Genomic DNA, 57671 nt, shown 5'->3' with positions numbered 1-57671 from the left:
GACTGCAGCCAGTCGAGCACCGGCCCGGCCGCGTGCACGAGCCGGCCGTCCAGATCGATGTCCTCGCGGTAGGGGAGCTCGGTCTGGTCCGGCGAGAGCCCGAGCAGTACGGAGCGCTGCCAGGAACTCAGGATCAGGTCCCGCACGCCTCCCTCGACCAGCCCGCCTTCCAGGAACCGCTCACGGGCGCGTGAGGGACCGATGGAATCCCCCACAAAGCCCATGTGGATCACTTCCCTCGTCGGCCCGTCATCCATTGCCGCACGGTCGCTCACCGCTCGGGGAACCGCCCGCTCTCATCTAGATATTAGAACTTTGTCCATGAAGAAGCTTGTTTCATCCATTTTGGGCAAAATTTTCAAGGGGTGCCTAGCGCAGGGAACGTGCCGCCGCGACGCTGAAGACCTCCACGGAGACCCCCACCCGGGTCAGCCCGGACGTGGCCGCGCGGAAGTCCTTGATGTGCGCGGTGGTGAAGTGTTCGTCCAGGGCCTGCTGGGACACCCACCTCTCGTACACCCGGATCCGGCGTTCGTCGACGGGGTCCGCGGTCATGGCGTAGTCCAGGCAGCCGGGCTCGTTCTCACGGGTGAGCTTCCCGACCTCGACGAGGTGCCTCAACATCGTGTCCCGGTCCGCGGGCTCGTAGTCCATCCAGCCGGCGACGATGATTTCCTCTGCCACGGTGGTCCCTTCCACGGTCATGCCCGTGGACCCGCCGTCCTCGCTCAGGAAGGAACGACGGGCCCGCGGGCCGTTCAGATGGCGAGTGCCGCGGGGACGCTGTCCACGGTAACCGTGCCCTTGGTGCCGTCGACCGTGATCACCATGCCGTCCCGCAGCCGCTGCGTACCGCCCTCGACGGAGATGACGGCCGGGATGCCGAGCTCACGGCAGACCACGACGGCGTGGCTGTTGAGTGCGCCCACATCCACGACGGCCGCTCCGGCGACCAGGAACAGCGGCGTCCAGGCGGCGTCGGTGATCGGCGCCACCAGTACCTCGCCCGGCTCCAGCGCCTCGCACGAGGCAGGGTCGGTGACGACCCGTACCCTGCCGGTGTACGTGCCCTGGCTGCCGCCGACGCCCTTGAGGACATCGCCCCCGACAGCGGCCGCAGTGTGCTCCTCGCTGCGTCGCGGCCAGCTGTCGATCTCGGTCCTGGAGTCGTCCGCGATGAAGAACGGCGGTTCCAGTTCGCGGAGTTCGCCGTACTCCTGAAGCCGCTGGGAGATGACGCCGCCGAAGCTCTCCGGATCGGCGACGTAGTCGTCGAGTTCGGTGTCCAGCAGCATCATCACGTCTTCGGGCCGCGCGAAGCGTCCTGCCTCGACACCGCGGCGGCCGAGTTCGCGGATCGCCATCCGGATCTCGTTGATGACGGTGACGCAGTTCGCCTTGGTCCGCTCGCGCGCCGGGATCCACACGTTGGACGCGTGCATTCCGGCGTCGAACATCGGCTGCGCGTCCTCGGGCAGGGCACCACGGACCTCCGCGGCAGTCGCCTGACGGTGTGCCGTGAGCCGATCGTGCCGGGCGGCCGGAGAATCACCGTCGGAGCTGTGCCGGATCCGGTCGACCAGGGACAGCGCCTGGACCGGGGCGGCCTCCCAGGACAGTGCGTGGATGTCCCACTCGTTGGGGCCGCGGTCTCCGGACTCGGCGAGGAACTCGACGAAGGAGTCCCGGAACGCCTTCACGTCCCCGGTCCCTTCCTCGAGCGCCTGCTCCACCGCGGAGGGGCCCTTGTCGAACAGTGCCGTCAGTTCGGCGGAGGCCGCCACCTGCCGGGACAGTGTCCACAGACCCGCCGAGGGGCCCGCCGAGTCCACGTCCCCCAGCCCGCTGATGAGATCGAGCATCGCGCCGGGACGATCAATGCTCGCGCACAGCGGGCCGAGGATCGCCGGTCCGACCGACGCGGGCAGCGACGACTCGACATGCCGTTGGAAGGTCGTCTCGACGTCGTCGAGCAGTCCGTGGGCGCGCGCCACCAGCTCGGCGTCGGACAACTGCGTCAGGTCGGGCCGCTCGCGGCGGATCCGGCGCAGCCGCTCATGGTCGGCGTCACCCTCCGGGTAGCCGCTCTGGCCGAGCATCTGCTGGAGGATCCCACCGGCCTTGGCCGTCAGCTCCGCGTCCTGGTCGTCGGGATGCGTCACGTACACCGGGGTGTCGGAGCGCTGGCCGACGAAGGCAGCGTCGATGTCGGCCGCGGTCTGACCCATCCGGATGCCGAACAGCCGCAGGTGCGAGAGGTTGAGGTAGAAGTAACCGCCGAAGATCCCGACGAACGGAGGCCGGGTGCCGGCGACCTCCTCCTCGCGGTAGATGCTGAAGTCGAGGAAACCGCGGCGCCAGCCCTGCAGGCCGCGCCCCCAGACCAGGCTCCAGCCCAGCGGGCTGGCCGGCTCCGGCAGGGTCTCGCCCGCGTTGGCCCGGGTGTAGTGGGGCAGTCGCTCGTTGCGCTGCCAGTCGGTGATCCAGTGCTTCATGGTTATGGGGCTCCCGCCGTCCCTTGCGCCGCTCACCACTGCGCCGTTCCGCCGTCGACGCTGATCAGCGTGCCGGTGATGCCCGCGCCCGCGTCGCTCGCGAGCAGCCTGGCGACTCCCGCGATCTGCTCGACGGTCGTGATCTTCTTGGTGGCGGCGTGCTCGGCGAACCGGCCCAGCCACTCCTCGTAGCTGATGCCCTCGGCCTCGGCCGCGGCCGGTCCCGCGGCACGCATCAGGTCGGTGTCGACGGCGCCGGGGCAGATCGCGTTGCAGGTGATGCCCAGGGTGCCGTACTCGAAGGCGGTCGCCTTCGTCAGACCGTGGATGGCGTGCTTGTTGGTGATGTAGTGGCTGATCGCGGGCTTGTTGGCCTGCTTGCCCTCGACCGAGGAGATGTTGATGACCCGGCCCCATCCGCCGTCCAGCATGGGCTTCAGCGCGCGGCGCGTGCCGTAGAAGTAGGCGTTGAGGTTCAGGTCGAGCGCCTTGTGCCAGGCCTCGTCGCTCAGCTCGTGGACGGGAGCGAAGCCCTCCGTGCCTCCGACGTTGTTGACCATGATGTCCAGTCGGCCGAAACGCTCGACCGTCCAGTCGACGAGAGCCTCGATGTCCGCCTGGCTGCTCGAGTCGCAGGTGTGGAAGACGGCCCTGTCACCGGCCTGGATTTCCTCCAGGGCCTGCTTGCCCTTGACCTCCGAGCGGCCGCTGAGCACGACCGTCGCCCCGTCGGCCAGGAAGGCCTCGGCGATGGCGCGGCCGATACTGCGCGTGCTGCCCGTGATCACTGCGACACGTCCGTCGAGGCTGCCCGAAGCCACCATGCTGCTCTCCCGCGAGTGTTGTTGGTTGGTCATCTGGACGCTTCGTCCAGGAGGCGGTGGATGGTGCGGTGGAAGTGCTGGAGCCCGGGTTCGTTGCGTCCGAAGACGAAGTCGGTCCCGGCGAGGGCCTTGAGCCCCCGCTGCACTCCGTAGGTGGTCGCGTAGTCCTCGTCGCGGACCACCTCGTAGAACCACTCGCCGAACTGGTCGGCGGCGTGGCGTTCCTCCTCGGTGACGGCGGGCTCGCGCAGCAGGATGATCTGCTGGGTCACCGACTCAGTGGCCGTACGGGGGATCACGATGGAGACGGCGATCTTGTTGCGCCAGGTGCCGGCGATGGCCAGACCGGGGAAGAGCCAGTAGATGGCTCCCACGATGTCGCCCGGATCCCGCTGCTCCGGAGGCAGCTCCGCCAGGTCGGCGATGGGCCGCAGGGCCGCAGCGAGGCGCTGGTGGGGGCCCCAGGTGTCATGGGCCATCATGTTGGAGAAGTTCGTCTCGAAGACCGTCTTCGTGTGCAGCGAGGCGAAGTGGTAGGTCTCCAGGTACCCGTCGAGGGTGACCTTCCAGTTCGGGCTGGTCAGCTCGCGGGTCGCGTAGTGGTGGCAGTCCGCGAAGCGGAGCCCCTCCAGGAGCGGCTGCAGATCTCCCAGCCAGGCGTCCAGGTCGTGCTCGGCGGCCGGATCGAGCGATACGAAGACGATGCCGGCGCGCTCACCGACGGGAAGCTGGATCAGGCTGCGCTTCTCGCGTGGTACCTCGCCGAAGGTCTTCTCGGCGTACACGCCGCGCAGCTCGCCCGCCAGGTCGTACGACCAGGAGTGGTAAGGGCAGGTGATCCGCTTCGCCACGCCGCAGCCCGGCTCGACGAGCTCGGCGCCGCGGTGCCGGCAGGCGTTGATCATCGCGTGCACGACGCCCTTGCGGTCCCGGGTGATCAGGATGGGTACGCCGAGCACGTCCAGCGCCTTGTAGGTGCCCGGTCCGGGGAGTTCGCACGACATGGCGAGGGGCAGCGGAACGCTCCGGTGGACGGCGTCCATCTCCCGCAGCCAGCGGTCGGCGTCGAGGTAGTTGTCGACGGGCTCCGTCCACTGCTCCTCGGCCTCGTGCGTGGTGTTGTTGATGTAGTGCTCGATGACACGCTCGGCGAGCTCGGCCGCGTCCTGCCGCGTCGCCATGCCCGCGGCGTCCGTGGAGCGGTCCTGGCCGATCCATGAGGTGTATTCCGGAGCGGGAGGCGGCAGGGCACGTTCGTCTTCCGCCGCCTGGGTCTCCGGTGAATTGATCTGGACCACGATGTCCTCAATCCTCCCAGCCGCGAGCTGGTGAAGGGTCCTGGTGCTACAGCGGTGCTACAGCTGCGCTGCGATCGCCACAAGAACAGGAGTTAGTGTTGTGTGTCAATAGAAAGTGCCGAACTTCGCCGGGCGGCATTTCAACAGGTCATCCCTGCCTTCTGCGGCAGGGGCGAGCTCGGCTCGACTGGATCTTTCTATTGAACGGCTCCAGCTACTGGAGTGTGATGGGGTGGCTGGCCGACGGAGAGGTGGCCCGGTGACCGATGAAGGGACCAGTCCGGCCGAGGCGCCCGGGAGGGCGCGGATGACCCAGCCCTTCGAGGCCGGAGTCGTGGTGCGGGACCTGGAAGTGATGGAGCGTTTCTACGGTGAGGTGCTCGGTTGCGTTCCGGTGCATCGCTCGCGGATCCCGCAGGCGATCGCCGGCCCGGCCGGACTGGGCGGACAGCTCCTCGTCGTCTGGCTCGAGGTGCCGTCCGGGGGGCGGATCAAGCTGATCCATCCTCGGGTGAGTGCGGCGTCGGTACCGTCGGCCGTGCCGTTGGCCGAGCGCTGCGGCCTGGCCTACCTCACCTTCTACGTGGACGATATCGCGCCCCTTGTCGCCGTGCTGCCGGCTGCCGGTGGCAGGCCGCTGTCGTCGCCGGTCGTGGTGTCGGTACGCGGTCGGCGGATCAGCTTCTGGGCTGATCCGGAGGGCAATGGTGTGGAGCTCGTGGACCGGCGTGGCGGTGGCCTCGAGGCCGGTTGAGTCCTGCCCGTAGTAATTGGAGAACCTCTTCAGTAAGGTGCCCTCTGCTGGTTACTGTAGACAGACACAACAAAGTCCGATTGCTGGGATCACCTCGCTCGGGGCGAAGGGGCGGACGATGGCTCAAAGGGCATCGAAGAAGTCGGCCGATCCGGCCGCGAACCAGGCATCCGCGCAGGTCGTCAGGGATCTGCACGAGCGCATGGTGCGCATCCGCCTGTTCGAGACCGAGGCGGGAAAACTCATGGAGGCCGGCAAACTGCCGGGATTCCTGCACCTCTACGTCGGTCAGGAGGCCGTTGCCGCAGGAGTGATGGCGGCCCTCCGTGACGACGACCAGATCACCTCCACGCATCGGGGACACGGACACGCCGTGGCCAAGGGCGTCAGCTTCAAGCACATGTACTCCGAGCTGTACGGCCGCGTCACCGGCGCCTGCCTCGGCCGCGGCGGAAGCATGCACATCAACGACGTCAGCCTCGGCATGCTCGGCGCCAACGGCATCGTCGGCGCCGGCGTCCCGATCGCCGTCGGCGCCGCCTTCGCAGCCCGGTACCGGGGCGAGGACAACATCGCCGTCACCTTCTTCGGCGACGGCGCCACCAACATCGGCAGCTTCCACGAGGGCGCCAACATGGCCGCCATCCTGCGCCTGCCGGTCCTGTTCATCTGCGAGAACAACGGCTACGCCGAGTTCACCCCGCAGTCGAAGCACATGCTGATCACCGACGTCGCCGACCGCGCCGCGGCCTACGGCATGCCCAGCGTGATCGTCGACGGCATGGACGCGGTCGCCGTCCACCAGGCCACCGTCGAGGCCGTCGCACGCGCCCGGGCCGGCGAGGGCCCCATGTTCATCGAGGCCAAGACCTACCGCTACTACGACCACCAGGGCGTCAAGGGACTGCGCCACCCCTACCGCTCGGACGCGGAGGTCGAGGAGTGGAAGGCCCGCGACGCGATCGACCTGCTGGAAGCCCGTGCCCTCGCCGACGGCACCGCCACCCGCGCCGAGCTGGACGACACCTGGCAGCGCACCCGCGACGAGATCGCCGAGGCCATCGCGTACGCCGAGGCCAGCCCGCTGCCCGACACCGCCGACCTGCTCCTCAACGTCTACTCGGGATGACCGCCATGACCACCACCACCGAAGCTCCGGCCCTCGCCCCGGACGGCACGGGCCGCAAGCTCACCTACGTCAAGGCGTTCAACGAGGGCCTGGCGCAGGTCATGCGCGAGGACGAGAACGTCTTCGTCGCCGGGGAGGACGTCGCCGGGTACGGCGGTGTCTTCCGCATGTTCGACAACCTGCTCGACGAGTTCGGCCCCCGCCGCATGATCGACACCCCGATCTCCGAGGCCGCGCTCGTCGGCCTGGGCGTGGGCGCCGCCGCTCGGGGCCTGCGCCCCGTCGTCGACCTGATGTTCATGGACTTCATCGGCGTCTGCCTGGACCAGATCGTCAACCAGGCCGCCAAGATGAAGTACATGTTCGGCGGCTCCGTGTCGGTGCCGCTCACCATCACCACCGCCTCCGGTGCGGGCCTCGGCGCCGCCGCGCAGCACAGCCAGAGTCTGGAGGCCTGGCTCGCGCACGTGCCCGGCCTCAAGGTCGTGATGCCGTGCGACGCCTACACCGCCAAGGGCCTGACCGTCTCCGCGATCCGGGACGACAACCCGGTCGTCGTCATGCTCAACAAGGTCCTGCTGGGCAGCAAGAGCGAGGTGCCCGAGCAGATCTACGGCATCCCGCTCGGCCAGGCCCACACCGCGCGGCACGGCTCCGACGTCACCGTGATCGCCCTGGGCCGCATGGTGGGCGAGGCCCTCGCGGCGGCCGAGGAACTGGCCGCCGAGGGCATCGAGGTCGAGGTCATCGACCCGCGCACCGTGCAGCCCTTGGACACCGAGACCATGATCGCCTCCGTGCGCCGCACCAACCGGGTCCTCGTGGTCCACGAGGCCGTGACCTTCGGCGGGCTGGGCGCGGAGATCGCCGCCCAGATCCAGGACGCGGCCTTCGACCATCTGGACGCTCCAGTCCTGCGTATCGGCGCGCCCTTCTCACCGGTGCCGTTCTCCCCGGTGCTGGAGAAGGCCTACGTGCCCGACCAGGCCCGCATCGTGCAGGGCTGCCGTCGTCTCCTCGAAAGGTCGTGACCGAAGTGGCGGTCGAGGTTCTGCTGCCGAAGATCGGCCTCACCATGCAGGAAGGCACGATCGACGAGTGGCTCGTGCCGACCGGCGGAGCCGTCGCGGAGGGCGACGCGCTGCTGCGGCTGGCGACCGACAAGGTCGACGTGGATGTCGAGGCGGAGGCCGGGGGCCTGTTCCATCCAGTGGTCCAGGCCGGGGCGACCGTCCCGGCCGGGGCGCTCATCGGCTGGCTGCTGGCCGAAGGGGAGCAGCCGCCGGGCACCGGGGGTACGGCTGTGCCCGGCGGGTCCGTGGACCCTGGCCCGGACACGGTGCCGGCCGCCGGGGGTGTTCCCTCCGTGGCGCCGGCGCTCGACGGCACGGCCGGGCTCAACGGCTCGGGGGGCCGGCTTCTGGCCTCGCCGAACGCCCGGCGGGTGGCGGCCGAGACCGGCGCCGACCTCACCGCCGTACGCGGCACCGGGCCCGGCGGTCGGATCGTCTCCGAGGACGTGGAGGAGTACCTGCTCACTCCGGCGGCCCGGCCGCCCGCCGTCCTGTCGGCGGATCCGGTGACCCCCACCTCCCCCCTGGTCCGTCGGCTGGCGAAGGAACGGGGCATCGACCTCGCGGACGTCCGCCCCACGGGTGCGGGCGGGCGGATCCGGCGGGTCGACCTCGACGCCGCCACCCCGGCGGCCGCACCGGTGTCCACCCCGCCGACGGTCCGCCAGGCCACCGCATCGCCACAGCCCGGGGACGTCATCCCGCTCACCGGCATGCGCGGCACCATCGCCCGCCGGATGCACGCCAGCCTCCAGGAGATGGCGCAGCTGACGCACGGCTACGAAGTGCGGATGGACGCCGTCGTGGACCTGCGGGCCCAGCTGAAGCGGGAGTGGGCCGACAGCGACCTGCCGGTGCCCAGCCTGGGCGACTTCCTGATGAAGGCCGCCGCACTGGCCCTGCGTGAACACCCGCTGCTCAACGCGGCGGTGCTCGAGGACGGCGTTCACCTGTACGAGGGCATCCACCTCGGGTTCGCCGTCGCGGTGCCGAACGGCCTGCTCGTGCCGGTGATCGAGGACGCGGCGGAGCTGCCGCTGCCCGAAATGGCCCGCCGGTCCACGGAGTTGGCGGGGAACGCCCGATCCGGCCGGATCTCCCCGGCACTGCTGGAAGGCGCCACGTTCACCGTGACCTCGCTGGGCGGGTACGGCGTCGACTTCTTCACTCCCGTGATCAACCCCGGCAATGTCGCCATCCTCGGGGTGGGCAGGCTCAGGGACGGCGTCGAGTGGGTGAACGAACAACCGCGGCGCACCCAGGTGCTCACCCTGAGCCTCACCTTCGACCACCGAGCGGTGGACGGGGCACCGGCGGCCGAGTATCTGCGCACGGTCGGTGAGCTGCTGCGCAAACCTCTGCGGCTCCTGGTCTGACGCCCCCGGCCCCGCGCCCGCCGACGGTTCCACCCATCCGGTCGGTGGGCGCGGCCCCGCCCCTTGTCCGGGCCGGCTACTCGGCCGCCGGATCGGCGATCCGCTCGGCGAGCCGGCCGACCTCGCGGAGGAAGGAACGGTGCCCGAGGGAGCGGTAGACGTCGTCCCCTCGCACCTGCGAGACCGCCGCGGTCTCGAGCAGCGCCAGTACCCCCAGGCCGATCACCGCCGCCTCCGCGTCCGTGACCGGTTCCCGGCCCTTGCGGATCAGCCGCACGAGTTCGTCCAGCAACTGCGTCCGGATCTCGTGCCGCAGCGCCTCCGCCTCCTGGCTCATCCCGGCCGAGGACACGAAGAAGACGGTCGCGGCGGACCGGTGCTCGCCCAGCCAGACCACCAGCGCCGTGACGGTCGGGCCGATGTCCGCGCCGGGCTCGTGCGCCTCGGTGAGCGTCTCCAACTGTTCGCGCAGCGCGGCGGCGAACACCCGCATGCCTTCCACCAGGACCTGGTCCTTGGAGGAGAAGTGGTAGTACACCGCGGCCGACGTCATCTCCGCCCGAGCCGCGATGTCCGCCACGGTCACCTCGTCCGGAGGCTGGGTGGCGAAGAGCTCCGTGGCTGCCTCGATCACCCACTGCCTGCGCGAAGGGCGGTGAGCTGCGCGGGTTCCGGATGTAGTCATGGTGTCAAGTATGCCGTGACCTTGGCGCTCCGGAGCCACGCGGGTACCAGCGTTTACGGGCTCGACCAACGGGAGTAACTGGATAACATGGTCAGTACGCCGGGGCCCACAGGCACCGGTCGCGGCAACCGCCAGGGAGCATCATGGCCACCACGAACGGCAAGCAGCCCGCCCACCGTCCTTCGCGACGTCAGCACATCATCAGTGCCGCCGTCCGGGTGTTCGGCCGCAACGGTTTCGCGGAGACCAGCGTGCAGGACATCGCGGACGAGGCCGACGTGGTGCCCACGGCCGTCTACTACCACTTCGCGGGCAAGGAGGAGCTGCTCGAACTCGCCATGCGGCGGGTCTTCGACCAGCTGAACACCGTCGTGGAGACGGCCCGGCCGGACACCGAGCCGGGTGACGCCGAGGGTCTGATCCGCGTCATCGACGCCGTGTGGGACTGGGTGGAGAAGAACCCCGACGAGGCCCGGCTCTACCAGGTCCAGATCGCCTCAGCCAACGGCAACATCAAGCTGATGCGCGACGAGTTCGAGCAGCGGCACATCCAGCGTGCGTACGACTATCTGCCCGAGAGCACCACCCGCGGCCCGCGGGCGGCCAAGGCACGGCACGCGTCGCAGGCGCTCGCGGTCCGCACCCTGATCAGTACGACCATCCTGGTGACCGCGCTGCGCGCCGAGGGCGGACCGCTGTCCCGGATGCCGTCCCGGTCCGTGCAGGAGGCGGTCAGGTTGCTGGCGCTGCGCATCGTCGCAGCCGACCAGAAGGCCGAGTCCGCGACCACACCGGCCTAGTACCCGTCCGGGAAGAGCCGGTTCACCAGGGCAGTGGTCGGCGGTCGGCGAACAGCCCACCCGTCGTCCCGTCGCCCGGCGGCAGGGTCGCCAGCCAGACGGGCGTGTCCGCGCCCTCCTTCGGCCCACGCGGGGCGGCCGGGCCGCCCATGCCGCTGCGGGTCCAGCCGGGGTCGGCCGCGTTGACCAGGACGCCCGTGCCGGCCAACTCGCCCGCGAGCATCCGCGTCAGGGCGTTGAGCGCGGTCTTGGAGACGCGGTAGGCCGGGTGCCGGCCGGAGTCCATCAGCGCCAGCGACCCGTATGAGCTGGTGAGGTTGACCACCCGCCCGTAGCCGGCCCGCACCATGCCGGGGACGACGGCCTCGGCCATGCGCCAGGCACCCACGAGATTGATGTCCAGGGTGGAGCGCAGGATCTCCTCGTCGAGGTACGGCGGCCGCAGGTCGCCGTCCAGGGACACCCCGGCGTTGTTCACCAGGACGTCGATCCCGCCGCCGACCAGTTCCCCGGCCTCGCGCACCGCCTCGGTGACGCTCAGCGCGGAACCCACGTCCAGGGCGAGCGGCAGCGCCGCCGGGCCGATGGCGCGGCACACCTCCTCGGCCGCCTCCCGCTTCCGTGCACCGACCAGGACCCGCAGCCCCCGGTCCGCGAGTTGTCGGCAGATCTCCGCGCCGATCCCGCGCGCGCCGCCGGTGACCAGGGCGGTTCTGCTCTCGCTCATGGCAATTCCCCTCACTTGTGCGCAGCCTCGCCGCTCAGACCGTCAGCACCGCGCAGGCGCTGATCCCGGGCGCCCCGTACACATGGGTGAAGCCCACCCGGGGGCCGCCCGGCACCTGTACTCCCGGCGCGCGGCCCTGCAACTGCCGTACGACCTCATGGAATTGACGCAGACCCGAGGCGCCGACCGGCTCGCCGCCCGCCAGGCACCCGCCGTCGGTGTTGACCGGGATCCGGCCCGTGGGGTCGGTGTCTTGCGCGGCCAGCAGTTCCTCCTGCTCGCCGTGTCCGCACAGCCCGGTCTCCGCCAGGTGGATCAACTCCGAGCCGCTGTCGGTGTCCTGCAACTGGGCCACCTGCACATCGGCGGGCCGCAGACCGGACCCACGGAAGGCCGCCTCCGCCGCGTCGACGCTCGGGCTGCGATGCGGTCCCGGCGGCAGCCAGGGCGAGAACACCTCGAACGAGCCGAACCGCCTGGTCCGGAAGGCCAACGAGGCCAGCTTCACCGGCTGCTCGCACAGGTCGAACGCGCGGTCGCCGCGCGCAAGCACCAGCGCGGCCGCGCCCTGACCCGGGGAGCAGAACATGTACTGGGTGAGCGGCGGGCTCACCTCGGCGGAGAGGAGGATCTCCTCCTCCGTGAGCTCCTTGCGCCGCCAGGCCAGGGGATGGCGGGAGCCGTTGCGGAAAGCGCGCGCGGCCACCATCGCCAGCGCCCGTTCCGGAATCCCGTACTCGTGCAGATAGCGCTGCGTCTTCAGAGCGAAGAACTGGGTCGTCAGCATCATCCCGGTCTCCGCGTACCAGTCGGCGAGACCGTAACGGGCCGCCGATACATGGAAGGCGCCCCGCTCGTGCTTGTCGAACCCCACGGCCAGCCCCAGCGACGCCTCGCCGGCCCGCAGCGCGTTGGCCACCGCGAGCAGCGTCGAGGCGCCCGTCGCGCAGCCGTTCTGCACATTGACGAACGGCACACCGGTCAGCCCCAGTCGGCCCACCAGCGTGTCGGGCTTGCCGGACACGTCGGAGCCGCCCGCCGCGTAACCGATGTCCTCCCAGCTGACACCGGCGTCGGCCAGTGCCTCCCGTACCGCGTGTACCGCCATGTCCATCCCGGTCACGGACTCGTCGCGGCCGAAGGGATGCATCCCGCAGCCGACCACGTACACCTCGTCGGCCCGGCTCATCGCCGTCCTCCCGGATCCGGACGGAACGCGAACGTCAGCACGTCGGTCCCGTCCTCGTCCTGGTACGCGGGCACCGTGGTGAGCCGGACCGGAAGCCCGATCCGTACCTCCGGGCGGGTCACCTCCAGCCGCGCCTCGACCAGCACCTCACCGAGGTCCACATAGCCGACGTGATACGGCTCGTAACCCCCGGCCGGCGGCCGGTACGGCGGCTTGGGCGGAAACGCCTGCAGCGTCCACGACCACACCCGCCCGCCCACCGGCAGGGGGTGCGCGGACATGGTCCCGTCCGAGCACCTGGGGCAGGAGTCCTGCCGGGGAAAAACGACGGTGCCGCATCCGGAGCAGCGCGCCCCCACGAGGCGCGGGGGGCTCGCGCCGTCGAACAGGTCGTCGTCGATGAGTCTGGTGGTCATGCTGTCGTCCCGTCCTCTTGCCGGCTGCGGATCACGGCTGCGGGCTACCAGCCCAGCAGCCCGGCGAGCCGTTCCCGGTGGTGCGCGGTGCCGCCCAGCAGTACGGCGTCGGACTGCGCGCGCCGGAAGTACAGGTGCGCGTCGTGCTCCCAGGTGAAGCCCATCCCGCCGTGCAGCTGGACACATTCCGCCGCGACGAACGTGAACGCCTCGCCGCACCAGGACTGGGCCACCGCAGCGGCCTCGGCGAGTGCTTCCGGGGAGCCGGCCGCACGGACCGCCCGTACCACCGCCGATCGAGCGGACTCCACCTGGAGCAGCATGTCCGCGCAGGTGTGCTTGACGGCCTGGAAGCTGCCGAGCGCCCTGCCGAACTGCGTACGGTCCCGGACATGCGCCACGGTCATGTCCAACGCCGCCTGCGCACCGCCGAGTTGCTCGGCGGCCAGCGCCACCAGTGCGGTGTCCAGGGCGCGGGTGACGACCTCCGTCCCCTCGCCCCCGGCGGTCAGGGCACGAGCCCGGGCACCGGAGAACGTGACCACCGCCTGTCCGCGGCTCAGGTCCAGGGTGGGCACCCGGCCGACGGTCACGCCCGGCTTGCGCGGGTCGACAAGGAACACGTCCACGCCGTCGGGACCGGCGGCCGCGACCACCAGCGCCTCGGCGTCGGCCCCGTCCAGTACGAAGGGCGCGGTGCCGTCGAGCACCGCGACACCGCCTCGCCAGGTGACCTCCACCGGCACGGCGTCCGGTCGCCACACGCCGTCGGGCGCGGCCACCGCGAGCGCGTGCACGCGGCCTTCGGCCAGCTCCGCCAGCTGCTCCGCGGCGGTACCGCAGCCGGCCAGTACCTGACCGGCCAGCACGGTGGAGGACAGCAGCGGCACCGGCGTCAGCGTCCTGCCGAGTTCCTCGCAGACCACGGCGATCTCCGCGAGGCCGCCGATGCCTCCCACCTCCTCCGGCAGGCCGAGGCCCGCGAGGCCCACCTGCCGGCCGAGGGTGTCCCACAGGCCGGCGTCGATGCCGGGGGAGTGCTCGTCGAGCGAGCGCACCGCCGCGATGCCGCTCGCGTCCGCGCACACCGACCGCACGGTCTCGCGCAGGTCCTCCAGTTCGGACTCGGAGGCCTCGGTCACTTCGCCGGCGGGGCCGGTCACAGTGGTCATGACGCTGTCCTGTTCCGCTCGATGCCACGCCCGCGCAGCACGCTGTGCGCCGCCGCCATGCGGGCGACCGGCACGCGGTGCGCCGAGCAGGAGACGTAGTCCAGTCCCAGGTCGTCGCAGAACGCGATCGACTCGGGGTCCCCGCCGTGCTCGCCGCACACGCCGAGTTTGATGTCCGGCCGCACGCCCCTCGCCCGCTCCACGGCCAGGGCGATCAGCGCGCCGACGCCGTGCGGGTCGAGCCGGGCGAACGGGCTGGCGGTGAGGAACCCGCGTTCCTGGTACGCGGTGAGCACCTGGCGTTCCACGTCGTCCCGGGAGAATCCGTAGGTGAGCTGGGTGAGGTCGTTCGTGCCGAAGGAGAAGAACTCGGCGTGCTCGGCGAGTTCGGCGGCCAGCAGGGCGGCCCGCGGAGTCTCGATCATCGTGCCCAGCCGGTACGGCACCTCGATGCCGGTGCGGGCGGCCACCGTCGCGGCGGCGTCGCGTACGAAGGAGGCCGCGGCCTCCAGCTCCTCCGGCAGGCTGACCAGCGGGATCATCACCTCCAGCCGGGGCCGGACGCCGGTTGCGGCAACATCGGCCCAGGCGGAGAAGAGTGCCTCGGCCTGCGCCGGGTACAGCCGCTCGTGCAGCAGTGCCAGGCGTACGCCGCGCAGCCCGAGCATCGGGTTGGCCTCCCGCAGGGACGCGGCTCGCTGCTCCGCCGCTGTGTCACCGGCGGCCTCGGCCTCTCCAGGAGCGGGCAGGAACTCGTGCAGCGGCGCGTCCAGCAGGCGCACGGTGACCGGGCGGTCGCCGACCGCGGCCAGCAGCGCCTTGAAGTCCTCGTGCTGTGCGTGTTCCAGGGCGAGCAGCGCCTCGTCGCGGGCCGCCGGGTCGGCGGCCAGGATGACGCTGCGGATCAGCGGCAGCCGCTCGCCGAGGAACTGGTGCTCCGTACGGCACAGGCCCACACCCTCCGCGCCGAGGGCGACGGCGGTGTTCACCTCCGCCGCGGTGTCGGCATTGACCCGCACTCCGAGCCGCCGCGCGTCGTCGGCCCACTCCAGCAGGGTGGACAGTTCCGGCGGCGGTCCGGCGACGCTGATGCTCAGTGTTCCGGCGTAGACGGCTCCGGTGCGGCCGTCGAGCGACACCGGGTCGCCCTCGCTCAGCACCCGGTCCCCGATCCGAACCGTGCCGGCCGTCCGGTCCACCCGCAGTCCCTCGGCACCGCACACCGCCGGCTTGCCGGCGCCGCGTGCCACCACGGCCGCGTGCGAGGCGATGCCTCCGCTGCCGGTGAGCACCGCGGCGGCGGCAAGCATCCCGGGGACGTCGGCCGGTGTGGTCTCGTGCATCACCAGGACGGCGTGGGTGTCCTCGGCGGCCAGCTCCAGGGCACGTTCGCTGGACAGCGCGACGACCCCGGCCGCGGCTCCGGGGGACGCGGGCAGCCCGCGGACCACAAGCTCCTCGTCGCCGGTCAGCCTCAGCTGCGGGTGCAGCAGCTCCTGCACCTGCGCCGGCCCGATCCGGCGTACCGCGTCCGCCTTCTCCAGCGCCCCGTCCCGGGCCAGGTCCGCCGCCAGGCACACCGAGGCGCGCAGCGGCGGACGGCTCTGCACGGAGGCGGCGAGCAGGGAGATCTCGCCGTCGCGCACCTCGAAGTCGACGGACACCGGTGCGTGCAGATGCCGCTCCAGGGTGAGCAGCGAATGCTCAAGGAGGGTCGTCCCCGCCGTCAGGTTCTGGAGCGGTTCGCCGGTGTGCGGGGGCGGTGCGCTGCGGCGCACACCCCGGAAGAACGAGCCCTCGGCCGAGAAACGGCCGGTCTCGGGGTGGCGGCTGACCGCCGTGCCGTAGCCGGAGCGGTCCGAGGGGCCGATGCGCAGCGCCTGTACGTGCAGGGCGATGCCGAGGTCGGCGGGGAGCTTCTGGGCCCGTCGTGACCTTCTGGCGCGCGGCGAGTCCCAGCGGGCGAGGACCGCCCGGGCGGCCAGGGCGAGCTGCTCGGCCGGGTCGTCGGGGAAGGGCCGCTCGGCGTGCCGGGCGACCAGGGACAGCAGGGCCTCGACCCGGGCGCGGGGCTCCGGGGCGTCGAGGAGCGCGTCGTCCAGGACGGTGGCCGGTATGCCGAGGGCGTACTCCGCGATCATCCGGACCGTTGAGGCCCACACCTCGTACAGTCCCTCCGCGCGGCCGATGACGGTGCACAGGTCCCCGGCGTTGTCCGGGGTGGCCCCGAGACAGGCGAGGTCGGGCGGCAGCCCGGCGACCTCGCCGGGCGCGCTCGCAGACAGCCGCAGCAGCAGCGGCCGGGCGGCGTCGCCGACCCGGCGTCCCGACAACTGCTGGACGAGTTCGACGGCCGCCCGTGCGGTGCCGGGCTCGCCCAGCGCCTGCGCGGAGCCGGTGGGCACGGTGAGTCCCGGGACCACCGGCAGCCCGAGGGCCACCAGCCCGTCCATCGCGATGCCGTGCGCGCCCAGTTCACCGGCGTCCAGTCCGCGGATCCGTCCCTGGCCGTACGGCACCAGGGTGAGGCCGGGGGCTTGGGCCTGCGGCTGAGCGACGGTGCCCGTCGGTCGGTCGGTGACGCTCAACCTCGGCTCCTTCGGACCAGCTTCTCCTCGAGGGCCTCGTCGTCGGCCCGGCTGATCCCCAGGACCAGCAGCAGTTCCTGGTGCAGCCGCATCCACACGGTGTGGTACGAGTCGCACAGCGGGGAGGCCAGCCACTGGGCGCCGCCGTCGTCGAACCGGTCGAGCGCCTCCTCCAGACCGGTGAGATACCGGCCGCTGCCCGCGAGGAGGCGCTCCAGCCTGCGCAGCACCGGCTGGATGGCCTCGTGCACGTCCTCCAGCATCTCGCGCACCTCGGCGTCGTAGACGCTGTCGTTGTGGTCGTTGACGCTGCCGTCAGGGCGGCACTGCCAGGCCGTGCAGACCTCGCGCACCTTCCTGTTGACCGGCAGGAACGCCTCGTAGACCGCGTTGATCGGGTCCTGCAGCTCCGAGCCCGCCGGGATCCGCAGCATCTTCGCCGCGGCGTTCTTGGCGTACTCGGTGGGCAGCACCATCGGGCCCTTCACCATGGCGAGCCCGGCGTCGACCAGGGGGCGGTACCGGGCCTCCGGCACACCGCGCCACATGCCGCGCAGGACGAGGTCGATGACGGCGTCGGTGAGGGACTTGTCGAGCGTGTCTGTCCGCTCCGCGGCAGCAGAATGCATCTCCACACCTTCTTGTGGGGCGCGGGCTCAGGCCGCGCGGCGACGGTTGCCGGGTCGCAGGGACCGCGACGGGTGGTGCGTCGCAGGGGACTGCGATCTGTGTTGCCCGGAGGTTACGCCCGAGCGACCCTGTTAGTGAAGAGGAACTCAAGAAACACTTTGCGGCTCTTCCTGTGCCGACCGCGCGGAAGGCGCCCTGTCGCGAGACCGTACGGCCAGGAACGACTCCATCGCGGCCTGGGCCTCCGCGCCGCCCGCCAGAGCGGCGATCGAGCGCGCCTCCTCGGCGAGGTGCTTCTCCAGCGACGCCTCGGCGCCCGTCCTCAGCAGTTCCTTGGCGGCCCGCAGCGCGGCACCGGAGCCGGCGGCGAGGCCGGCGGCGGTCCGGTACGCGGTGTCGTCCAGTTCGGCATCCTCCACGACCCGGGACGCCAGCCCCCATCGCTCGGCATCCTCGCCGGTCAGGACCCGGTTGGTGAGAATCAGGTCCGCAGCCCGCCGAGGGCCGAGCAGTCGCTGGAGAATCCATGAGGCGCCGCAGTCCGGGGTGAGTCCGATCGCCGTGTACGCCAGCCGGAAGCGTGCCGACCGGGCCGCCACCACGAGGTCGCCCGCCAGGGCCAGTCCGATTCCCCCGCCCGCCGCCGCGCCGCGCACGGCGGTCACCACGGGCACGGGCAGCTCGTGCAGGGCCCGCACGGCCTCGTGCGCGGCGGAGGCGACCGCGTGCACATAGGAGGCGGTGTCCGCTCCTCGTCCGGCGAAAGCGCGCAGGTCACCGCCCACGCAGAAGTTCCCGCCCGCCGCCCGCAGCAGGACCGCGCCGCCCGGATCCGCGGCGGCTTCGGCTGCCGCGTCGCGCAGGGCCTCGGCGGTCGGGAGGTCCAGGGCGTTTCCACGTCCCGGGTCGTCCAGCAGCAGCTCGACGACTCCGTCGGAGTGGCGGACGACCCGGACCGGCTGAGTGCTCATCGGAGGTCTTCTCCCGTCGTGGGGAACAGCCGTCGTCGGGAACGGCTCGCCGCAGCGGCGCTCACATACTGGACCCGGCCTACAGTTTCGGCAATGCCTGGTCGTCCTCCCCGCGGGAAATTGCTGCACAGCACTACCTTCTGCGTCGACCATGGGGATAGATACTTAATTCGATGTACAGTTTCGGCGATGCGACGGGCACTGGCGCCCGGTCGCCTGTCGGCGGGAGGAACCGTGCCGATCCAGTTCGATGTCGATCCGTCAGTCGCCCGGCTTGCCGAGGCCACCGCCGAGTTCGTCCGCGAGGTGGTGATCCCGGCCGAGCGTGAGTGCGGCGGGTCCGTCCACGACGCACCGCAGGCCCTGCGGGAGGCTCTGCAGAAGGGGGCGCGCGAGGCGGGCGTGTTCGCGCCGCACGTGCCCGAGCGGTGGGGCGGGCACGGGCTCGACCTGCGCGGACAGGCGGTGGTGTTCGAGGCGGCCGGGTATTCCGTGCTCGGCCCGCTGGCGCTGAACTGCGCGGCCCCGGACGAGGGCAACATGCACCTGCTCGAGAAGGTGGCCACCGAGGAGCAGCAGGCGCGCTATCTGCGCCCGCTGGCCGCCGGCGAGTACCGCTCGTGCTTCGCGATGACCGAACCGGCGCCGGGCGCCGGGTCCGACCCCCGCGCGCTGCGGACCACGGCGGTACGGGTTCCCGGCGGCTGGCGCATCGACGGGCGCAAGTGGTTCATCACCGGTGCCGACGGCGCCGACTTCACCATCGTGATGGCCCGCACCGACGGCAGTCCCGGCGGCCCGGGCGGCGCCACCATGTTCCTCGTCGACGCCGGCAACCCGGGCATGCGCATCGTCAGGAACATCGACACGCTGGACGAAAGCCTCTTCGCCGGGCACAGCGAGATCGTGTTCGAGGAGTGCGTGGTGAGCGAGGAGCAGGTGCTCGGCCAGGTGCACCGGGGCTTTAAGAACGCCCAGGTCCGCCTCGGTCCCGCCCGGCTCACGCACTGCATGCGCTGGCTCGGCGCCGCGACGCGCGCCCGGGACGTCGCCCTGGAGCGTGCCGGGACCCGCGAGGCCTTCGGCTCGCTGCTGGGGGATCTCGGCATGGTGCAGCAGATGCTGGCCGACTCCGAGATCGACATCGAGGCGAGCCGCGCGCTGATCTGGCGTACCGCATGGGAGTTGGACAACGGCTCGGCGAGTGCCTCGCAGTTCTCCTCGGTGTCCAAGGTCTTCGTGGCGGAGGCGGTGGGCCGGATCGTCGACCGGGCGGTGCAGATCTGTGGCGCGCTGGGCATCTCGGCCGAGGACGCCCCGCTGGCACGACTGGTCAGGGAGGTACGGCCGTTCCGGATCTACGACGGCCCGTCCGAGACCCATCGTTTCGCCATCGCACGCCGCGCGGTGAAGCCGTACCGGCAGCCGCGTCAGGTCGGATCAGCCGGCTCCTGACGGGGTGTCTGCCTGTGGTCGCCACCCTACTTACTTGTCATTGACTACAGTCAATCGATGAGGGAAGCTTCGAAGGCCGTGCGGCGCGAGGATCCCCTGGATTCCCGGTCGCACGGCCTCCCCGCCCCCCATTACTAGGACGTCCTAGTAATGGCTCTCCCCACCCGTCGCCCGTCCCCACGGGCAGGCCGTCCGGAGTACACCGTGACCGATGGCACCCGCACACCGCAGCTTCACCAAGCGCAGCACCCCGTGCGCCTCGTCACCGCCTCCAGCCTCTTCGACGGCCACGATGCCTCGATCAACATCATGCGGCGCATCCTCCAGGCCCAGGGGGCCGAGGTCATCCACCTCGGCCACAACCGCTCGGTGGGCGAGATCGCGGACGCCGCCGTGGAGGAGGACGTCCAGGGTGTGGCCGTCAGCTCCTACCAGGGCGGTCACGTCGAGTACTTCGAATACCTCGCCGAGCTGCTCCGCGAACGCGGCGCAGGCCATGTGAAGGTCTTCGGCGGCGGCGGAGGAGTGATCGTCCCCGAGGAGATCCAGCGGCTCGCCGACGCCGGGGTACGGATCTTCTCCCCCGAGGACGGGCAGCGCCTCGGCCTCACCGGCATGATCAACACCATCGTCAGGGAGTGCGACTCGGCTCCCTGGCAGGACGCCCCCGCCCGGCTCACCGCGGTCCTCGCGGGCGAACGCCCCGCACTCGCCCGGCTGCTCAGCGCCCTGCAGTCCGCCACCGTGCCGGACGAGGACCTGCTAGTCCTGCGCCGGGCCGCGGCCGCCCGCTCCGTACCCGTCCTCGGCATCACCGGCACCGGCGGCGCGGGCAAGTCCTCCCTCACCGACGAACTCGTACGGAGGCTGCGCGTCGACCAGCAGGACAAGCTGCGCGTGGCCGTGCTCGCCGTCGACCCGACCCGGCGGCGCGGCGGCGGAGCCCTGCTCGGCGACCGGATCCGGATGAACAGCCTGGACGGCGACCGGGTCTTCTTCCGGTCCCTGGCCACCCGCGGCCACCACGAACTCCCCGAAGGCCTCACCGACTCCATCGCCGCCTGCAAAGCAGCCGGATACGACCTGGTGATCGTGGAGACCCCGGGCATCGGGCAGGGCGACGCCGCCATCGCCCCGTACTCCGACGTCTCGCTGTACGTCATGACGCCCGAGTTCGGAGCCGCCTCCCAGCTCGAGAAGATCGACATGCTGGACTTCGCCGACGTCGTCGCCATCAACAAGTTCGAACGGCGTGGCGCGGCGGACGCGATGCGCGACGTCGGCCGCCAACTCGTGCGCAACCGCGAGGCGTTCGGCTCCCGGCCCGAGGACATGCCGGTCTTCGGCACCAGCGCCGCCACCTTCAACGACGACGGCGTCACCGCCCTCTACCAGCACCTGCTCGGCCTGCTCGGCGAACACGGCCTCCCGGCCGTCCCGGGCATCCTCCCGGCCACCACCGTGCGGCACTCCAGCGGCGCGGCGCAGATCGTGCCCACCGCTCGCGTGCGCTACCTCGCCGAGATCGCCGAGACTGTGCGCCGCTACCACGCCGACACCGCCGCCCAGGCCGACGTCGCCCGGCGCATCCAGCGCCTGACCGCCGTACGGGACGAACTGACCGCGGCCGGAGCACCCACCGCCGACGTCGAGAAACTGCTCGCCGACGCCGAGGAAGGCCTCCACGAGCCCTCCCGGCACCTCCTGGACGACTGGCCGGAGACCGTACGCGCATACTCGGGCGAGGAACTGGTGACCGTCACCCGCGGCCGCGAACTGCGCACCGCCCTGGTCCGTGAGTCCCTCTCCGGCAGCCTCGTCCCCCGCGTCGCCCTGCCCCGCCACACCGACCACGGCGAACTCCTGCGCTTCCTGCGCGCGGAGAACCTGCCCGGCCGCTTCCCCTTCACCGCTGGCGTGTTCCCGTTCAAGCGCGAGGGCGAGGACCCGGCCCGGATGTTCGCCGGGGAGGGCGACCCGCAGCGCACCAACCGCCGCTTCCACTACCTCTCCCGGCACAGCGAGGCCACCCGGCTGTCCACCGCCTTCGACTCCGTCACCCTCTACGGCCACGACCCCGCCCTCCGCCCCGACATCTACGGCAAGGTGGGCACCTCGGGCGTCTCCGTGGCCACCCTCGACGACATGAAGGCGCTCTACGCGGGCTTCGACCTCACCGCTCCCACCACCTCGGTCTCCATGACCATCAACGGCCCGGCGCCCACCGTCCTGGCCTTCTTCCTCAACACGGCCATCGACCAGCGGCTCGACGCCTTCACCGCCGAACACGGCCGCGAACCGACCGCCGAGGAGACGGGCGAGATCCGGGCGTACGTCCTGCAGAACACCCGCGGCACGGTTCAGGCCGACATCCTCAAGGAGGACCAGGGCCAGAACACCTGCCTGTTCTCCACCGAGTTCAGCCTGCGGATGATGGCCGACATCCAGGAGTGGTTCATCGAGCAGGGCGTACGCAACTTCTACTCGGTGTCCATCTCCGGCTACCACATCGCCGAGGCCGGCGCGAACCCCATCAGCCAGCTCGCGTTCACGCTCACCAACGGCTTCACCTACGTCGAGGCGTATCTCGCCCGCGGCATGTCCGTCGACGACTTCGCGCCCAACCTCTCCTTCTTCTTCTCCAACGGCATGGACCCCGAGTACACCGTCCTCGGCCGGGTCGCCCGCCGCATCTGGGCGGTCGCCATGCGCGAGAGGTACGGGGCGGGGGAACGCAGCCAGAAGCTCAAGTACCACGTCCAGACCTCGGGCCGCTCCCTGCACGCCCAGGAGATGGACTTCAACGACATCCGCACCACCCTGCAGGCGCTCATCGCCGTCTACGACAACTGCAACAGCCTGCACACCAACGCCTACGACGAGGCCGTCACCACCCCCACCGAGGACTCCGTCCGCCGGGCCCTCGCCATCCAGCTGATCATCAACCGCGAGTGGGGCCTGGCGATGAACGAGAACCCGCTGCAGGGCTCGTACATCATCGACGAACTCACCGACCTCGTCGAAGAAGCCGTACTGACCGAGTTCGAGCGCATCAGCGAGCGCGGCGGAGTCCTCGGCGCCATGGAGACGGGCTACCAACGCGGGCGCATCCAGGACGAGTCGATGCTCTACGAGCAGCGCAAGCACGACGGCACGCTTCCGATCATCGGCGTCAACACCTTCCGCAAACCCGGCGGTGACAGCGAGCACGGGGTCGTGGAACTGGCCCGCGCCACCGAGGCGGAGAAGCAGTCCCAGCTCGCCCGCGTCGAGGACTTCCGCAGCCGCCATCGCGCCGAGGCAGAAGCCGCCCTCACCGAACTCAAGCGCGCCGCCACCAGCGGCGAGAACGCCTTCGCCGTACTGATGGACGCCGCCCGCGTCTGCTCGCTCCAGCAGATCACCGAGGCGTTCTTCGAAGTCGGCGGCGAGTACCGCCGCAACGTCTGAGCACGACCCCAACACCCCCTGAACACACGCCTGTCCACGCCTGTCCACTCTTCGTCCCACGCAAAGGGCCACCCGCATGGAAACTGTCTCGCGCCTCGGCGTCGTCGGCTGCGGTCTCATGGGCTCCGGCATCGCCGAAGTCGCCGCTCTCAGCGGCAGCGATATCGACGTACTGGTCGCCGAGTCGTCCTCCGACGCCGCCGCGGCCGGCCGCCGGCGCGTCGAGGCCTCCCTCGACCGCGCTCTGCGCCGCGGCAAGATCACCGAGGAGGCGCGGGACGGCGCCCGCTCCCGCCTGACCTTCACCGACGACCTCAAGGCCATGGCCGACCGCCAGTTCGTGATCGAGGCCGTCGCCGAGAACCGCGACCTGAAGACCGGTGTCCTGAAAACCCTCGACGAGATCGTCACGGACGCCGAAGCCGTTCTGGCCACCAACACCTCGTCGATCCCCATCGTCGACCTCGCGGTGACGACCCGGCGGCCCACCCATGTCCTGGGCATCCACTTCTTCAACCCCGTGCCCGTGCAGACCCTCGTCGAGATCATCCCGGCCCTCACCACAAGCCCCGACACCGTCGTACGGGCCAGAGCCTTCGTCTCCGACGCCCTGGGCAAGGAGGTCGTCGAGGCGACCGACCGATCCGGCTTCGTGGTCAACGCACTCCTCGTGCCCTATCTGCTCGCCGCCGTGCGCATGGTGGAGGCCGGCTCCGCGACTCCCGAGGACATCGACCGCGGCATGGAACTGGGCTGCGCCCACCCCATGGGCCCGCTGCGCCTGCTCGACCTCATCGGCCTCGACACCGCACAGGCGGTCGCGGAGTCGATGTACGAGGAGTTCAAGGAACCGCTGTACGCGCCTCCCGCGTTGCTGCGCCGCATGGTCGCCGCCGGCCGTCTGGGCCGCAAGAGCGGTCACGGGTTCTACGACCACACCGCGCGACAGTGAGGACGCAGACGGCACCGCTCGGGGCGACCGGCGGCCGACCGATGCTCCGGCTGTCCACGAGGTGAATCACCTGCGATCCTCGCGGCCTGACGCGGCCCGCCACCAGTTCTGGACGGAGCACGCGGGAGACGACCGCGCCTGAGTACGCGTACTCAGGCCGAGTGTGTCGCTCGGCTCTGTCGCCGCCACCGTGCGTTCCCCACGATGGAACGGTCCCACCACCCCGCGTCGAAAGAGGTGCTCATGGGCCGTGACCTGCAGCTGCGCACTGCTACTCCGGAGGATCTCGAGTGGATCCACGAACTCCGTCACCGGGTGTACGCACAGGAGTTGGGCCAGCATGCGCCGGATCCGGCCGGGCGGCTTCGCGACGGGCTGGACGGCGACAACGTCTACCTGGTCGCGGCGCGAGGCGCAGCCCGAATCGGCTTTGTCAGCCTGACTCCCCCCTGGTTGGGGCGGTACGCGCTGGACAAGTACCTGACCCGCGACGACCTGCCGCTGCTGGCGGAGGGCGATCTGTTCGAGGTGCGCATCCTCACCGTCGAGCCGCGCTGGCGGGCCTCCGCAGCGGCACCGCTGCTGATGTACGCGGCGCTGCGCTGGATCGCCGCCCGGGGCGGTCGCCGGGTGGTGGCGATGGGGCGCACCGAACTGCTCGACATGTACCTGGCCGCCGGCCTGCGCCCGGTCGGTCGTACCGTCCACAGCGGGGCGTTGACGTTCGAGGTGCTGACCGGCGGCGTGAGCGAGCTGACGAAGGTCACGATGGACCGTTACCGCACGACGCTGGCGCGTCTGCGGTCCGAAGTGGACTGGCGGCTGGACGTGCCGTTCGCACCCCGGCCGGACGGCTGCGAACACGGCGGCGCCTCGTTCACCGCCATCGGCACCGACTTCCGCAGCCTGCACCGGCGCCATCAGGTGGTCGCGGCCGACGTGCTGGATGCCTGGTTCCCGCCGGCCCCCGGGGTGCGGGCGGCGCTCGCGGAGGATCCGGCCTGGGCCGCCCGGACCTCGCCGCCGACCGGCGCCGAGGGCCTGCTGGCGGAAATCGCCGCCGCCCGGGCGCTGCCGGCGGAGACGCTCGCGGTCGGCGCCGGTTCATCCGACCTGATCTTCAGGGCATTCGGCCGGTGGCTGACCCCGCAGAGCAGGGTGCTTCTGATGGACCCGGGCTACGGCGAGTACGCCCACGTCACCGAGAGAGTGATCGGATGCCGGGTGGACCGGTTCCGGTTGCGCCGCGAAGACGGCTGGCGGATCGATCCGGCCCGGCTGTCCGCTGCCGTCGGGTCCGGCCGCTACGACCTCGTGGTGGTGGTCAACCCGAACAACCCGACCGGCCGCCACGCGCCGGCCGCGGAGCTGCGCTCGGTGATCGCCGCCGCGCCGGCCCGAACCCGCTGGTGGATCGACGAGGCGTACCTGGGCTATGTCGACCAGACCGAGTCGCTAGCCGGCCTCGCCGCGACGGACCCGCGGGTGGTGGTCTGCACCTCACTGTCCAAGATCTACGCACTGTCCGGCATGCGGGCCGCCTACCTGGTGGCCGAGCCGAACACCGCGGCGCAGCTGCGCCGATGGACACCGCCCTGGCCGGTCAGCCTTCCGGCGCAGCTGGCCGCAGTGGCAGCCCTGCGCGACCCGGCGTACTACGTCGACTGCCGGCTTCGCACCCACGCGCTGCGCCGGCAGCTGGCCGCCGACCTGGCCGGGCTGGACGAGACCGTGGTGGTCGATGAGGCCGTGGCGAACTTCATCGGCGTGACCCTGCCGTACGGCGGGCCGAGTGCCGCACAAGTGGTGAACGAGTGCCGCCGCCACGACGTGTACCTGCGCGACCTTTCGCCGCTGTCGTCTCAGTACCACGGGCGCACGGTGCGTATCGCGGTCAAGGACACCGCCGAGAACGCGCGCATTGTGGCCGCCTTTCAGGCCGCCCTGGACGAACTGCGGCCCCGTTCGGCCTCACTCGTTTCCCTGCCCGAGGGCGTTCCCGCCGCCGGAGCCGCCCGGTGATCACCGTGGCTTCCCTGGCGCCCTGCCTCGGTGGGGCGCTGGCGCTGAGCGGCATTGCGGTGGCGGCGTCCGGGCGCCGCGAGCTGCTGATCCGGTGGTGCGCCTGGGCGGTCGGAGTGCCACTGGTCACCGGTGCGTTCTGGCTGGGCCGTCCGGGAACCGCGGCCATCGCCGTCGTGGTCGGGGTGATCGCGGTGATGGAGTTCGGCGGGCTGATGCGGCTGGGCTGGGTGGACCGGGTGGTGCTGGCCGCGGCGGTGGCAGGCGTAGTGCTGGCCGCCTGGTTGGCGCCCGGACAGGTGCTCCGTGTGGTCGCGATCGGGGCGCTCGCGGTGGCCGCGGTGCCGCTCCTGGCCGGCGACGCCGACCAGGGCCTGCACCGGCTCGGTGCCGGACTGCTCGGGCTGGCCTGGCTGAGTGTGCTGGCCGCGCTGGTGGTGCTCGGGGCGAGCGCGCTTGCGCTGTTCGTGGCGGTCTCGATCGCCGACATCGCGGCGTACTTCGCCGGTCGACGACTCGGCGGGCCGCGGTTGTCACCACTGTCACCGGCCAAGCGGTGGAGCGGGACCCTGGCCGGGGCCGCGGCAGGCCTCGGCGTGCTCGCCGTGCTGTCCGCGCTGAGCTGGCCGACGGCGGTTGCCGTGGCGGTCGGCGGGCCGGCCGGCGACCTGCTCGAATCCATGGTCAAAAGAGGTGCCCGGACGAAGGACGCCGGTAGTTGGCTACCAGGCTCCGGCGGCCTGCTGGACCGGATCGACTCGCTGCTGATCGCCTTGGCCGTCCTGCTTGTCCTGCGCTGACCCGAAGACGGTCCTCAGATGAACTGGTCGGTCTGCCGCGCGGGTGACCGGGCTTGGTGTGCGGCAACGGCCATGACACTCACGGAGATCAGGACGATACCGGCGCCGACGTAGAGCGGCGCGGTGTAGCCGAGGCCCGCGGTGATGGCCAGGCCCCCGAGCCAGGCGCCAAGCGCGTTGCCGATGTTGGAGGCGGACACGTTGGCGCTGGCGGCCAGCGCCGCCCCGTGGGCGAAGTCGGTGACGCGAGTGATCATGCCGGGCACACTGGCGAACCCGAACAGCCCCATCAGAAACACCAGGATCACCGACGCGGTGGCGCTGCCGGCCAGCAGACCGAACACGGCCAGGGTGATGGTGAGTCCGAGCAGGGCGAGGACCAGGGCGCGGTCACGGTCACGGTCGGCCGCCCGCCCGCCGACCAGGTTCCCGACGACCAGACCGACGCCGTACACCATCAGCAACCAGGCGACATCCGCCGAGGAGAAGCCGCCGACCTCGGTGAACGTGTAGGCGATGTAGCTGAACGCCCCGAACATCCCGCCATAGCTGAGCGCGGTCGCCGTCAGCGTCAACCAGACCTGCCAGGACCGGAAAGCACGCAACTGGGTCCGCACACCGTCGGCCGGTATCGGATCAAATCGGCCGGTCACTGTCGGCGGAGGCGTCTGGCCCGCCCAGCCGGGGACGAGGGTGACGATTCCCGCCAGCGCGAGCACGCCGATTGCGGTGACCGCCCAGAAGGCCGCCCTCCAGCCCCACCGCTCACCGACCAGCGCACCGAACGGCACGCCCAGCACGTTCGCCACCGTCAGCCCGGCGAACATGACCGCCACCGCGCGGGACTTCTTCTCCGGCGCGACGAGACTGCGAGCGACCAGCGAGCCGATACCGAAGAACGAACCGTGGCACAACGCCGCGACGATCCGCCCGAGCAGCATCACCGGATAGCTCGGTGCGAGAGCGGACACCAGGTTGCCGACGACGAACAACGCCACCAGGCCGACCAGGACCGTCTTGCGGGGCAGCCGCGCCGTCGCCGCGGTCAGCGCGATCGCGCCGATCGCGACACTCAGCGCGTATCCGGAGATCAGCCGGCCCGCGGCCGCCTCGGACACCGCGAGACTCGACGCCACCTGCGGCAGCAGCCCCGCGATCAGGAACTCGGTCAGACCGATACCGAAACCGCCCAGTGCCAGCGCGATGAGGCCACTCGGCATCCCTCGGTCTCCGATCGCGCGCCTACGCAACCGGGCGCCCGTCGCGCTGGAAGTCCCCGTCCTCGACCGTTAATTCGCTCATGGCCTCACCCTCACCCTGGGCGGCGAGCCCGTCCATGGACAAAGATCGACGACCGCTTGGACGAAAGTAGAGGAAGATGTGGCGCGGGCCAGGGTGCGGCTCTTGAGGGCCGGGTGGCCGGTGGCCGGGTGGCCGGGTCAGCGGGGCAGGTCGTGGCGGCCGAACGGGTGTCCGCAGCCGCCTCTGCGGCATCGTCCGAGCTGGCCGTCTGCCATGAAGTCGGGGCACGGGCAGGCCAGGCAGGGAATGCCCTCGATGCCGGGGTCCCAGCCGTTGTCGATCAGTCGCGCACGGGCGGCTTCCTGGATGCCGTGCATTTGGTCGTCGAGTCTGCGGAAGTCGGCCTCGTTGTCTTCGAAAGCCTTCTTCTGGGCCTCTGTTATCTCGTACTGCTGCATGTTCCCTCCCGGGTGGACATGGCGGCGAGGGGTTTTCGACTCCCTTCCCACGATGGCCCGGCGGGCGCGTGTTCGCACGTCGAGCGCCTGTGGCCCCGCTTCGGGGCGGGTTCCAGAGGAAGCGCGCGGCGGATGACTGTGCCCTGCCGTCGATCGCGTCCGTATCGCGGCGCTTTCGCCGGAGTACCGCCGGGCTCCATACCGACTCCCGTCCCCGCAAAGCCACTTCACCACCATCCCGGCGTATGGACGGTACCTCCCGGCGGTTCAGCGGAGCGGATGCAGAGAAGTGAGTTCGGCGGCGCTCCGCCCGGTCACGATCGACTCGGCGAGGAGTTTGCCGCTCAGCGGGCCCAGGGCGACGCCCCACATCCCGTGGCCGCCGCAGACGTGGACGCGCGGTGAGCGGGTCGGGCCGACGAGGGGCAGCCCGTCCGCGGTGCAGGGGCGTGGGCCCGCCCATTCGTCGGTACGGCGGCTGAAGTCGGCGCCGGGCAGCATGGGACGTGCCGCGTCGATGACGGCCTGGACGCGGCGGGGGTCCGCGGGCCGGTCGGGGGCGGTGAACTCCATCATTCCGGCGACCCGTACACGCTCGCCCAGAGGTGTGCAGACCACGCGCTGGGCGGCGAAGTACGTGGGCCCCGTGGGCAGTCCTTCGGCGGGCAGGGTGAAGCTGTAGCCGCGGCCGGACTGGACGGCGGCGCGGACGCCGAAGGGTGCCGCCAGCCGGTTCAGCCAGGCTCCGTTGGCGAGAACGGCCGTGTCGGCGCGCAGGTCCGTACCGTCGGAGGCGACCACGGCGACTTCGCTCCCGTGATCCTGTACCCGGGTGACCCGCAGACCCTCGACGACCTTGCCGCCCCGCTCACGCACCGCGTCGGCGAGCGCCGCGGCATAGGCCCCCGGGTTCAGGAAGCGCTGGCCGTGCAGTCGTACGGCGGCGCCGGTCCGTTCCGACAGCGCCGGCTCCATGGCCCGGGCCTCGGCCCCGGAGAGCAGGTCGTAGTCGACGCTCTGGCCGGCCGCGCGCACCGCCTCCAGCTCGTGGAGGAACGGCGTGCGGGCAGCCTCGGTGGTGAAGGCGATGAGGCACGGGTCGCTCTGGTGGGTCGGCTCGGCGACGCCGCCCCGGGCGAGTTCGTCGTACGCGGCCTGCGCCTGCCGGTTCAGCGGGGCGAGGGCGCTCATGGCGATCCGCCGGCGCCGCGGAGTGCAGTTGCGGCTGAACGACAGCAGGAACCGGGCCAGACGCGGGTCCGCGCGGGGCGGGATGTAGAGGGGCGAGGCCGGCGAGAGCAGGGTGCGCAGCCCCAGCCGCAGGGCGCCCGGCTCGGGCAGCGGTACGGCGAGGGCGGGGGAGAGCCAGCCGGCGTTTCCCCAGGACGCGCCGGCCGCGACATGCCGACGGTCGACGACGGTGACCTCGACACCGGCTTCCTGGAGGAACCAGGCAGTGGCGAGCCCGGTCATGCCGGCCCCGATCACGACGGCGTCGCGCGGGGTCCTGGGGGCGTTGTGCGGGCTCATGACCGGCTCCCGTCCTTGAGCGCAACGGAGCCTGCGTCCTTGAGGACGACGGGCGGCCTGCGCTCGCCGGTCCGCAGCGCCTGCTCGATGGCGTAACCGGCCTGCAGCACCGCCCGGTCCTGCCGGTGCGGGCCGACCACTTGAAGCCCGACGGGCAGGCCCTGAGGAGTGAAACCAGCCGGCACCGACAGTGCGGGACAACCGGTGACGGAGATCAGGTAGGCCGAGCGCATCCAGTCCAAGTAGGTCTCCATCGGGGTGCCGTCGACGGAGGCGGGGTAGGGGAGCCGGACGTCGAACGGGGCGACCTGGCTGACCGGCAGCAGCAGAAGGTCGTACGTCTCGAAGAACTCCCGGACGCGGTGGTAGAGGGCGGTCTGCAGCAGCTGTGCCCGGCCGAGGTCCGGGCCGGTGAGCCCGCGTCCCTCCTTGATGTTCCACACCACGTCCGGGGCCATGTGGTGGCGGTGCTCGTCGAGCAGGGGGCCGTAGGCGAGTTCCGTCTGCCAGGCGCGCTGGACGAGGAAGACCTCGTCGGCCCCCGACAGATCCGGGCAGGCCTCCTCGATCTCGCAGCCCAGCGAGGCGAACACCTCGACCGCGGGCTCGAGTGCGGCCCGTACCTCGGCATCGACGGGCACGGTCCCCCCGAGGTCGGCCGACCAGGCCACGCGCAGGCCGCGCACACCACCGTCCAGGGGGCCGGCGAAGGCGGAGCCCGGTGTCTGAAGTGCGAGCGGGCTGCGCGCGTCGGGGCCCGCGAGCACGGACAGGGCCAGCGCCACGTCCGTCACGGTCCTGGCCATCGGCCCCTTCACCGACAGCTGTCCCCACGGCACCTTGTCGGGCCAGGACGGAACGCGCCCGGGGGAGGGGCGCAGCCCCACGACGTTGTTGAAGGAGGCGGGATTGCGCAGCGACCCGCCGGTGTCGCTGCCGTCGGCGATCGGCTGCATTCCACAGGCGAGCGCGGCCCCCGCACCGCCGCTGCTGCCGCCCGCGCTGCGGGAGAGGTCGTACGGGTTGCGGGTGGGCCCGAACACCTTGTTGACGGTGTGTGAACCCATGCCGAGTTCGGGGACGTTGGTCTTGCCGAGGGTGATGGCCCCGGCGTTCTTCAGACGCTCGACGACCAGGTGGTCCCGGTCGGGGACGCGGTCGGCGAAGATCGGCGAACCGTACGTCGTCCGGATGCCCGCGGTGTCGTGCAGATCCTTGTGCGCGACGGGCAGCCCGTGCAGCGGGCCGACCTCCGCTCCCGACATCAGCCGCGCGTCGGCCCCGGCCGCCTCTTCCAGCGCCTGATCGGCGACCAGGGTGACGATGGCGTTGACCGCCGGATTGACGCGTTCGATCTGCTCCAGGTGGGCGGTGACGACTTCCCGGGCGGACACCTCGCGGCGCCGGATCGCGGCGGCGAGATCGGTGGCGCTGCGGAAGCAGAGCTCATCCGTGCCGGCTGCGTCGCCGTTCGCGTCGTTCATGGGGTTCACGAAGGGATTCACGCCTCTCAGAACGTTTCCTTGACCTGTACGACGGCCAGCACCCCGAAGAGGAGGAAGGCGCCGGACAGCAGCACATTCGACATGATCTTGTTCCGGTACAGCGGCTCGATGCCCCGGCGGTTCAGCAGCACCAACAGTGCCCCGGACAGCAGGGGCAGGATCAGGGACCCGAAGGCGGCGTACGTCAGCACGAGGGCGACCGGCTTCCCCATGAACGTGACGGCGATCGACGCGGCCGCGCAATAGACCACGAAGACGCGGAAGGGCCGGCTGTTCTGTGCCATATGGGGCTCGGCATCGGTCTCCGGAATGCCGCGCACGGTCCGCAGGGAGTCCGCCAGCAGATAGCAGAGGGCGTTGAACCCGCCGACGAGGGCGCTGAGCGTCACGAAGAAGAAGGTCGCCAGGAACAGGACGCGGGCCACCGACCCGAGGTCCGCGCCGAGCGGGTCGGCGAGTGCGGCCAGGCCGTCGTTGCCGGTGATGGTCCTGCCGGTGCCGTACAGCAGGCCCGTCCCCACGATGGTCGTGCAGAGCACGAAGAGGAAGGTGACGGCGTAACTGACCGCGGAGTCCGCCCGCATGACGGGCAGCCAGCTCCGGTGCTGCCAGCGCTTCTCCCGTACCCAGTAGCTGTACGAGGCGATCCCGGCCGTGCCGCCCACGCCGCCGATGAGGGCGAGCACCGTCACCACGTCTCCCTCCGGCAGCCTCGGGCGCATCGAGGAGACAAGGCCCGGAAGGTCGTCGACGGTGGCGAGGGTGGCCACGGCCAGGGTGACCATGCCGAGGAACTTGACGAGCATGAAGACGCTCATCACCCGCTCGAAGAGCGTGTACCGGCCGACGTACACGAGCGCGGCGGATGCCAACGCGATCGCGATGCCCAGCGGCCGCGGGGGGAGCGCCGGGAACAGCGTGGACAGTGCCAGCGAGGCCACCGAGCTCAGGGCGGCCCCGTAGAGCAGTCCGATGACCAGGACGAAGACGAAGAACGCCGCGGGCAGCCAGCGTCCGACCGACCGCAGGCTGGCGATCACGGTCTGGCCGGTCGCCATGTAGAGCCGTCCCACCGCCTCGGTGAGGACGAATTTCAGGACGACGCCGATGAGGATCGCCCACAGCAGCGCCATCCCGTACCCGGAGGCGCCGGCGAGGGACGTCACCATGTCGCCGGCGCCCACGCTGGCGGCCGCCAGGACCAGGCCGGGGCCCAGCAGAGCCAGTCGCCCGCGACGGGTGCCAGGAGCCTGGGCGGGTGCAGCAGCCGGTTGCCGAAGGGGAGTTCCTTGCGTCGTGGTCACGTCGACCATCTCCGTACGTGGGGAGAGCGGGAGTCATCGGTACGTGCGGCTCATGTCGTGCAGGTTCGGGCACACTGACGGAAGGGAACAAGAATCTCGGCCCAAGTGACGGAATCAGCCATATGCTTGGTGCGATGAAGGCACAGCAGGCCGGTCCCGTGGCGGATTCGCTGGATCGCCGCATCATCAGCGCACTGCAGATCGACGGCCGGGCCTCGTGGCACCGCATCGCGACGGCGCTCGACGAGGCCGAACGCACCGTCGTGCGCCGGGGGACCCGGCTGCTGGACTCCGGGGTCGTGCGGATCGGCGCCATGGCGCAGCACGGCCGCAGCACGGTGGTCGGTGTGCGCTGCGCCCCGGGGCAGGCGCGGATGGTCGCGAGCGCGCTGGCCCGCCGGCCCGACTGTGTCTTCACCCATGTGCTGACCGGCTCCCCGGACTGCGTGGCCGAGCTGCTCTGCCCCAGGGACCGACTGGCGAGCCTGGTGATGGACGAACTGCCGGGACTGCCGGGCATGTTGGAGAGCTTCACGCTGCCGGTGCTGCGCCACATCCGCACGATCCGCGAGTGGCACTCCGGTCTGCTCACCGACGACGAGATCGCCACGCTGGCGGGGCCGTCCGAGGCGCCCGCACCTTCGTCGGCCGACGCAGACGTGATGCCGCTCGCCGACGTGGCACACGAACTCTCCCGGTCGGACCGGCTGCTCCTGAACGCGCTCGCCGAGGACGGGCGGTGCACCTATGAGGAACTCGGCCGCGTCGCGGGAGTCTCGGAAGCCACCGCGCGGCGGCGCCTCGGCGCGCTGCGGCGGGAGGGCAGGGTGCGCATCCGCGCCGTGATCGAGCCGGCGCTGCTCGGGCTGCCGGTGGAGGCGGTGCTCCGGGTACGCACCGCTCCGGCCGGGGCCGAGGCGGTGGCGGCGGCGCTGGCGGACAACGTCCACGTCCGGTACGCCAGTTTCGTCACCGGAGAGCACCAGATCCTGGTGCTGGCGGCGCTGCCCGGCGAGTCGGCCCTGTACGACTTCGTCACCCGGGCCCCCTGGCTGCGGGACGTCGCGTCCGTGGACACCTCGCTCGTCCTCAGCTCGCTGAAACGCGGCGGCATGCTCGCGCCCCGGCCGCGGGACTGAGCGGCACCAGATGCTCCTCGGCAGCCGGCCGCCCGCGCGGCAGATCCGACGCCGCGCAGCACGTCGAGCATCTCCGACACCTCGCCGGCGGTGATACCGGGCGGGCGTTTCGGCCACCGCCTGGATGCTCCGGGGGCGTGACGAGCGGCGACGACCTCCAGGCGTACCCCGGAGCTCAAGTGCTCAGGGACGACTGGTGAGGTAGCCACCCATGGAGGAGAAGTACTCGGTCCCGGTCAGCTCCCTGCCGTCCGCGGTCCGTACGCGCGTGATGGCCAGGCCGTGGTTGCGGCCGGTGCGGGCGTCGGCTCCGGCGACGATCACCACGCCGTCGCCCTCGCGATAGAAGACGCGGCCGGGGGTGCCGCCGTAGCGGCCCTGGGACACCACGGCGGAGAGGACCTCGAGGCGCTCGCCCTTGTGGAAGGTGAAGGCGCTCGGGTACGGGGCGGACTGGGCGCGGACGAGGCGTTCCAGGTCCGCGGCGGGCCAGTTCCAGTCGATGCGGATGTCCTCGGCCGAGCGCTTGTGGAAGAAGCTGGCCTGCGAACGGTCCTGCTTGGTGAACTCGGTCTGTCCCGAGGCGATGAGGCCGAGGGCCTCCGTGGTGACCGGGGCGATGAGGTCGACGGTCTTGTGGAACAGGTCGGTGGTCGTGTCCGCCGGCCCGACCGGGACCGCCCGCTGGATGACGATGTCCCCGGCGTCGAGTTCCTCGTCCATCAGGTGGGCGGTGACGCCGACTTCGCTCTCGCCGTTGATGAGGGCCCAGATCAGCGGGGAGAATCCGGCGTACTTCGGGAGCAGTGAGTCGTGGACGTTCAGGGTGCCGTGGCGGGGCAGGCCGAAGATGCGCGGAGGGATCCAGGTTCGCCAGTTGTTGGCGACGATGATGTCCGGATCGGCGTCCTTGAGCCGCTCGAACAGCTCCTCGTCGTCGGGGCGGTTGCGGATGAGGACGGGGACGCCGTGTTCCTCGGCGAGGTCGGCGACCGAGTCGCTCCAGATCCGTTCGTAGGCGTGCTCGCTCCTGGGATGTGTCACGACCATCACCACGTCGTGCTCGGAGTCCAGCAGGGCCTGCAGGGTGCGGTGCCCCCAGGTCTGATAGCCGAACATGACGACCCGCATGCGGTTCCTCCTCGAGGCAGGGCGTGGACCGCCGCCAGTAAAGCAAGGCTTACCTAAGCATGCAATGCCGCGTGCACTGCGGGGCTTTGACTGTCTGTCAGGTATCTCCGAATCTCGATTGTCCGCTTCGTCCCATCGACAGTCTCACAGCATAAGCTTAGGCTTCCCTAAGTTTCACGGGTTCGCCATGCTGCGTGCCCTCCTCCCGTATCTCCGAGCCGGGCAACCGGCCGCCCGCAAGATGGGAGTGACATGTCACAGGTTCTTCCTGGCGACGCACCTCTGGTCCACGACCTCATCGGCATCGGCTTCGGACCCTCCAACGTGGCCATGGCGATCGCGCTCAGCGAGCACAACGCACGCGCCGGCAGCCAGGAGGCGGTCACCGCTCACTTCTTCGAGCAGCAGCCGAACTTCGGCTGGCACCGTGGCATGCTGATCGACGACGCGACCATGCAGGTGTCCTTTCTCAAGGACCTGGTGACGCTCCGGAACCCGGCCAGTGAGTTCAGCTTCCTCTGCTACCTCAAGAGCAGGGGACGGCTGATCGACTTCATCAACCACAAGAACCTCTTCCCGCTGCGGGTGGAGTTCCACGACTACTTCGAGTGGGCCGCGGCCAAGGTCGAGGACATGGTCTCCTACGGTCACGAGGTCGTCGGCGTCGCGCCTGCCCTCCGTGACGGCGTCGTGGAGTACCTGGAGGTGACGGTCAGGTCGGGGGAGGGGCTCGCGGTCCACCGGGCCCGCAACCTCGTCATCGGTACCGGGCTGCGTCCCCTCATGCCCAAGAGCGTGGAGCGCGGCGACCGCATCTGGCACAACTCCGAACTGCTGGCGAGAGTCGACGCACTGGAGGGCACCTCACCGTCTCGGTTCATCGTCGTGGGCGCCGGGCAGAGCGCCGCCGAGAACGTCGCCTTTCTGCACCGCCGCTTCCCCCGGGCCGAGGTCTGCGCGGTCTTCTCCCGCTACGGCTACAGCCCCGCCGACGACAGCAGCTTCGCCAACCGGATCTTCGACCCCGCGGCGGTCGACGAGTACTTCGCCGCGCCCGAGAACGTCAAGCGCCGGCTGATGGACTACCACGGCAACACCAACTACTCCGTGGTGGACATCGACCTGATCGACGACCTGTACCGCCAGATGTACCAGGAGAAGGTCCTCGGCACCGAGCGGCTGCGCTTCCTCAACGTGTCCCGGCTCACCGACGTCGAGGAGACGCCGGACAAGGTGCGTGCCACCGTCACCTCCCTCGTCACCGGCGAGGAGACTCCCCTGGACGCGGATGTCGTGGTCTTCGCCACCGGCTACAGCCCGGCCGACCCCCTCGGCCTCCTCGGCGAGGTCGGCGACCTCTGCCACCGCGACGACGAGGGCCGCGTTCGCGTCGAGCGTGACTACCGGATCGTGACGGACCCCGGCCTGCGCTGCGGCATCTACCTCCAGGGCGGTACGGAGCACACGCACGGCATCACGTCGCCGTTGCTGTCCAACACCGCCATCAGGGTCGGCGAGATCCTGGGCTCGCTCCTCGACCGGGGCCTCAAGCCCGGTTCCGACGAGGCCCGGACGGTCGCCGACGGAACCGGCAGCACCGCCCGCTAGTCCGCTCACCGGTTCGCCCCCGACACCGCCGCGCCCGCCTGGTGGAACCGCACCCGGCGGACGCGGCAGCACCGCGCAACGCCGTGAAAGGAACATCCGTGTCCACTGGTACACGCCCTGTGCCGACGGGGTTCGCCAACTCCCCTCCCGGGGGAGTTTGTTCGACCCACTGGCCATGCGCGGCCGGCCGATCAAGGGGATGACGTACGTCGACATGGGCACGACTGCGGTGGAGCGCCCCGCGCCCGGAGGCACAACAGAGGCCCGTCGGCGGCGGGTTGTGGGTTTGGGCACGCTGGTGGTGATCCTCATGGCCGCGGGGGCGGTGTCGTTGGCCGTCGGTGCGCGCGCGTTGAGTCCCGCCGAGGTGTGGCACGGGTTGTTCGCGGCGCCGGACTCCGGCCAGCGGCTCACCGAGATCCGGCTCATCGTCCGGACCGTACGGGTGCCCCGGACGGTGCTCGCGATCGTGGCGGGCGTCGCCCTGGGGGTCGGCGGGGCGTTGATCCAGGGGTACACGCGCAACCCGATCGCCGACACGGGCTTGCTGGGGGTGAACGCCGGCGCCTCGTTCGCCGTGGTGTCGGTGATCGCCGTGTTCGGGTTCTCCAACCCGTTCCAGTACGTCTGGTTCGCCTTCCTGGGGGCGGCGGTCGCCGGTGTCGTCGTGTTCGGACTCGCCAGCATCGGCCGGGGGGCCGGCAACCCGTTGACGCTCGCACTGGCCGGTCAGGGGATCACGGTGTTCCTCGCGGCGATGACCACGGCGGTCGCGCTGTCGGACCAGGCCTCGCTGAACGCGCTGCGGTTCTGGAACGCGGGCTCCGTGGCGGGTGTCGGATTCGACGTCATCTGGCCGGTGGCCGCGTTCATCGCGGTCGGGTTGGTGTTGGCGCTGACCACGCTGCCCGCCATCAACCTGCTCAACCTGGGTGACGACGTGGCGCGGGGGCTGGGAGTGAACATCGCGCTGAGCCGGACCGTCGGCATCGCCGCCATCACCCTGCTGGCGGGCGCGGCGACGGCGGCCTGCGGCCCCATCGCGTTTCTCGGGCTCATGGTTGCCCACGTGGCCCGTTACCTGACCGGACCGGACTATCGCTGGCTGGTTCCGTACGCGGGTCTGCTCGGAGCCGTCGTCCTGCTGGCCTGCGACATCGTGGGGCGTCTGGTGGTGCGGCCGGGCGAGTTGGACGCGGGTGTCGTCGTCGCTCTCCTCGGCGCCCCGTTCTTCGCGGCTCTGGTGTGGCGCGGAAAGTTCAAGAACGCATGAACGGGACAGACGTGAAGCCCTCGGTGACGCCCGGCGTGCGGCTCGGCGGTGTGTCGTTCGTCTGGCGGCCCTGGATCGCCTTCGTCACGCTGTTGCTGGCGACGGCGGCCTTCCTGGTGTTCTGCCTGTCCATCGGTGTCGGGGACTTCCCCATCGGCCTGTCCCGGGTGATCGCCACCATCCTCGGCCGCGGCGGGCAGGTCGACGAGTTCGTGATCATGGACCTGCGGATGCCGCGTGCCCTGGCCGGGCTCGTCGTGGGAATCGCGCTGGGGGTGTCCGGGGCGATCACGCAGTCCATCGCGCGCAATCCGCTGGCCAGCCCCGACATTCTGGGGATCACCGGGGGCGCCAGCGCGGTCGCGGTGTTCCTGGTGACGGTGTCGGGCGGGACCGCCGCGGCCGTCGTCGACTCCGTGGGCCTGTCCGCGGCGGCGCTCGCGGGCGGTCTCGGCACGGGGCTGCTGGTGTACTTCCTGGCGTGGCGGCGCGGGATCGACGGCTTCCGGCTCATCCTCATCGGCATCTCGGTGAGTGCAGTGACGGAGGCGATCACGACCTGGCTGCTGGTCACGGCCGACATCAGGGACGTGGCCCGGGCCCAGGCGTGGTTGGTCGGCTCGCTGGACAACCGGTCGTGGAACGAGGTCTGGATCGCGCTCTGGTGCACGCTCGTCCTGATGGTCGTCGTGGCGTGTGTCGCGTTCCAGTTCAAGCCGATGCACTTCGGCGACGAGGTCGCCGCGGGCCTGGGCGTCCGGTACTCGATGGTGCGGGCGGTCCTGCTGCTGTGCGCGGTCCTGCTGGCCGGTGTGGCGGTGAGCGCGGCGGGTCCGGTCCCGTTCGTCGCGCTGGTGGCGCCACAGGTGGCGATGCGTCTGGCGCGGTGTCCGACGCCGCCGATGGTGGCCTCCGGCCTGGTGGGCGCGCTGCTTCTGATCGGCGCGGACCTGGTCGCGCGCACGGCACTGCCGATCGCACTCCCGGTCGGCGTGGTCACCGCCGCGATCGGCGGCCCCTTCCTCGTCTATCTGCTGGTGCGGGCGAACCGCAGACAGGTGTACAAAAGTTAGGCATACCTAAATAAGGGGGGCTTGTGGTCGCTCAGTACGTCACCGGGATCGAGTCCGCGGTCGATGACGCCTCACGGCTGGCAGCGAAGGGTGTCACGGTCGGGTACGGCACCCGGATCGTCATCGACGATCTGGACGTGGCGATCCCGCCGGGGGTGATCACCACGATCATCGGCCCCAACGGCTGCGGGAAGTCGACCCTGTTGCGGACCCTGTCGCGGCTGCTCAAGCCGACCAAGGGGACGGTCGTGCTGGACGGCGAGGACATCGTCAGGCTCAAGACCAGGGAGGTGGCGAAGAAGCTCGGTCTGCTGCCGCAGGCGCCGGTCGCGCCGGAGGGGCTGACGGTGTCCGACCTGGTCGCCAGGGGCCGCCATCCGCACCAGAGTTGGCTTCGGCAGTGGTCGTCGGACGATGCCGCCGTGGTGGAGCGCGCCCTGGCCATGACCGGGGTGTCCGATCTGGCCGACCGTCCGGTCGACGCGCTGTCCGGCGGGCAGCGTCAGCGCGTCTGGATCTCGATGACCTTGGCTCAGGGAACCGACCTGCTGCTCCTCGACGAGCCGACCACCTACCTGGACCTGGCGCATGCGGTCGACGTGCTCGACCTGGTGGACGACCTGCACGAGTCGGGGTGCACGGTGGTCATGGTGCTGCACGACCTCAATCTGGCCACGCGCTACAGCGACAACCTCATCGTGATGAGGGAGGGGTCGATCCTGGCCCAGGGGCACCCGCGTGACGTGATCACCGCCGAGTTGCTGCACGAGGCGTTCGGGCTGCGCGCCAAGGTGATCGACGACCCGGTGGGCAGGCGGCCGCTCATCGTGCCGATCGGTCGCACACACGTCCAACTCGACTAGTTCCCAATAAAGTTGTAGAAGTTAGGCTAGCCTAGCCTCACCTGTGCACGGTAAGGTTTGCCTGCCCTTATGTGGGGGCGCAGTGGACAGCGCGAGCAAGGGATGTCGGATGCTCCTCCATCGAACGATGCCCAAGAGATCCCGGCGGCGGCTGGCGGCGATGTTGTCCGCCGCGGCCCTCGGAGTCGGCCTCCTCGCGGGCTGCGGTTCCGACTCGGCGGACGAGCCGAGCGACGACACCCCGGCTGCCGCCGCCGGTGCATTCCCGGTCACCGTGGAGCACGCGTTCGGATCCACGAAGGTCACCAAGGCTCCGCAGCGGGTCGTCTCCGTCGGCTACACCGACGACCAGACCATCCTGGCGTTCGGCATCAAGCCGGTCGGCATGGTCGACCAGTACCCGAACCCGGCGGGCAAGACCCCCGACATCAACACCCAGTGGCCCTGGGTGAAGGACAAGTGGGGCGACAGCCGCCCCGAAGTCATCATGAGCAACGGCGACTCCGGCCCCAACTACGAGAAGATCGCCGCCCTGCGGCCGGACCTGATCATCGCGGTCTACTCCGAGATCGACCAGGCCGCCTACGACAAGCTCTCCAGGATCGCCCCGACGGTGGGCCGCACCAAGGCCGAGAAGGAGCCGTTCAGCGCGCCGTGGCAGGACAACGCGCTGCACATCGCCAAGGCGCTCGGCAAGGCCGAGGAGGGCGAGAAGATGGTGGACGACATCCAGGGCCGGCTCGACGAGGCCAAGAAGGCACACCCCGGGGTCGCGGGCGAGAGAGCCGTCGCGTTGTCCTGGTACGAGGACTCGGTGGCGCCGTTCACCTCCACCGACGTGCGCGGGCGGCTGGTGACGGGCATCGGCTTCACGTACCAGACCGAGATCGACAAGGTCGCGGATGGCAGCTTCTACACCAAACTCTCCCCCGAGCGCATCGACCTGATCGACGTCGACCGCATCTTCGTCATCAACGACAAGGCGGACACGGAAGCGTTGAAGAAGTTCAAGCTGTTCACCAACCTGGACGCCGTGAAGAACGGCAAGGTGTCGTACCTGCTGGACAGTGAAGGCCCGGCGGTCGGCGCGGCCATCTCCCAGGGCACCCTGCTGTCCATGCCGTACGCGATCGACGAGCTCGTCAAGTCGGCCGAGTAGGTGTGAGCACCGCCGACACGCGCGTCGCCCCGGCGACCCTGCGCACGGCGACCGGACGCGAGGCCGGCCGATGGGTCGCGGCGCACTGCCGCGAGGTGCCGTGGCTGACGGTCGCCACCGTGCTCACCACGGTGGCCGGGGCGGCGCTCCAGGTGCTCCCGGTGCTCCTGCTCGGCCGGGTGGTCGACGGGGTCGTCGAGGGCGAATCGCGCTCGATCCTGGTGAGGGTCGGGGTGTTGATGGTGGCGGCCGCGCTGCTCGGTGCCGCGGCCACCGCGTTGTCGACCTACCTGATCGGGCGGCTGGGCGCGGATCTGCTCGCGCGACTGCGGGAAGGCGCGGTCCGGGCGGTGCTGGGGATGCCGAGCGCACGGATCGAGCAGGTCGGCAGGGGAGACGTGCTGTCCCGGGTCGGTGACGACGTGGCCGTGATCTCCAAGGGCATACGCACGGCCGTCCCCACGGTGTTCTCGGCGGGAGTGCTGGTCGTCATCGCCACGGCCGGCATGTTCGGACTGGACTGGCGGCTCGGCCTGGCGGGCGCCGGCGCGCTGCCCGCGTACGCGCTGGCCCTGCGCTGGTACCTGCCCCGGTCCGCCCCGCTGTACCAGAAGCAGCGGGTGGCCCAGGCCGACCGTGCGCAGGCGTTGATCAGCGGTCTGAACGGGATCGACACGGTCCGGGCGTACCGCCTCGAGGACGACTTCCGCGAACAGGTCACCAGGGAGTCGTGGCGGGTGCGCGATCTCGGCATCGAGGTGTTCCGGTTCTTCGGCCGGTTCGTCGGCAGGGAGAACCGCGCCGAGTTCATCGGGCTGGTCCTGATCATCGTGGTGGGATACGCCCTGCTGGAGGCCGACGCCGCCAGCCTGGGCGAGGTGTCGGCGGCCCCGCTGCTGTTCCACCGGCTGTTCACCCCGCTGGGCGCCATCATGTTCACCTTCGACGAGGCGCAGAAGTCGGGCGCGAGCCTGACCCGGCTCGTCGGGGTGCTGGGGGAGCCCGCGGAGGAGCGGCTGGTGGGCGACACGGCCGTCGCTGCGGCGGGCGCCGGGTCATACCCGGTGACGGTGGAGGGGCTGACGTTCAGTTATCCCGACACCGAGGAGCCGGTCCTGAGGGATGTCGACCTGACGATCCCGGCCGGCGCTTCGCTCGCCCTGGTGGGGGCGACGGGCGCGGGCAAGACGACCCTGGCCGCACTGGTCGCGGGCATCGGAACCCCTCAGGCCGGGTCGGTGCGCATCGGGTCCACCGACCTCGCCGGTCTGGACGAGGCCGGGGCGCGGGCCCTGGTGAGCCTCCTGACGCAGGAGACGCACGTGTTCTCCGGCCCGCTCGCCGACGACATGCGGCTGGCCGCACCAGAAGCGACCGACGCCGAGCTGATGGACGCGCTGCGCACGGTCGGCGCCGACGGGTGGGTCGACGCGCTGCCGGACGGGCTCAACACCATGGTCGGCGAGGGCGGCGAGCGCCTGGACGTCACCAAGGTCGCCCAGATCGCCCTGGCCAGGCTGGTGCTGGGCCGGTCGCCGGTGGTGGTGCTCGACGAGTCGACCGCGGAGGCGGGCAGCGAGGGCGCCGCCGAGCTGGAGCGGGCCGTACTGGCCGCGTGCGCGGGCCGGACCACGTTGTTCGTGGCGCACCGGCTGACCCAGGCCATGGCGGCGGACCGGATCGCCGTGTTGGACGCGGGACGCGTGGTGGAGCAAGGAACTCACGAGGAGCTGGTGGCTCTGGGCGGCCGGTATGCGCGGCTGTGGCGGGCCTGGCGAGAAGGAAGTTAGGAAACCCCGATTCAGGCTGGGCCGACTTTCGTACCGTAGAAGGGCGTTGAGTCTTCGATGATGGAACCGAGCGCTCGTCTCCTACTGCTCTCTCCCGCGCGCCTGGCCGAGGTGCGCCGGCGAACCGGCGACTTCTCCGACAGGACCATCGCCGAGGCGTGCGCCATCGGGCTGTCGTACTGGGCGACGGGCCGCAGCCCCGACGGCATCGACCTTGGCCCCGGCACTCTGTTCGCCGACGTTCTCGGGTGGGTCGACAACGGCGGGGCAGGGCCCGGCGGTTGGGAGGTCGGTGCGGACGGCCGGAGCATCGCGGTCCCGGAGGGCGTCGGGCCGGCCGACGCGCAGCTCGCACTGGACGACCTGGCGGACTTCCCTGACCGGCCCATCGGCACCATCGGCCCGTCCAGTGCGGCGGCGAGGCTCGAGGCACTTGCCGAGTGGAACGACACCGGGGCCGACCGGGTCCGCCCGACCATCGTGGAGATGTTCCTCGAGCAGGCGCGGAGCAGGCCGGACGCCGTCGCCGTCGTCGACGAGCACCGATCGCTGACTTACCGTCAGGCAGCCGCGCTGTCCAGCCAGTTGGCCCACCATCTGATCGAACGCGGACTGGCCCCCGAACAGGTCGTCGGCATCTCCCTGGGCCGCTCCGCCGACATGGTGATCGGGCTGCTCGGCGTGCTCCAGGCGGGGTGCGCGTTCGTACCGCTCGATCCGCAGTGGCCCGCCGCGCGCCGCGCCGTCGTCATCGAAGACGCCAGGGTCGTGGTGCAGCTCAACGACTCGGGCGAACACGCCCCGGATGAACCGGAAGCCGTGGCCGTCGACCTCCGCGACTGGCGGTTCGGGTCCTACCCCGCCGAGGCGACCGGGGTCACCGTCCTCGGCCCCGCCCTGGCGTACGTGATGTTCACGTCCGGTTCGACCGGGCGGCCCAAGGGCGCGATGATCCGGCACGAAGCCATCAGCGAGCGCCTGCTGTGGCAGGTCGGCGAGATCCTGGGCTTCGGCCCCGACGACGCGTCGCTGTTCAAGGCCCCGTTGTCCTTCGACATCTCCATCAACGAGATCTTCCTGCCGCTGGTGTGCGGCGGCAGGGTGGTGGTCCTGCGGCCCGGCGGCGAACGCGACCCGCACCACCTGCTGAGCGTGATCGCCGAGCAGCGCGTCACCTTCACGTATCTGGTGTCGTCGATGCTGGACGTGCTGCTGGAGATGGTGGCCGGCTCCGGCCGCCTCGACAGCCTGCGGCACGTGTGGTGCGGCGGCGAGGTGCTGACCCCGGAGCTGTACGAGCGGTTCCGCACCCGCCTCGACATCCCCATGTACCACGGCTACGGCCCGGCCGAGACGACGATCGGTGTCTCGCACGTCGTCTACCGGGGCACGGCGGAACGCCTGTCGACGTCGATCGGCAAGGCCAACCCCAACACCCGGTTGTACGTGCTGGACGACGAGTTGCGCCCGGTCCCGGTCGGGGTCGGCGGCGAGCTGTACGTGGGTGGGTTCCTCCTGGGGCGCGGGTACGTCAACGCGCCCGGCCTGACGGCATCCCGCTTCGTGGCGAACCCCTTCGCCGGCGACGGCTCCCGGCTGTACCGGACCGGTGACCTCGCGCGGTTCGCGCCGGACGGGTCGCTGGACTTCCTCGGCCGGGCCGACAACCAGATCAAGATCCGCGGTATGCGGCTGGAGATCGAGGACGTCGAGGCCGGTCTCGCGGAGCACCCCCGCGTACGGCACACCTGCGTCGTCGCGAAGGAGAACGCGGCGGGCGGCACCTATCTGGTCGGGTACGTGATCCCGGCCACCGGCAGCCAGGACCTGCGGGCGGACGAGGTCAAGGCGTGGGCCGCCCTGCACATGGTGGAGTACATGGTGCCCGCCCACATCGTCGTGATGAAGGAGTTCCCGCTCACCGCCAACGGCAAGCTCGACCGGAACGCGCTGCCGGAGCCCGCGATCGGGGCGGGCTCGCTCGTCCCGCCCGCCACCGAGAACGAGCGCGTGGTGTGTGCGGTGGTCGCGGCGGTGCTGCGGCTGGACGAGGTCGGCGTCGACCAGGACTTCTTCCAGCTCGGCGGAGACAGCATTCTGGCGATCTCGCTGCTGAGTGCGCTGCGCGACGCCGGTCTCCACGTCACGGCACGGCAGATCTTCACCAACAGCACGGCGGGTTCGCTGGCGGCCGTGGCGAGCCGTGAGGACGTCTCCACCACGGACCACGGCGATGTCGCGACCGGTTCCGTCGTGGGCTCGCCCATCGTGCAATGGCTCGGCGAGACCACGGACGCGATCGACGGCTTCGTGCAGTCGGTGGTGCTGAACACCCCCGCGGACCTGACCGCCGCCGCCCTCGACGACATCCTCGCCGCCGTGGTCGGACGGCACCACATGCTGCGCGCCAAGCTGGTGCGCGGCGCCCGCTGGAGCTTCGACATCCCGGAGCCGGACCGGGCCCTCGCAGGGCAGGCCGTCGCGGGGTGGCAGGAGAGCGACCGACCGCTCGACGAGTGCGTCGCGCTCGCCACCGACGGGCTGGACCCGGCGGGCGGTGTGATGCTGCGTGCGGTCTGGCGCCGCGAGGCACGGCAACTCGTCGTGGTCGTCCACCACGTGGTGATCGACGGAGTGTCCTGGCGGGTCCTGATGGAGGACCTGGCCACGGCGTGGCGGCAGTTCGCCTCGGGCGCGCCCATCGAACTGCCCCCGGCCGGCACGTCGTTCCGGCGCTGGACCCAGCTGCTGGAGCGCGCGGCGTTCGACGCGGACAGCGCCTACTACTGGCGTCCCCTGCCGGCCGAGGACCAACCGGTGGGCAGGCGGGCGCTGTCCGCAGCCGACACCGTCGCGGGGGAGCGGGTGCGGACCGTCTCGGTCGGCCCCGAGGTCACGGCCGCGCTGCTGGGCGAGGTCCCCGCGAGGTTCCACGCGGGCGTCAACGACGTCCTGCTGACCGCGCTCGCCGTCACCCTCGCCCGGTGGCGCCGCGACCTCGGGCAGGACCAGACCTTCGCGCACATCGAACTCGAGGGCCACGGCCGCGAAGGACGGTTCGTGGCGGGCTCCGTCGGCTTCGAGCCCGAACTGTCGCGGACCGTGGGCTGGTTCACCACCCTGTTCCCGGTGACCCTGGACCCCGGCGCCGCGGCCGACTTCACCGCACCCGAATACCTGGCCGCCGCGCTCAAGGCCGTCAAGGAAGACCTCGCCCGCGTGCCCGACAACGGCGTCTCCTACGGTGCTCTGCGCTACCTGACCCACACCGAGTTCGACGCGCCCGCACCGCAGGTGCTGTTCAACTACCTGGGCCGCTTCGACGTGGGCGCGTCCGGCGACTGGCAACTCGCGGGCACCACAGGTCAGTTGGGTGAGAAGCGCGACCCGAGGATGCGCCTGCCGCGCGCCCTGGAGTTCAACGCGATCGCCGAACCCGCCTCGCATGGCGCGTACGAACTGGTCACCACCATCTCCTGGCCCGACGGGATGTTCACCGACGAGGACATCGCGACCGTCGGCGAGTACTTCCGGGTGGCCCTGGCCGGACTGGCCGCGCTCGACCAAGGCGGCCACTCTCCCAGCGACTTCGGCCTGGTGCCGCTCACACAGGCCGACGTCGACGCCCTGGACGGACCGGCCCTGCGCGACATCCTGCCGCTGACCCCGTTGCAGGAGGGCCTCTACTTCCACTCCGTCTTCGACGACGACTCCACGGGCGCTTACGTCGAGCAGCAACTGCTGACGCTGGACGGCGAGGTGGACGCCGACCGGCTCGCGGCGGCGGCCACCCGGCTGCTCACGCTGTACCCGAACCTGGCCGCGCGGTTCACGGCCCTCGCCGACGGCCGTGTGGTCTCCGTGCTGGAGAGCGGTGTGGAAGCACCCTTCACGACACTGGACCGCCCCGGCATCACCGACGACGAGATCCGTGACCACGCCGAGCGGGACCGCCGCGCCGGGTTCGACCTGGCCACCGGCCCCCTGATGCGGTACACGCTGCTGCGCGCCGGCTCCGGCCGCAGCGTCCTGGTGCAGACCGTGCACCACATCATCGCCGACGGCTGGTCGGTGCCGCCGATGCTCCGCGCGCTGCTGGCCGAGTACCACGCGCCGGGCACGGTGCACCCGCTCGGCGGCTTCCCCGACTATGTGAGCCGGCTCGCCGAACGCGACGACGACGAGAGCGACCGGGTATGGCGCGATCAGCTCGCCGACCTGCCCGGCCCGTCGCTGGTCGCCGAGGGGCACACCCCCTCCGCCCGATTCGCCGACACCGCCGTGGAACCGCAGGACGACATCGACGCGGCCGCCCGGTCGGCCGGCGTGCCGCTGAGCGTGGCCGTGCACAGCGCCTGGGCGGTGACACTGGGCGGCATCCTGCACGGCAGGGACGTGGTGTTCGGTTCCACGGTGTCCGGGCGCGACGCGGACGTGCCCGGCATCGAGGACATGGTGGGTCTGTTCATCAACACGATCCCCGTGCGCGCCCGTTGGACCGGCACCACCACGGCGCACGACCTGCTCGCCTCGGCGCGGGAACACCAGAGCGTGGTGCTGGCGCACCAGCATGTCTCGCTGGCGAGGATCGGCCGCGAGGCCGGAGCCGGCACCCTGTTCGACACTCTGGTGGTGTTCGACGTCGCGACCGATGTCGAGGGTCTGCGGCGGCCCGGCGACACGCTGGTCATCACCGACATCGTGAACGAGGGCGCCCCGCACTACCCGCTGACACTGGTGGTGGAGCGCGTACTCGACGGCCGTCCCCGCTTCAACCTGATCTACGACGGTGAACTGCTGCGGGAAGCGAGAGCCCAGGCGATCCTGCTCACTTTCACCCGGACCCTCACCGGGCTGCTCACCCGGCCGGACGCCCTGGTCGACGACCTGGCGCCCGAGGACACCCCGGGTGCCATTCGGGTCACCCCGACAACGCTGGGCGGACTGTTCGACGCCGCCGCGCGCCGGGACCCGGCCGCCACCGCCGTCACCCGGTGCGGTCTCGACGGGAGTACCCGGTCCCTGACCTACGGCGAACTGACGGACGCGAAGAACGAGTTGGCCTCGGCCCTGCGCGCGGCCGGTGTCGGGCCGGGCAAGCGGGTCGCCGTCGCCGTCCCGCGCTCCCTGGAGCAGGTCGTCGCCCTGGTCGCGATCGTCACCGCGGGCGGCGCGTACGTGCCGCTGGACCTGGCGTACCCGGACGAACGGCTGGAGTACATCCTCGCCGACGCCGCACCGCAGGTCGTCCTCGTGGACCGGCGCCAGCGGGACCGCTTCACGGAACTGCTGGCCCGGGCGGGCGTGTCGGCCCGGGTGCTCGTGCAGGACGACGAGCTGCCGCCGGCCACCACCGGGCCCGGGCCCCAGGCCGGTTGGCACGACCCCGCGTACGTGATCTACACGTCCGGATCGACCGGCAGGCCCAAGGGTGTCGTCGTCCCGCACTCCAGTGTGGTGACGCTGCTCGCGAACACCCGGCCCGGCATGGACTTCGGCCCGCACGACGTGTGGGTCCAGTTCCACTCCTTCTCCTTCGACTTCGCGGTCTGGGAACTGTGGGGCGCGCTGGCGCACGGTGGTGAGCTGCTGGTGCCGGAGTACGGACTGACCCGCTCCCCGGTCGACTTCCACCGGCTGGTCCGCGAGCGCGGAGTGACCGTGCTGAACCAGACCCCGTCGGCCTTCTACCAGTTCATCGAGGCCGACCGGCATGCCGACGAGCCGGTCACCGCACTGCGCCGGATCATCTTCGGGGGCGAGGCGCTGGATCTCGGGCGGCTGCGCGGCTGGGTCGAGCGGCACGGCACCGGTTCGCCCGAGCTGGTCAACATGTACGGCATCACCGAGACCACCGTCCATGTCACCCACCGGGTGCTCACCGACGAGGACTTCGATCTCGGCGACGACGTCAGCCCGATCGGCGGTCCGATTCCCGGCCTGGTCACCTACCTGCTCGACGACCGGCTCCGGCCGGTGCCGCCGGGCCGGGTGGGCGCCATCTACGTCGCCGGCGACCAGGTGTCCCTCGGCTATCTGGGCAGGCCGGGGCTCACCGCGGGCCGGTTCGTGGCGAACCCGTTCGCGGGCGACGGCTCCCGCATGTACCACACGGGCGACCTCGCCCGCCGCACGCTCGACGGCGAGCTGGAGTTCACCGGCCGCGCCGACGACCAGGTCCAACTCAAGGGCTTCCGGATCGAGTTGGGCGAGGTGGAGTCCGCGATCAGGGAACTCGACGGTGTGGCCGACGTGGCCGTCACCGTCGCGGGCAGCGGCGACCACCTGGTCGCCCACGTGGTCGGCCGGGTGCCCGGCGACTTCACCGCCCTGCTGTCGGCGAAGCTGCCCGTGCACATGGTGCCGGGCAGGGTGCTGCCGGTCGACGCCCTGCCGCTCACGGTCAACGGCAAGCTGGACCGCAAGGCCCTGACCGACCGCGCCGCCCGGCACGCCATCCCCGCCACGCGTGACTCGGCGCCTGCCGCACCGGACGACACCCAGGTGGCCGCGAGTGATGCCACGTTCGCCGCACTCGTCGACATCTTCGCCGAGACGCTGCCCGGCTCCGAAGCGGACGGTGACACCGACTTCTTCAGGGCCGGGGGCGACAGCATCGTCGCCATCACCGTGATCAACCGGGCCAGGGCGCTCGGCCTGCCGATCGCGCCACGCGACGTGTTCCTGTTCAGGACGCCGCGCGCGCTCGCCGAGCACCTGGGGGCACGCACACCACGCACAGCGCAGGCCCTCGCCTCCGCGCCCGCCCGTCGCGAGGACGGCCCGCTGACGCCGACGCCGATCATCCTGCGCCAGCGGGAACTGGGCGGATCGCTCGCCGGGTTCGCCCAGGCCAGGACGCTGGTGGCCCCCGAGGGCACCGGGTTCGCCGACGTCGAGCGCGCCGCGAACGCAGTGGTGGCCGCGCACCCGGCCCTGCGGCTGCGACTGCGCGTCGAGCACGGGGTGTGGGCACTGCGCACCGAACCCGCCCGCGAAGTCACCGTCGTCCGGGCGGACGCGACCGAAGCGATCGACGCGACGACCGCGGCGAACGAAGCCGCCGGACGGCTCGACCCCGAGTCCGGGCACGTCATCGCGTTCTCGTGGCTGGCGGCGAGCCGGACCCTGGTGGTCACCGTGCACCATCTCGCCGTCGACTCGGTGTCCTGGCTGGTACTGCTGGACGACCTGGCCACCGCCCTGCGCGGGGCGGCCCTGGCGCCGCCGACCACGTCCTATGCCGAGTACGCCGAAGCCCTGGCGCTCCGGTCCGCCCAGGTGATCGACGACCTCGGGCACTGGGTCACCACGCTCCAGGCCCCCGGGCTGCTGCCCGCGGTCGGGAGACTGCGCGAGACGACTGTCGTGCTCGCCCCCGAAGTGAGCGACCGTGTGACGCGTACCGCGCCCGCCGCACTCGGTGTCGGTCTCACCGAGTTGCTGTGCGGTGCGCTGCGCACCGCGCTGACACACGTCCAGCCGTCGCCCACCGATCTCGCGATCGATCTGGAGCGGCACGGCCGGGTCCCGGTCCTTGAACACCACGACTACACCCGCACGGTCGGCTGGTTCACCTCCATCGCGCCCATACGGCTCACGCCGCACACCGACCCCGTCGCGGCGGCCCGCGAGGTCGCCGAACGTCAGCCGGACGAGTGCGGGCACGTCGCCTACGGCGGGCTCAGGTACCTCAACCCGCAGACGGCCCCGCTGCTGACCGCCCGCCCGCAGGTGCTGTTCAACTACCTCGGGCGGGGCAGCGAGTCCCAGGCGCTGCACCTCACCGGCGGCGATCAGGGCAGCCCGTACGCCGTCGAGGTCAACGCGTGGCTCGACGAGGCCACCGGAAGCCTGCACGCGGCCTTCACCCTCGCCGAGGGCATCCCCGACGAGATCACCGAGCGCTGGCGGAACGCACTGGAACGCATCGCGGACGCCTCCGCGACGGCCGAGCGCACGGCACCGGTCACCCCGCTCCAGCGGGGCCTGTTCTTCCAGGCCCAGATGGCGGGCTCGGCCGGACACTACGTCGCGCAGAGCTGGTTCAGCTTCGACCGGCGACTGGACACCGACGCGCTGGCCGAGGCGATGGCGTACGTGATGGTGCGACACCCGGTCGTGGGCGCCGGCTTCGCCACCGACGCCGACGGAAACCCGGTGCAGGTCCTCAAGGCCGGTCGACGGGTCGATGTCCGCACGGTCCACCTGTCGACGGACGGTGAAGTCGAGGCTCTGTGCGCCCAGGACCGCGACACGGGATTCGATCCGGGTGAGCCGCCGCTGATCCGGCTGACCGTGGTGCGGCTGCCGGACGACCGCGACGGCCTGCTGCTCAGCTACCACCTGCTGCTGTGGGACGGCTGGTCCCGCGAGATCGTGCTGCGGGACCTGTTCGACGCGTATCAGGCAGTCCTGGCGGGCGAGTTGCCGGCCCCGGCCCCGGCCACGCCGAGCTTCGAGGACCACGCCCGGGCGCTCGACGCCAAGGACTCCGCCGTATCGGAACGCTTCTGGGCGGAGCACCTGGCCGGCCTCCCCGGCCCGACGCTGCTCGCCGGGCCGACGCCGTCCCTCACGGACGACCTGCCGCGCGCCCTCGTGCACACGCTGTCCGCCGAACAGTCGGACCTCCTGCGGGAAGCGGCCAAGGCGCACGGCGTCACGCTGAACTCGGTGCTGACCGGAGCCTTCGGCCTCCTGCTCGGCGCGCACACGGGCCGCACTGACGCCGTGTTCGGCGTGACCGTCTCCGGCCGGGAGGGTGAGGACCTGTCCGACATCGTCGGCGTGCTGCTCAACACCGTGCCGATGTGGACGCGGGCACGGCCGGACGACACGGTCCGCGAGTACCTCTCGGCCGTGCAGACGGCCAGGGTCGAGGCGATGGGGCACGAGCACCTCGGCCTCGGCGAGATCCAGCGGGCCAGTGGCCACGACACCCTGTTCGACAACCTGTTCGTGCTCCAGAACTTCCTGGACATGGACGCGTTCGCCGAGATGAACGCCAGGCACGGCATCACCGCGGTGAAGGCCGATGACTCCACCCACTATCCGTTCACCTGGGTCGTCACGCCCGGCGACCGGCTCACGGTCAAGCTGGAGCACCGCGACGACGACACCGAGAACGCCCGGCGTCTCCTCGACGACTACCTGCGCGTACTCGAGGACCTGGCCCGGTCGACCGGGCCGGTCGGCGCACTGCGGGGGTTGGGGCCGCAGCCCCCCCAGCGCACCCGCACGGACGTCGGCACGGACACCGTCCTCGACCGGTTCGACCGGGCGGCGGATCGCGATCCGCTGCGGGTCGCGCTCGTCGCCCACGGCTCGACCATGACCTTCGCGGAGCTCCGGGACCGCAGCCGCGCGGTGGCGGGTGTGCTCGCAGAGCGTGGCATCGGCCCCGAGACGACCGTGGGTCTCGCGATCCCGCGTTCCCTCGACTCGATCGTGGCGCTGTTCGCCGTGCTGCGCGTCGGAGCCGCGTACGTGCCGCTGGAGCTGGACCACCCGGACGAGCGGATCGCCGCGATCGTCGCGGACGCCCGCCCGGACGTGATCCTCACGGTGAGCACCGTGTCGCCCCGGCTGACCGGCGACCTGATGGACCTGAATGACCTGATCGAGCTGGACCGCCCGCTGCCCGAGGCCGAGCCGTTCGTGACGTTCGCGCCGGACGATCCCGACCGCCTGCGGCACCCCGCGTACACGATCTACACCTCCGGATCGACGGGGAAGCCCAAGGGCGTGGTCACCGAGTACGCCGGACTCACCAACATGCTGATCAACCATCAACGCCGGATCTTCGAGCCGGTGCTGGCGGAGCACGACCACCGGGTCTTCCGGATCGCGCACACCGTGTCGTTCGCGTTCGACATGTCGTGGGAGGAACTGCTGTGGCTCGCCGACGGCCACGAAGTGCACATCTGCGACGAGGAACTGCGCCGTGACGCGCCCCGGTTGGTCGAGTACTGCCTTGAACACGGGATCGACGTCATCAACGTGACCCCGACCTACGCGCAACAGCTGGTCGCCGAGGGGCTGTTGGACAATCCGGCACGGCGGCCGGCACTGGTGCTGCTGGGCGGCGAGGCCGTCACCCCGACACTGTGGCAGCGGCTCGCCGAGACCGGGGGGACGGTCGGCTACAACCTGTACGGACCGACCGAGTACACCATCAACACCCTCGGCGTCGGCACCTTCGAGTGTCAGGACCCGGTGGTGGGAGTGGCGATCGACAACACGGACGTGTACGTGCTGGATCCGTGGCTGCGGTCCGTGCCCGACGGGGTTCCCGGGGAGCTGTACGTGTCGGGCATCGGCATCGCGCGCGGCTACCTCGGGCAGCCCGCACAGACCGCGCACCGCTTCGTGGCGTGCCCGTTCGGCCAACCCGGCGAGCGCATGTACCGCACCGGGGACCTGGTGGTCCGGCGGCCCGACGGGAACCTGATGTACCTGGGCCGAACCGACCAGCAGGTCAAGATCCGGGGGCACCGGGTCGAACCCGGCGAGGTCGAGGCCGCGTTCGCGGCGCACCCGGCGGTGCGGTTCGTCGCCGCGGTCGCCCAGCCCGACCCGCAGGTCGACGGGGCGTACCGGCTGGCCGCCTACCTCGTCCTTGACGGCGCCGACCTCGCGGCGGTCGCCGCCGAAGTGGGCGCCGGACTGCCGGACTTCCTTCGCCCGACGCACTACGCCCAGGTCGACGGCATCCCGCTGACGGTGAACGGGAAGGCTGACACGAAGGCGTTGCCGGAGGCCAAGCCGCTGGGCGCGCTGACCACGGCGGGGGAGCGGGGACCCGAGAGCGAGACCGAGACCGTGGTGTGCGAGTTCTTCGCCGAGGCACTGGATCTGGACGACGACGAGGTGAGCGCGGTGAGCGACTTCGTGTCCCTGGGAGGGCACTCCATGCTGGCGGTGCGGCTGAGCGGGCTGCTCCGCCGGGAGTTCGGTCCTGTGATCACCATCCGAGACCTGTTCACCCTGCGCACCCCGGAAGCGATTGCCCACCACCTCGATGACAACTCCTGACACGCAGCGGCCCCGCCCGGGGTCCGACATCCTCCGGACCGCACTGCGTCGCAACGTCGGCGCCATGGCCTGGGGCACCTTCCTCATGGGCCTGTACCAGGCGGGTGAGACCGCCTTCCCCATCGCGCTCGGCCTGATCGTCGAACACACCATGCGGGACCGGAGCCTCGGCTCGCTCGGCCTGTCGATCGCCGCGTTGGCCGTGATCATCACGACCGTGTCGCTGTCGTGGCGGTTCGGGATGCGCATCCTGCAGAAGGCCAACACGACGGAGGCGCACCGCTGGCGGGTGCGGGTCGCGGCCTGCGGACTCCAGCCGGTGGCCAGGGACGTCGACCTCAAGTCCGGCGAGGTGCTGACCATCGCCACCGAGGACGCCGACCAGACCGCCGACATCATCGAGGTGGTGCCGCTGCTGATCAGCTCGCTGGTCGCGGTGCTGGTCGCGGCGGTCGCGCTGGGCCTGGCCGACCTCCGGCTCGGCCTGCTGGTGATCGTGGGCACCGTCGCGATCCTGTCCGTCCTGAGCGTGATGTCCCGGCGGATCGGCGCCAGTACCCGCGAACAGCAGGCCCGGGTGGCACGGGCGGGCGCGAAGGTCGCCGACCTCATCATCGGCCTGCGCCCGCTGCACGGCTTCGGCGGCAATCACGCGGCGTTCCGGTCCTACCGGACGGTCAGCACGGAGGCGAAGCACCAGGCGATCACCGTCGCCCGGGTGAACGGCGTGTACGCGGGCACCGCGTTGGCCCTCAACGCGGTCCTCGCCGCCGCCGTGACCCTGACGGCGGGCCGGCTGGCGTTCGACGGCCGGATCTCCATCGGGGAGCTCGTCATGGCCGTGGGTCTCGCGCAGTTCATCATGGAACCGCTCAAGCTGTTCTCGGAGATGCCGAAGTACGTGATGATCGCGCGCGCGTCGGCCGAGCGGATGGCGCTGGTGCTGTCCGCGCCTCCGGTCACGACGCCGGGTCCGGAGCGCCCGGCCGCGGGCGGATCCCTCGAGATCGACTGCGTCCGATACGGATCCCTGCGCAAAGTGAAGTTCCAGGTGGCAGCCGGCGAGTTCGTGGCGATCGCCGCCTACCAGCCGCGCGCGGCGGCCGACCTCGCGTCGCTGCTGGCCGTGAACGTCCCTCCCGACGCGTACGAGGGAGTGGTGCGGGTCAGCGGGCAGGAGCTCGCGGACCTGTCGATCGAGGCGGTCCGCGAGCACCTGCTGGTGAATCCGTACGACGGGGAGATCTTCGCGGGCACCCTCCGCACGAACATCGACCCGTCGGGCACCAGCCGGACGGTCCCGGAGGCCGTCGAGGCGTCCATGCTGACCGACGTCGTCGCCCTCCACCGCGAAGGACTCGACCACGGTGTCCGCGACCGCGGCGCGAACCTCTCCGGGGGGCAGCGCCAACGGCTGTCCCTGGCCCGCGCCCTCGCCGCCGACACCGACGTCCTCGTCCTGCACGACCCCACGACGGCCGTCGACGCGGTCACCGAGCAGCTCATCGCCCGCAACGTCGCGAAGCTGCGCCGGGGCCGTACCACCCTCGTGATCACCAGCAGCCCGGCCCTCCTCGACGCAGCCGACCGTGTCCTTGTCCTGGACGACGGTGTCATCACCGCCGAGGACACCCATCGGAACCTCCTGGCGACGGACGAGGCCTATTGCCTGGCGGTGGCCCGCTGATCCGACCTGCTGGGTGTGCTGTCCCGGCACGGTGGTGACAGCGACACGCCTTGAGCGGGGCTTGGCATGCCGCAGATCGGCGTGCCAAGCCCCGCGTCTGCGGCATGATCCGCCGGACAGGCGCTAAGCGAGCGCCCAGGCGACATCCCTGAGCAGGGCGTGCCGCCAGCCCGCTCGGTCGTGGTCCGATGCCGACCGCGAAACCCGCACGGTCGCACCGGCCTGTTCGGCCAGGGCCTCGGTCAGTTCGCAGTGGGGCAGCATCCGCGTCTCGTGTTCCCCCACGTCGAACGCGACCCGGAGACCCGACAGGTCGGGGCGCTCCCGCAGGCGGGCGGCGATGGTGCCGCCGACCGGGCCGCCCAAGGGGTCTGCCAGGTCCATGGCGTCGGGTGTCCACCAGAACGACGCCGACTGACAGGCGACGCGAGAGACCAGCTCCGGGAACTCCAGTGCCGCGTACATCGCGCTCAGCCCGCCGAGACTCTGCCCGGCGACCACCAGTCGGTCCCGGTCCGCGGGTACGCCCGTTTCTGCCACCAGCGGCAGCAGTTCGTCCCGGACCGCCTCCCACAGCTCGGGCCTGCATCCGAACTCGGCCACCCTGTCCTTGGTCGGAAGGAAGACGAGCGTGACGGCGGGCATCTCGCCACTGGCGACGGCCGAGTCGAAGGCACTCATGGCCGGGTGCAGGTACAGCCAGTCGTCCCCGTCGAGCAGCAGGACCACCGGTCCGCCGCCGCCCGCCGGGTGGACTCGCACGGTGCGCCGCCCGCCGAGCCGTCCGCCGGCCCAGCGGATCCGGGTGCGCGGGAGGGGCAGTACGGCGTCGCTGCCGGTGCCGACCACGGGCCAGTGCGGCTGGGCCGGCGCGTCCGGGGTCGCGGCGATGGACCGGTCACCGCCCGCACCGACCGGGTTGAAGGGGTCGGCGTACGCCGCGTCGCCCGCGAGGAACCGGTAGGTCACCCGCAGCCGCGCGGGCATGCGCACCTCGGCGTACCAGCAGTCCGTCTCGCCCCATCGGCGCAGCGGCACCGGATCCGACCAGCTCTCGAAGCCGATGCTCGCCGGAGACCCGCGCCACAGGAACAAGGTCACCCAACCGCCGTCGTCGGCGGGCACCGATGCGGGTGTTCCCGCCGCCGCCCAGAACTCGTCGGTGCCGGGCGTGCCGGGCAGTCCGAACTCGACGAACGCGTTCTCCCTGCCGGCCGCGAGGCCGTGGACGGGATCGGTCATGGCCGGCCGGTGAGGTGGCAGCCCGTGGTCCGAATGAACTCGGTGTCGGGCAACTCCGTGCCGTCCTCGGTGCGGACCCGTTCGATCACCAAAGGCATGAACGTCTCCTTGTGAGAGGGAAGGGCAAAGGCTAAGCTCACAGGAATTAGGCGAGCCTAACCTAATCATGGCACTCGCTTCCATCACCACTGGAACCACCCCTGGTCCGCGCTCTCGACGCGGCTGTCACCGTTCCCGTCGGAACCGAGGAGGCACTGAGCATGAGCACCAACCCTTTCGACGACCCCGAAGGCCGATTCCTGGTCCTGGTGAACGACGAGGGCCAGCACTCACTCTGGCCGTCCTTCGCCGAGGTGCCCGGGGGGTGGACGATGGTCCTCGACGAGAACACCAGAGAGGCATGCCTGGACTTCATCGAGGCCAACTGGACCGATCTGCGCCCCCGATCCCTCGCGGCGTCCATGGACGGCTGACCCTGCACAGCGAACCGCCCCGCCCAAGGACAAACCTGGGTGTCCGCGGCGTGAGCGGCAGCTCGGGGCGCCTCGATCAGAAACACCTGACGTTCCCTCGCCGAAGGCAACTCGGAGGCAGGCCCCAGGAGTTCGACCACGCCCGGCAACGGCGTCAACTCGCCCGCAGGCCGACCGGCGCGTCCGGCCGCTCGGCTCCCGCCCCCCCACCCAGGCGGCGGCCGCCCGCTTCCACCCCGGGGGCAAAACCCCCCTGCTCCCCCGCCGCGACCGCATCACGCTCGGCCTGATGGCGGGCGTGCCGACGATCCTGCACGTCGCCCTGGTGTGGGTGACCGCGCTCGCCTCGAT

Annotated in this window: 40 protein-coding genes and 1 pseudogene (1 of these 41 running past the window's edge); 21 read left to right on the top strand and 20 right to left on the bottom strand. The window is 71.0% G+C overall.

Annotated elements, in window-relative coordinates; translation table 11 throughout:
- The 5 genes from ADK57_RS42030 to ADK57_RS42010 all read right to left on the bottom strand — a co-directional run.
- Nucleotides 1–257, bottom strand: the start of a protein-coding gene (locus ADK57_RS42030) for a SpoIIE family protein phosphatase (protein ID WP_234390578.1). It extends 2704 nt beyond the left edge of the window; only the first 257 of its 2961 coding nucleotides appear in the window; the start codon lies at nt 255–257; its stop codon lies beyond the left edge, outside the window.
- A gap of 112 nt (nt 258–369) precedes the next feature.
- On the bottom strand, nt 370–684 hold the full coding sequence (locus ADK57_RS42025) for a putative quinol monooxygenase (protein WP_053755115.1): 315 nt from the start codon (nt 682–684) through the stop codon (nt 370–372).
- Between the two features lie 74 nt (nt 685–758).
- On the bottom strand, nt 759–2495 hold the full coding sequence (locus ADK57_RS42020) for a PEP-utilizing enzyme (RefSeq protein WP_053755018.1): 1737 nt from the start codon (nt 2493–2495) through the stop codon (nt 759–761).
- Nucleotides 2496–2527: 32 nt separating this feature from the next.
- Nucleotides 2528–3352 (bottom strand): SDR family NAD(P)-dependent oxidoreductase, encoded by an 825-nt coding sequence (locus ADK57_RS42015; RefSeq protein ID WP_078973638.1) that lies wholly within the window; start codon nt 3350–3352, stop codon nt 2528–2530.
- Nucleotides 3349–4617, bottom strand: a complete 1269-nt coding sequence (locus tag ADK57_RS42010) for an aromatic ring-hydroxylating oxygenase subunit alpha (RefSeq protein WP_053755016.1) — start codon at nt 4615–4617, stop codon at nt 3349–3351. The genes ADK57_RS42015 and ADK57_RS42010 overlap by 4 nt, the downstream gene beginning before the upstream one ends.
- 307 nt (nt 4618–4924) lie before the next feature.
- On the opposite strand from ADK57_RS42010, the gene ADK57_RS42005 reads away from it, so the two are divergent.
- The 4 genes from ADK57_RS42005 to ADK57_RS41990 all read left to right on the top strand — a co-directional run bounded on the left by ADK57_RS42005 (nt 4925) and on the right by ADK57_RS41990 (nt 8949).
- Nucleotides 4925–5371 (top strand): VOC family protein, encoded by a 447-nt coding sequence (locus ADK57_RS42005; protein WP_053755015.1) that lies wholly within the window; start codon nt 4925–4927, stop codon nt 5369–5371.
- Nucleotides 5372–5489: 118 nt separating this feature from the next.
- Entirely contained in the window at nt 5490–6500 is a 1011-nt protein-coding gene (locus ADK57_RS42000; RefSeq protein WP_234390577.1) for a thiamine pyrophosphate-dependent dehydrogenase E1 component subunit alpha, read from the top strand.
- A gap of 5 nt (nt 6501–6505) precedes the next feature.
- The gene (locus ADK57_RS41995; RefSeq protein WP_053755014.1) at nt 6506–7531 is read left to right on the top strand and encodes an alpha-ketoacid dehydrogenase subunit beta; all 1026 of its coding nucleotides are present in this window, start codon (nt 6506–6508) and stop codon (nt 7529–7531) included.
- Nucleotides 7528–8949: a 2-oxo acid dehydrogenase subunit E2 gene (locus ADK57_RS41990; RefSeq protein WP_234390576.1), complete on the top strand. Its 1422-nt coding sequence runs from the start codon at nt 7528–7530 to the stop codon at nt 8947–8949. Before ADK57_RS41995 ends, ADK57_RS41990 begins: the two co-directional genes overlap by 4 nt.
- 76 nt (nt 8950–9025) lie before the next feature.
- Here the strand turns inward: ADK57_RS41990 and ADK57_RS41985 are convergent, their stop codons facing one another.
- A complete protein-coding gene (locus ADK57_RS41985) occupies nt 9026–9634 on the bottom strand; it encodes a TetR/AcrR family transcriptional regulator (RefSeq protein ID WP_053755013.1) in 609 nt (202 codons plus the stop codon).
- Nucleotides 9635–9777: 143 nt separating this feature from the next.
- Here ADK57_RS41985 and ADK57_RS41980 point away from each other — a divergent pair, with 143 nt between their 5' ends.
- Nucleotides 9778–10434 (top strand): TetR/AcrR family transcriptional regulator, encoded by a 657-nt coding sequence (locus ADK57_RS41980; RefSeq protein WP_063786097.1) that lies wholly within the window; start codon nt 9778–9780, stop codon nt 10432–10434.
- Nucleotides 10435–10456: 22 nt separating this feature from the next.
- Here ADK57_RS41980 and ADK57_RS41975 read toward each other — a convergent pair whose 3' ends face one another.
- The 7 genes from ADK57_RS41975 to ADK57_RS41945 all read right to left on the bottom strand — a co-directional run bounded on the left by ADK57_RS41975 (nt 10457) and on the right by ADK57_RS41945 (nt 18127).
- Entirely contained in the window at nt 10457–11161 is a 705-nt protein-coding gene (locus ADK57_RS41975; protein WP_053755011.1) for an SDR family NAD(P)-dependent oxidoreductase, read from the bottom strand.
- A 34-nt stretch (nt 11162–11195) separates the two neighbouring features.
- Complete coding sequence (locus ADK57_RS41970; protein ID WP_053755010.1) at nt 11196–12350, bottom strand: thiolase family protein; 1155 nt, start codon at nt 12348–12350, stop codon at nt 11196–11198.
- Entirely contained in the window at nt 12347–12766 is a 420-nt protein-coding gene (locus tag ADK57_RS41965; RefSeq protein WP_053755009.1) for a Zn-ribbon domain-containing OB-fold protein, read from the bottom strand. The genes ADK57_RS41970 and ADK57_RS41965 overlap by 4 nt, the downstream gene beginning before the upstream one ends.
- A gap of 44 nt (nt 12767–12810) precedes the next feature.
- The gene (locus tag ADK57_RS41960) at nt 12811–13938 is read right to left on the bottom strand and encodes an acyl-CoA dehydrogenase family protein (RefSeq protein WP_053755008.1); all 1128 of its coding nucleotides are present in this window, start codon (nt 13936–13938) and stop codon (nt 12811–12813) included.
- On the bottom strand, nt 13935–16526 hold the full coding sequence (locus ADK57_RS41955; RefSeq protein ID WP_053755007.1) for a putative PEP-binding protein: 2592 nt from the start codon (nt 16524–16526) through the stop codon (nt 13935–13937). The genes ADK57_RS41960 and ADK57_RS41955 overlap by 4 nt, the downstream gene beginning before the upstream one ends.
- Complete coding sequence (locus ADK57_RS41950; RefSeq protein ID WP_053755006.1) at nt 16523–17155, bottom strand: hypothetical protein; 633 nt, start codon at nt 17153–17155, stop codon at nt 16523–16525. The genes ADK57_RS41955 and ADK57_RS41950 overlap by 4 nt, the downstream gene beginning before the upstream one ends.
- A gap of 147 nt (nt 17156–17302) precedes the next feature.
- Nucleotides 17303–18127 carry an enoyl-CoA hydratase/isomerase family protein gene (locus tag ADK57_RS41945; RefSeq protein WP_053755005.1) on the bottom strand — a complete coding sequence of 275 codons (825 nt, stop codon included), beginning with the start codon at nt 18125–18127 and terminating at the stop codon, nt 17303–17305.
- A 234-nt stretch (nt 18128–18361) separates the two neighbouring features.
- On the opposite strand from ADK57_RS41945, the gene ADK57_RS41940 reads away from it, so the two are divergent.
- The 5 genes from ADK57_RS41940 to ADK57_RS41920 all read left to right on the top strand — a co-directional run bounded on the left by ADK57_RS41940 (nt 18362) and on the right by ADK57_RS41920 (nt 26806).
- The gene (locus ADK57_RS41940) at nt 18362–19582 is read left to right on the top strand and encodes an acyl-CoA dehydrogenase family protein (RefSeq protein WP_053755004.1); all 1221 of its coding nucleotides are present in this window, start codon (nt 18362–18364) and stop codon (nt 19580–19582) included.
- Nucleotides 19583–19786: 204 nt separating this feature from the next.
- Nucleotides 19787–23032, top strand: coding sequence for a fused isobutyryl-CoA mutase/GTPase IcmF (gene icmF / locus ADK57_RS41935; RefSeq protein ID WP_053755003.1), 3246 nt, complete (start codon nt 19787–19789; stop codon nt 23030–23032).
- Nucleotides 23033–23108: 76 nt separating this feature from the next.
- Entirely contained in the window at nt 23109–23984 is an 876-nt protein-coding gene (locus ADK57_RS41930; protein ID WP_053755002.1) for a 3-hydroxybutyryl-CoA dehydrogenase, read from the top strand.
- A 243-nt stretch (nt 23985–24227) separates the two neighbouring features.
- Nucleotides 24228–26006, top strand: a complete 1779-nt coding sequence (locus ADK57_RS41925) for a histidinol-phosphate aminotransferase family protein (RefSeq protein ID WP_053755001.1) — start codon at nt 24228–24230, stop codon at nt 26004–26006.
- Nucleotides 26003–26806, top strand: coding sequence for a phosphatidate cytidylyltransferase (locus tag ADK57_RS41920; RefSeq protein ID WP_199830799.1), 804 nt, complete (start codon nt 26003–26005; stop codon nt 26804–26806). The genes ADK57_RS41925 and ADK57_RS41920 overlap by 4 nt, the downstream gene beginning before the upstream one ends.
- Before the next feature lie 14 nt (nt 26807–26820).
- On the opposite strand, the gene ADK57_RS41915 is transcribed toward ADK57_RS41920, so the two are convergent.
- The 5 genes from ADK57_RS41915 to ADK57_RS41895 all read right to left on the bottom strand — a co-directional run bounded on the left by ADK57_RS41915 (nt 26821) and on the right by ADK57_RS41895 (nt 32854).
- Entirely contained in the window at nt 26821–28026 is a 1206-nt protein-coding gene (locus tag ADK57_RS41915) for an MFS transporter (protein ID WP_053755000.1), read from the bottom strand.
- Between the two features lie 219 nt (nt 28027–28245).
- Complete coding sequence (locus tag ADK57_RS41910) at nt 28246–28506, bottom strand: hypothetical protein (RefSeq protein ID WP_053754999.1); 261 nt, start codon at nt 28504–28506, stop codon at nt 28246–28248.
- Between the two features lie 267 nt (nt 28507–28773).
- Entirely contained in the window at nt 28774–30036 is a 1263-nt protein-coding gene (locus ADK57_RS41905; protein ID WP_053754998.1) for an NAD(P)/FAD-dependent oxidoreductase, read from the bottom strand.
- A complete protein-coding gene (locus tag ADK57_RS41900) occupies nt 30033–31520 on the bottom strand; it encodes an amidase (protein WP_053755111.1) in 1488 nt (495 codons plus the stop codon). The genes ADK57_RS41905 and ADK57_RS41900 overlap by 4 nt, the downstream gene beginning before the upstream one ends.
- A 26-nt stretch (nt 31521–31546) precedes the next feature.
- Nucleotides 31547–32854, bottom strand: a complete 1308-nt coding sequence (locus tag ADK57_RS41895; protein ID WP_053754997.1) for an Nramp family divalent metal transporter — start codon at nt 32852–32854, stop codon at nt 31547–31549.
- A gap of 125 nt (nt 32855–32979) precedes the next feature.
- Here ADK57_RS41895 and ADK57_RS41890 point away from each other — a divergent pair, with 125 nt between their 5' ends.
- Nucleotides 32980–33984: an Lrp/AsnC family transcriptional regulator gene (locus ADK57_RS41890; protein WP_053754996.1), complete on the top strand. Its 1005-nt coding sequence runs from the start codon at nt 32980–32982 to the stop codon at nt 33982–33984.
- 183 nt (nt 33985–34167) lie between these two features.
- Here the strand turns inward: ADK57_RS41890 and ADK57_RS41885 are convergent, their stop codons facing one another.
- Nucleotides 34168–35115 carry a methionyl-tRNA formyltransferase gene (locus tag ADK57_RS41885; protein ID WP_053754995.1) on the bottom strand — a complete coding sequence of 316 codons (948 nt, stop codon included), beginning with the start codon at nt 35113–35115 and terminating at the stop codon, nt 34168–34170.
- A gap of 252 nt (nt 35116–35367) precedes the next feature.
- On the opposite strand from ADK57_RS41885, the gene ADK57_RS41880 reads away from it, so the two are divergent.
- The 8 genes from ADK57_RS41880 to ADK57_RS41845 all read left to right on the top strand — a co-directional run bounded on the left by ADK57_RS41880 (nt 35368) and on the right by ADK57_RS41845 (nt 55605).
- A complete protein-coding gene (locus tag ADK57_RS41880; RefSeq protein WP_053754994.1) occupies nt 35368–36723 on the top strand; it encodes a lysine N(6)-hydroxylase/L-ornithine N(5)-oxygenase family protein in 1356 nt (451 codons plus the stop codon).
- 214 nt (nt 36724–36937) lie between these two features.
- Complete coding sequence (locus ADK57_RS41875; RefSeq protein ID WP_053755110.1) at nt 36938–37996, top strand: FecCD family ABC transporter permease; 1059 nt, start codon at nt 36938–36940, stop codon at nt 37994–37996.
- Nucleotides 37993–39069: a FecCD family ABC transporter permease gene (locus ADK57_RS41870; protein WP_053754993.1), complete on the top strand. Its 1077-nt coding sequence runs from the start codon at nt 37993–37995 to the stop codon at nt 39067–39069. The genes ADK57_RS41875 and ADK57_RS41870 overlap by 4 nt, the downstream gene beginning before the upstream one ends.
- Nucleotides 39070–39092: 23 nt before the next feature.
- The gene (locus ADK57_RS41865; protein WP_053754992.1) at nt 39093–39932 is read left to right on the top strand and encodes an ABC transporter ATP-binding protein; all 840 of its coding nucleotides are present in this window, start codon (nt 39093–39095) and stop codon (nt 39930–39932) included.
- Nucleotides 39933–40041: 109 nt separating this feature from the next.
- Nucleotides 40042–41091, top strand: coding sequence for an iron-siderophore ABC transporter substrate-binding protein (locus ADK57_RS41860; protein ID WP_053754991.1), 1050 nt, complete (start codon nt 40042–40044; stop codon nt 41089–41091).
- A gap of 2 nt (nt 41092–41093) precedes the next feature.
- Nucleotides 41094–42881, top strand: coding sequence for an ABC transporter ATP-binding protein (locus ADK57_RS41855; protein ID WP_053754990.1), 1788 nt, complete (start codon nt 41094–41096; stop codon nt 42879–42881).
- Between the two features lie 57 nt (nt 42882–42938).
- Nucleotides 42939–53918, top strand: coding sequence for a non-ribosomal peptide synthetase (locus ADK57_RS41850; protein ID WP_053754989.1), 10980 nt, complete (start codon nt 42939–42941; stop codon nt 53916–53918).
- A complete protein-coding gene (locus ADK57_RS41845; protein WP_053754988.1) occupies nt 53905–55605 on the top strand; it encodes an ABC transporter ATP-binding protein in 1701 nt (566 codons plus the stop codon). Before ADK57_RS41850 ends, ADK57_RS41845 begins: the two co-directional genes overlap by 14 nt.
- A gap of 123 nt (nt 55606–55728) precedes the next feature.
- On the opposite strand, the gene ADK57_RS41840 is transcribed toward ADK57_RS41845, so the two are convergent.
- The gene (locus tag ADK57_RS41840) at nt 55729–56847 is read right to left on the bottom strand and encodes an alpha/beta hydrolase-fold protein (RefSeq protein WP_053754987.1); all 1119 of its coding nucleotides are present in this window, start codon (nt 56845–56847) and stop codon (nt 55729–55731) included.
- A gap of 260 nt (nt 56848–57107) precedes the next feature.
- On the opposite strand from ADK57_RS41840, the gene ADK57_RS41835 reads away from it, so the two are divergent.
- On the top strand, nt 57108–57320 hold the full coding sequence (locus ADK57_RS41835; RefSeq protein ID WP_053754986.1) for an MbtH family protein: 213 nt from the start codon (nt 57108–57110) through the stop codon (nt 57318–57320).
- Nucleotides 57321–57561: 241 nt separating this feature from the next.
- A pseudogene (locus ADK57_RS51805) lies at nt 57562–57671 on the top strand (sugar ABC transporter permease); the annotation flags it as partial.

Source organism: Streptomyces sp. MMG1533, from assembly GCF_001279775.1.
Lineage (GTDB): Bacteria > Actinomycetota > Actinomycetes > Streptomycetales > Streptomycetaceae > Streptomyces.
Note: the sequence above shows the minus strand (reverse complement) of the source record. Positions and strands in the feature narration are given on the sequence as shown.

Excerpts from the sequence above, each read along its gene's own strand:
- ADK57_RS41980 (WP_063786097.1), top strand. The coding sequence starts at position 9,778 with ATGGCCACCACGAACGGCAAGCAGCCCGCCCACCGTCCTTCGCGACGT.
- ADK57_RS42015 (WP_078973638.1), bottom strand. The coding sequence starts at position 3,352 with ATGACCAACCAACAACACTCGCGGGAGAGCAGCATGGTGGCTTCGGGC.
- ADK57_RS41885 (WP_053754995.1), bottom strand. The coding sequence starts at position 35,115 with ATGCGGGTCGTCATGTTCGGCTATCAGACCTGGGGGCACCGCACCCTG.
- ADK57_RS41895 (WP_053754997.1), bottom strand. The coding sequence starts at position 32,854 with ATGGTCGACGTGACCACGACGCAAGGAACTCCCCTTCGGCAACCGGCT.
- ADK57_RS41925 (WP_053755001.1), top strand. The coding sequence starts at position 24,228 with ATGGGCCGTGACCTGCAGCTGCGCACTGCTACTCCGGAGGATCTCGAG.
- ADK57_RS41835 (WP_053754986.1), top strand. The coding sequence starts at position 57,108 with ATGAGCACCAACCCTTTCGACGACCCCGAAGGCCGATTCCTGGTCCTG.
- ADK57_RS41960 (WP_053755008.1), bottom strand. The coding sequence starts at position 13,938 with ATGACCACTGTGACCGGCCCCGCCGGCGAAGTGACCGAGGCCTCCGAG.
- ADK57_RS41890 (WP_053754996.1), top strand. The coding sequence starts at position 32,980 with ATGAAGGCACAGCAGGCCGGTCCCGTGGCGGATTCGCTGGATCGCCGC.
- ADK57_RS41900 (WP_053755111.1), bottom strand. The coding sequence starts at position 31,520 with ATGAACGACGCGAACGGCGACGCAGCCGGCACGGATGAGCTCTGCTTC.
- ADK57_RS41945 (WP_053755005.1), bottom strand. The coding sequence starts at position 18,127 with ATGAGCACTCAGCCGGTCCGGGTCGTCCGCCACTCCGACGGAGTCGTC.
- ADK57_RS41870 (WP_053754993.1), top strand. The coding sequence starts at position 37,993 with ATGAACGGGACAGACGTGAAGCCCTCGGTGACGCCCGGCGTGCGGCTC.
- ADK57_RS41930 (WP_053755002.1), top strand. The coding sequence starts at position 23,109 with ATGGAAACTGTCTCGCGCCTCGGCGTCGTCGGCTGCGGTCTCATGGGC.
- ADK57_RS42005 (WP_053755015.1), top strand. The coding sequence starts at position 4,925 with ATGACCCAGCCCTTCGAGGCCGGAGTCGTGGTGCGGGACCTGGAAGTG.
- ADK57_RS41850 (WP_053754989.1), top strand. The coding sequence starts at position 42,939 with ATGATGGAACCGAGCGCTCGTCTCCTACTGCTCTCTCCCGCGCGCCTG.
- ADK57_RS41880 (WP_053754994.1), top strand. The coding sequence starts at position 35,368 with ATGTCACAGGTTCTTCCTGGCGACGCACCTCTGGTCCACGACCTCATC.
- ADK57_RS41875 (WP_053755110.1), top strand. The coding sequence starts at position 36,938 with ATGGGCACGACTGCGGTGGAGCGCCCCGCGCCCGGAGGCACAACAGAG.
- ADK57_RS41905 (WP_053754998.1), bottom strand. The coding sequence starts at position 30,036 with ATGAGCCCGCACAACGCCCCCAGGACCCCGCGCGACGCCGTCGTGATC.
- ADK57_RS41950 (WP_053755006.1), bottom strand. The coding sequence starts at position 17,155 with ATGCATTCTGCTGCCGCGGAGCGGACAGACACGCTCGACAAGTCCCTC.
- ADK57_RS41965 (WP_053755009.1), bottom strand. The coding sequence starts at position 12,766 with ATGACCACCAGACTCATCGACGACGACCTGTTCGACGGCGCGAGCCCC.
- ADK57_RS41995 (WP_053755014.1), top strand. The coding sequence starts at position 6,506 with ATGACCACCACCACCGAAGCTCCGGCCCTCGCCCCGGACGGCACGGGC.
- ADK57_RS41910 (WP_053754999.1), bottom strand. The coding sequence starts at position 28,506 with ATGCAGCAGTACGAGATAACAGAGGCCCAGAAGAAGGCTTTCGAAGAC.
- ADK57_RS41970 (WP_053755010.1), bottom strand. The coding sequence starts at position 12,350 with ATGAGCCGGGCCGACGAGGTGTACGTGGTCGGCTGCGGGATGCATCCC.
- ADK57_RS42000 (WP_234390577.1), top strand. The coding sequence starts at position 5,490 with ATGGCTCAAAGGGCATCGAAGAAGTCGGCCGATCCGGCCGCGAACCAG.
- ADK57_RS42020 (WP_053755018.1), bottom strand. The coding sequence starts at position 2,495 with ATGAAGCACTGGATCACCGACTGGCAGCGCAACGAGCGACTGCCCCAC.
- ADK57_RS41860 (WP_053754991.1), top strand. The coding sequence starts at position 40,042 with ATGCTCCTCCATCGAACGATGCCCAAGAGATCCCGGCGGCGGCTGGCG.
- ADK57_RS41985 (WP_053755013.1), bottom strand. The coding sequence starts at position 9,634 with ATGACTACATCCGGAACCCGCGCAGCTCACCGCCCTTCGCGCAGGCAG.
- ADK57_RS41915 (WP_053755000.1), bottom strand. The coding sequence starts at position 28,026 with ATGCCGAGTGGCCTCATCGCGCTGGCACTGGGCGGTTTCGGTATCGGT.
- ADK57_RS41840 (WP_053754987.1), bottom strand. The coding sequence starts at position 56,847 with ATGACCGATCCCGTCCACGGCCTCGCGGCCGGCAGGGAGAACGCGTTC.
- ADK57_RS41845 (WP_053754988.1), top strand. The coding sequence starts at position 53,905 with ATGACAACTCCTGACACGCAGCGGCCCCGCCCGGGGTCCGACATCCTC.
- ADK57_RS41975 (WP_053755011.1), bottom strand. The coding sequence starts at position 11,161 with ATGAGCGAGAGCAGAACCGCCCTGGTCACCGGCGGCGCGCGCGGGATC.